This is a genomic window from Aquitalea sp. FJL05, assembly GCF_003852595.1.
Taxonomy (GTDB): domain Bacteria; phylum Pseudomonadota; class Gammaproteobacteria; order Burkholderiales; family Chromobacteriaceae; genus Aquitalea; species Aquitalea aquatilis.
On sequence record NZ_QAJS01000004.1, the window covers coordinates 76,829 to 121,270 of the forward strand.

At 60.5% G+C, this 44,442-nt stretch carries 39 protein-coding genes and 1 riboswitch; of the genes, 19 read left to right on the forward strand and 20 right to left on the reverse strand.

Annotation, left to right across the window (positions count from 1 at the left end; genetic code table 11):
• Window positions 1–107: 107 nt before the first annotated feature.
• Entirely contained in the window at window positions 108–734 is a 627-nt protein-coding gene (locus DBR44_RS03315) for a response regulator transcription factor (protein ID WP_124642046.1), read from the reverse strand.
• 194 nt (window positions 735–928) lie between these two features.
• Between DBR44_RS03315 and DBR44_RS03320 the strand changes: the two genes are divergently transcribed.
• A complete protein-coding gene (locus DBR44_RS03320; protein ID WP_124642048.1) occupies window positions 929–2,155 on the forward strand; it encodes an EAL domain-containing protein in 1,227 nt (408 codons plus the stop codon).
• A 20-nt stretch (window positions 2,156–2,175) separates the two neighbouring features.
• Here DBR44_RS03320 and DBR44_RS03325 read toward each other — a convergent pair whose 3' ends face one another.
• Entirely contained in the window at window positions 2,176–2,898 is a 723-nt protein-coding gene (locus DBR44_RS03325; RefSeq protein ID WP_124642051.1) for an SDR family oxidoreductase, read from the reverse strand.
• A gap of 109 nt (window positions 2,899–3,007) precedes the next feature.
• On the opposite strand from DBR44_RS03325, the gene DBR44_RS03330 reads away from it, so the two are divergent.
• The 4 genes from DBR44_RS03330 to DBR44_RS03345 all read left to right on the forward strand — a co-directional run bounded on the left by DBR44_RS03330 (window position 3,008) and on the right by DBR44_RS03345 (window position 9,081).
• Window positions 3,008–3,859: a LysR family transcriptional regulator gene (locus tag DBR44_RS03330; RefSeq protein ID WP_124642053.1), complete on the forward strand. Its 852-nt coding sequence runs from the start codon at window positions 3,008–3,010 to the stop codon at window positions 3,857–3,859.
• Between the two features lie 157 nt (window positions 3,860–4,016).
• Window positions 4,017–5,249, forward strand: a complete 1,233-nt coding sequence (locus DBR44_RS03335; RefSeq protein WP_124642055.1) for an MFS transporter — start codon at window positions 4,017–4,019, stop codon at window positions 5,247–5,249.
• Between the two features lie 353 nt (window positions 5,250–5,602).
• Window positions 5,603–7,456 carry a DUF1302 domain-containing protein gene (locus DBR44_RS03340; RefSeq protein WP_370449620.1) on the forward strand — a complete coding sequence of 618 codons (1,854 nt, stop codon included), beginning with the start codon at window positions 5,603–5,605 and terminating at the stop codon, window positions 7,454–7,456.
• 122 nt (window positions 7,457–7,578) lie between these two features.
• Window positions 7,579–9,081, forward strand: coding sequence for a tetratricopeptide repeat protein (locus DBR44_RS03345; RefSeq protein WP_124642060.1), 1,503 nt, complete (start codon window positions 7,579–7,581; stop codon window positions 9,079–9,081).
• Here DBR44_RS03345 and DBR44_RS03350 read toward each other — a convergent pair.
• Both DBR44_RS03350 and DBR44_RS03355 read right to left on the reverse strand, forming a co-directional pair.
• Window positions 9,055–9,396 (reverse strand): FKBP-type peptidyl-prolyl cis-trans isomerase, encoded by a 342-nt coding sequence (locus DBR44_RS03350; RefSeq protein WP_124642062.1) that lies wholly within the window; start codon window positions 9,394–9,396, stop codon window positions 9,055–9,057. The genes DBR44_RS03345 and DBR44_RS03350 overlap by 27 nt on opposite strands.
• A gap of 247 nt (window positions 9,397–9,643) precedes the next feature.
• On the reverse strand, window positions 9,644–10,870 hold the full coding sequence (locus tag DBR44_RS03355; protein WP_124642064.1) for a sensor domain-containing diguanylate cyclase: 1,227 nt from the start codon (window positions 10,868–10,870) through the stop codon (window positions 9,644–9,646).
• Between the two features lie 423 nt (window positions 10,871–11,293).
• On the opposite strand from DBR44_RS03355, the gene DBR44_RS03360 reads away from it, so the two are divergent.
• Complete coding sequence (locus DBR44_RS03360; RefSeq protein WP_158613548.1) at window positions 11,294–12,205, forward strand: DNA-3-methyladenine glycosylase; 912 nt, start codon at window positions 11,294–11,296, stop codon at window positions 12,203–12,205.
• A complete protein-coding gene (locus tag DBR44_RS20010; RefSeq protein WP_124642068.1) occupies window positions 12,202–12,915 on the forward strand; it encodes a methylated-DNA--[protein]-cysteine S-methyltransferase in 714 nt (237 codons plus the stop codon). Before DBR44_RS03360 ends, DBR44_RS20010 begins: the two co-directional genes overlap by 4 nt.
• 10 nt (window positions 12,916–12,925) lie before the next feature.
• Here the strand turns inward: DBR44_RS20010 and DBR44_RS03370 are convergent, their stop codons facing one another.
• Window positions 12,926–13,897 (reverse strand): succinylglutamate desuccinylase/aspartoacylase family protein, encoded by a 972-nt coding sequence (locus DBR44_RS03370; RefSeq protein WP_124642070.1) that lies wholly within the window; start codon window positions 13,895–13,897, stop codon window positions 12,926–12,928.
• A gap of 68 nt (window positions 13,898–13,965) precedes the next feature.
• Window positions 13,966–15,414: a cardiolipin synthase gene (cls, locus tag DBR44_RS03375; protein WP_199730960.1), complete on the reverse strand. Its 1,449-nt coding sequence runs from the start codon at window positions 15,412–15,414 to the stop codon at window positions 13,966–13,968.
• Between the two features lie 114 nt (window positions 15,415–15,528).
• Here cls and DBR44_RS03380 point away from each other — a divergent pair, with 114 nt between their 5' ends.
• Together DBR44_RS03380 and DBR44_RS03385 are read left to right on the forward strand one after the other, a co-directional pair.
• Window positions 15,529–16,437: an ion channel gene (locus DBR44_RS03380; RefSeq protein ID WP_124642072.1), complete on the forward strand. Its 909-nt coding sequence runs from the start codon at window positions 15,529–15,531 to the stop codon at window positions 16,435–16,437.
• A gap of 126 nt (window positions 16,438–16,563) precedes the next feature.
• Complete coding sequence (locus DBR44_RS03385) at window positions 16,564–17,487, forward strand: DUF808 domain-containing protein (RefSeq protein WP_124642074.1); 924 nt, start codon at window positions 16,564–16,566, stop codon at window positions 17,485–17,487.
• Window positions 17,488–17,490: 3 nt separating this feature from the next.
• On the opposite strand, the gene DBR44_RS03390 is transcribed toward DBR44_RS03385, so the two are convergent.
• Window positions 17,491–17,964, reverse strand: a complete 474-nt coding sequence (locus DBR44_RS03390) for an Lrp/AsnC family transcriptional regulator (RefSeq protein WP_124642076.1) — start codon at window positions 17,962–17,964, stop codon at window positions 17,491–17,493.
• 138 nt (window positions 17,965–18,102) lie between these two features.
• On the opposite strand from DBR44_RS03390, the gene phhA reads away from it, so the two are divergent.
• Entirely contained in the window at window positions 18,103–18,996 is an 894-nt protein-coding gene (phhA, locus tag DBR44_RS03395) for a phenylalanine 4-monooxygenase (RefSeq protein WP_124642078.1), read from the forward strand.
• Between the two features lie 119 nt (window positions 18,997–19,115).
• On the opposite strand, the gene DBR44_RS03400 is transcribed toward phhA, so the two are convergent.
• The 6 genes from DBR44_RS03400 to DBR44_RS03425 all read right to left on the reverse strand — a co-directional run bounded on the left by DBR44_RS03400 (window position 19,116) and on the right by DBR44_RS03425 (window position 28,127).
• Window positions 19,116–21,017, reverse strand: a complete 1,902-nt coding sequence (locus tag DBR44_RS03400) for a diguanylate cyclase (protein WP_158613549.1) — start codon at window positions 21,015–21,017, stop codon at window positions 19,116–19,118.
• Window positions 21,010–22,095 (reverse strand): HD domain-containing phosphohydrolase, encoded by a 1,086-nt coding sequence (locus DBR44_RS03405; RefSeq protein ID WP_124642082.1) that lies wholly within the window; start codon window positions 22,093–22,095, stop codon window positions 21,010–21,012. Before DBR44_RS03405 ends, DBR44_RS03400 begins: the two co-directional genes overlap by 8 nt.
• A 3-nt stretch (window positions 22,096–22,098) precedes the next feature.
• A complete protein-coding gene (locus tag DBR44_RS03410) occupies window positions 22,099–24,876 on the reverse strand; it encodes a PAS domain-containing hybrid sensor histidine kinase/response regulator (RefSeq protein ID WP_124642084.1) in 2,778 nt (925 codons plus the stop codon).
• A 98-nt stretch (window positions 24,877–24,974) separates the two neighbouring features.
• Window positions 24,975–25,346, reverse strand: coding sequence for a response regulator (locus DBR44_RS03415; RefSeq protein WP_124642086.1), 372 nt, complete (start codon window positions 25,344–25,346; stop codon window positions 24,975–24,977).
• A complete protein-coding gene (locus tag DBR44_RS03420; protein WP_124642088.1) occupies window positions 25,343–27,031 on the reverse strand; it encodes an ATP-binding protein in 1,689 nt (562 codons plus the stop codon). Before DBR44_RS03420 ends, DBR44_RS03415 begins: the two co-directional genes overlap by 4 nt.
• A 274-nt stretch (window positions 27,032–27,305) precedes the next feature.
• The gene (locus tag DBR44_RS03425) at window positions 27,306–28,127 is read right to left on the reverse strand and encodes a hypothetical protein (protein WP_124642090.1); all 822 of its coding nucleotides are present in this window, start codon (window positions 28,125–28,127) and stop codon (window positions 27,306–27,308) included.
• 1,206 nt (window positions 28,128–29,333) lie between these two features.
• Between DBR44_RS03425 and DBR44_RS03430 the strand changes: the two genes are divergently transcribed.
• The 3 genes from DBR44_RS03430 (at window position 29,334) to DBR44_RS03440 (ending at window position 30,927) form a co-directional block, all read left to right on the forward strand.
• Complete coding sequence (locus DBR44_RS03430; protein ID WP_124642093.1) at window positions 29,334–29,750, forward strand: hypothetical protein; 417 nt, start codon at window positions 29,334–29,336, stop codon at window positions 29,748–29,750.
• A 305-nt stretch (window positions 29,751–30,055) separates the two neighbouring features.
• Complete coding sequence (locus tag DBR44_RS03435) at window positions 30,056–30,373, forward strand: hypothetical protein (RefSeq protein ID WP_124642095.1); 318 nt, start codon at window positions 30,056–30,058, stop codon at window positions 30,371–30,373.
• Between the two features lie 278 nt (window positions 30,374–30,651).
• The gene (locus DBR44_RS03440) at window positions 30,652–30,927 is read left to right on the forward strand and encodes a hypothetical protein (protein WP_124642097.1); all 276 of its coding nucleotides are present in this window, start codon (window positions 30,652–30,654) and stop codon (window positions 30,925–30,927) included.
• Between the two features lie 62 nt (window positions 30,928–30,989).
• Here DBR44_RS03440 and DBR44_RS03445 read toward each other — a convergent pair whose 3' ends face one another.
• From DBR44_RS03445 to DBR44_RS03460, 4 genes are all read right to left on the reverse strand, one after another.
• Window positions 30,990–31,226: a hypothetical protein gene (locus DBR44_RS03445; protein WP_124642099.1), complete on the reverse strand. Its 237-nt coding sequence runs from the start codon at window positions 31,224–31,226 to the stop codon at window positions 30,990–30,992.
• 470 nt (window positions 31,227–31,696) lie between these two features.
• The gene (locus DBR44_RS03450; RefSeq protein WP_124642101.1) at window positions 31,697–32,884 is read right to left on the reverse strand and encodes a DUF1501 domain-containing protein; all 1,188 of its coding nucleotides are present in this window, start codon (window positions 32,882–32,884) and stop codon (window positions 31,697–31,699) included.
• Between the two features lie 22 nt (window positions 32,885–32,906).
• Window positions 32,907–34,415, reverse strand: coding sequence for a DUF1800 family protein (locus DBR44_RS03455; protein WP_233578340.1), 1,509 nt, complete (start codon window positions 34,413–34,415; stop codon window positions 32,907–32,909).
• A gap of 49 nt (window positions 34,416–34,464) precedes the next feature.
• A complete protein-coding gene (locus tag DBR44_RS03460) occupies window positions 34,465–34,800 on the reverse strand; it encodes a hypothetical protein (protein WP_124642103.1) in 336 nt (111 codons plus the stop codon).
• A 181-nt stretch (window positions 34,801–34,981) separates the two neighbouring features.
• Window positions 34,982–35,073: riboswitch (TPP riboswitch) on the forward strand.
• 56 nt (window positions 35,074–35,129) lie between these two features.
• On the opposite strand from DBR44_RS03460, the gene DBR44_RS03465 reads away from it, so the two are divergent.
• Genes DBR44_RS03465 through DBR44_RS03480 form a run of 4 tightly spaced genes read left to right on the forward strand, consistent with a single transcriptional unit; the run spans window position 35,130 to window position 39,213 of the window.
• Complete coding sequence (locus DBR44_RS03465; protein WP_124642105.1) at window positions 35,130–36,143, forward strand: thiamine ABC transporter substrate binding subunit; 1,014 nt, start codon at window positions 35,130–35,132, stop codon at window positions 36,141–36,143.
• Complete coding sequence (locus DBR44_RS03470; RefSeq protein ID WP_124642107.1) at window positions 36,143–36,715, forward strand: GNAT family N-acetyltransferase; 573 nt, start codon at window positions 36,143–36,145, stop codon at window positions 36,713–36,715. Before DBR44_RS03465 ends, DBR44_RS03470 begins: the two co-directional genes overlap by 1 nt.
• A complete protein-coding gene (locus DBR44_RS03475) occupies window positions 36,708–38,255 on the forward strand; it encodes an iron ABC transporter permease (protein ID WP_124642109.1) in 1,548 nt (515 codons plus the stop codon). The genes DBR44_RS03470 and DBR44_RS03475 overlap by 8 nt, the downstream gene beginning before the upstream one ends.
• A gap of 1 nt (window position 38,256) precedes the next feature.
• On the forward strand, window positions 38,257–39,213 hold the full coding sequence (locus DBR44_RS03480; protein WP_124642111.1) for an ABC transporter ATP-binding protein: 957 nt from the start codon (window positions 38,257–38,259) through the stop codon (window positions 39,211–39,213).
• Window positions 39,214–39,328: 115 nt separating this feature from the next.
• On the opposite strand, the gene DBR44_RS03485 is transcribed toward DBR44_RS03480, so the two are convergent.
• The 3 genes from DBR44_RS03485 to DBR44_RS03495 form a co-directional block, all read right to left on the reverse strand.
• Window positions 39,329–39,808: a YbaK/EbsC family protein gene (locus DBR44_RS03485; protein WP_124642113.1), complete on the reverse strand. Its 480-nt coding sequence runs from the start codon at window positions 39,806–39,808 to the stop codon at window positions 39,329–39,331.
• Window positions 39,809–39,898: 90 nt separating this feature from the next.
• Entirely contained in the window at window positions 39,899–41,023 is a 1,125-nt protein-coding gene (locus DBR44_RS03490) for a methyl-accepting chemotaxis protein (RefSeq protein WP_124642115.1), read from the reverse strand.
• Window positions 41,024–41,269: 246 nt separating this feature from the next.
• Window positions 41,270–41,758 (reverse strand): Lrp/AsnC ligand binding domain-containing protein, encoded by a 489-nt coding sequence (locus DBR44_RS03495; protein WP_059284521.1) that lies wholly within the window; start codon window positions 41,756–41,758, stop codon window positions 41,270–41,272.
• 136 nt (window positions 41,759–41,894) lie between these two features.
• On the opposite strand from DBR44_RS03495, the gene DBR44_RS03500 reads away from it, so the two are divergent.
• Window positions 41,895–43,205, forward strand: coding sequence for a D-amino acid dehydrogenase (locus DBR44_RS03500; protein ID WP_158613550.1), 1,311 nt, complete (start codon window positions 41,895–41,897; stop codon window positions 43,203–43,205).
• Between the two features lie 4 nt (window positions 43,206–43,209).
• Window positions 43,210–44,277: an alanine racemase gene (gene alr, locus DBR44_RS03505; RefSeq protein ID WP_124642117.1), complete on the forward strand. Its 1,068-nt coding sequence runs from the start codon at window positions 43,210–43,212 to the stop codon at window positions 44,275–44,277.
• Window positions 44,278–44,442: the final 165 nt, after the last annotated feature.

Genomic DNA, 44,442 nt, shown 5'->3' on the forward strand with positions numbered 1-44,442 from the left:
GATCGGCGTTTTGCTTGGTACCGACTTGGTGACGATGGCACTCATGTCATCAGGCGGCTTGCCCGTGTGTGGGATGCCAATCAACAGGAAGGCGGCAAGCTGCGTACTCAGACCAGCTTGTTGGTGCGGGCAAAGTCGGTCAGGTCCACCACATTGGAAATGCCCAGCTTTTCGAAGATATTCACCTTGTAGGTGCTGACTGTCTTGTTGCTGATGAACAGCCGGTCGGCGATATCCTTGTTGGACAGGCCCTGTGCCAGATGCTGCAGCACAGCCAGCTCGCGGTCCGACAGCTTGTCGATACGGCTGTCCAGCAGGCTCTCGCCATTGAGCTTGGCTCCGGACACCACATCACGCGGGAAAAAGCTGTAGCCGGCCATGATGGCGTCCGAGGCCGACAGGATGGCATTCAGGTCCTTGCTCTTGCTGACAAAACCATCCGCCCCGGCCTGCATCGAACGCGAGGCGTAGACCATCTCGTCCTGTGCTGACAAAACCAGCAGCTTGATGGCCGGATGCTGGCCCTTGATACGCTTGATCAGTTCCAGACCGCTAATGCGCGGAATATTGAGGTCGATGATGATGAGATCGGCCTTGTGTTCCCTGACCAGTTCGATGACAGACTGGCCATTATCGGTTTCCCCGATGATTGAATACCGCCCCGACTTCTCCAGCACCGAACGCACGGCCAGGCAAATGGCCGGATGATCATCAACAATGATGACGCTTTTCATGATTAGTCTCCAGAATGTATCAATTGAAGTAATATTTTTCTAGCATTCGACTGATGGAGAGTAATTATTTTTTCTTAAAAAAGTCATAAGAAAAATCTAGTATTCAATCAGAAATTTCCCATCAGCAATCAGTATGTTGATAAGGATAATGTAACAATTATAAAAACCCAAGTATTGCGTTTCAGGTGATTTGAATGTCCAGCCAGTCCTCCGGAAATACATCCTTTCCGCTAAAGATATTGATTGTAGAAGATCATGCTATTCAGCGCATGGTATTGCGCCAGTTGCTGCATGAGTTGGGAGCACTTTTGGTTGATGAGGCCGAAGATGGTTATCAGGCTTTGTCATGCTTGGAGTCGAATACTTATGATTTGGTAATTTGTGATCTGGATATGCCAAATCTCGATGGTATTCAATTAATGCGGCATTTATGTAATTTGGATAAATTGCCGCAGCTGATTTTCTGCAGCGTGCAGGCTGCAGATATTCTGCAAAGCGTGCAGCGTGTTGGTGGCTACCATGAGTTACCCGTACTGGGCTGCCTGGAAAAGCCGCTGTCGCGCGCCGTGCTGTCGCCTCTGTTGCTACGCGTATTGCAGTCCAGGACTGCTGACGCAGGTAGCGCTGCCAGGAGTTACCATTTTTCCCGCAACGAGCTGCAACACGGGCTGCGCGCCGGGCAGATCCAGCCGTGGTATCAGCCCAAGGTCGACCCGCAAACCTCGCGCGTGGTTTCGGTTGAGGCACTGGCGCGCTGGCAGCATCCCGATCTGGGCCTGCTCGGTCCGGCCCTGTTCCTGCCGCGTATTGATGAAACCGGCCTGAGCGAACAGCTGCTTTGTAGCATGCTGGAACATGCGGTGCGTGATTGTCGTCATTGGGATGTGCAGTTTCCAGAGTTGAAACTGGGGGTGGCCGTCAATATCAATATGCGTGAATTCGATCAGCCCGGCATGCCTGACAAATTGAAAGAGATAATGCAGGGCAGTCATTTGCCACCATCGCGCATTACGATTGAATTAACAGAAACCCAGCCACTGGATAATTTGAGTTACTCGCTGGAAAATGCCATTCGGCTGCGGGTGATGGGTTTTAATCTGGCACTGGATGATTTTGGTGCGGGTTATTCGGGCTTTCACCATTTGCGGGAAATCCCGGCTAATTCCGTCAAGATCGACCGCACGCTGGTACATCATGCGGCGGGCGATCCGACTGCGGAAAAGCTGCTTGGCTTTGCCGTGCGCATGTTGCAAAGCCAGAATGTGGCGGTGGTGGTGGAGGGCGTGAGCCGGCAGCAGGATTTTGATCTGGTCAAACAGCTGCGTGTCGACCTGGTACAGGGTTTCCTGCTGGCCGAACCCATGCCGTCGGCCAGCCTGGCGCAGTTCATTGATAGCCGGCATGGCATGCTGCTGGTTTAGCACCGTGCTGACCCGTCTGCTCAGGCTTGTTGACCGGTAGCGGCCAGTACGATTTCCCGAATCGCCACTCTTTGTGGCTGCTGATAGGCAAAGCGGATGGTTTCCGCCACATCCTCGGCGGCCAGCACTCCGCCCATTTCCTGCTTCCACTGTTGATAGTCCTGCTTGATGGCCTCATCGCTGGTGTGGCTGAGCAACTCGGTTTCCACCGCGCCAGGGGCAATGGTGATGACGCGCACATTGTGACCGGCCACTTCTTCGCGCAGATTCTCTGAAATGGCATGTACGGCAAACTTGCTGCCGCAGTAGGCCACATGACCGGGAAAGGTCTTGCGTCCGGCAATCGAGCTGACATTGATGATGGTGCCGTGACGGCGTGCCACCATGCCTTGCAGTACGGCATGGATGCCATTGAGCAAGCCCTTGACGTTGACTTCCAGCATGCGCTCCCACTCGGCCGGGTCCTGTTGCGTCATCTTGCCCAGCAGCATCACGCCGGCATTGTTGATGATGGCATCGGCCGGGCCGAATTGCTGTTCGGCCTCGGCCACGGCTTGCAGGACCGCGGCGCGGTCGGTGATGTCAATGGCGCGGCACAGGGTGTGCGGCAATTGCAGTGCTTGCAGCCAGTCCAGCCGGCGTGCCAGCAAGAGCAGCGGATGGCCGTGGCTGGACAGCAGGCGGGCGGTGGCGGCACCAATGCCGGAGCTGGCGCCGCTGATGATGATGAGAGGAGGGCGCATGGTTCGTCCTTGTATAGATAATTTGCATGGATAAAAGCTGGATACAGTGTAAAAATTAATCCAATAGCTGAAAAATGATTAATTTCTCTGGTTGGTATCGGTTTTATCTATGGATATACGGCAACTGAAGGCATTTATCGCGGTATTTGAGGAGCGCAGCATCACGGCGGCGGCGCAGCGGCTGTGCATTACCCAGCCCACCTTGTCGGTGACCATCCGTCAACTGGAAGAGGACCTGGCGACCACCTTGTTCGAGCGGCTGGCGCGTGGGGTGGCGGTGACCGAGGATGCCCGGCTGTTTTATCCGCAGGCCCGGCAACTGGTGGATCAGGCCGATGGTCTGCTGCGGCTGTTTCGCCAGCGCCATCATTGCCAGCCGCTGCAGCTGGGCATCGAGGCTGATCTGGGTGCCGTGCAGGTGGCTACGCTGCTGAGCGCGGCACGGGCGGCTATTCCCGGACTATTGCTCAGCGTGGTGGATGGCTGTGCCGGCGATGCCAGGCTGGCGGCGGAAGAATTGCGTTGCGAGGATGAGCTGTTCCTGCCGCTGTGGGAGGAGACATTCGTGCTGGCCTTGCCGCAGCTGCATCCGCTGGCGCAGCGCAGCGAACTGGCCATGGCAGACCTGCACCAGCAGGACTGGATCACCTGTCCGCAGCATGCCTCGCATCAGCGCCTGCTGGCCATGCATGGCGAGGGAGCGGCCGGGCTGATGCTGGCGGCACATGCTGGCTCACTACAGCTGGCGTTGCGCATGGTGGAGGCCGGCTACGGTGTGGCGCTATTGCCGCCCTCCTTGCTGGAAAGCAGTAGCCGCGTCGTGGGGCGGCCGCTGAGCGGCCCTGGGCTCACCCGCCGCCTGGGCCTGTGCTATGCGGCACAAGCGCTGGAAAAGCCGGCGCTGCGGGCTTTGCATGATTATTTGCAGGCTGGCAGGCAGACCGAGGCCGAGTCCGTGTGAAGACTGACTGGCGGGAGGGGTGGTAGGTCTGCAGCAGAAATATTATTGACAAGGTCAACTTTATTTTGCATATTTATTGATATTGTCAATTAATTAAATCGTGGCGACCGTGCTGCGGGATAAGCCACTACATTGCCCACTACAAGGAAAACCATGAATGGCCGATTTAAGCCCTGCCCGTGAACGTGGCCTGCTCTATCTGCTGGCACTGACCCAGTTCACCATCATCATGGATTTCATGGTGATGATGCCGCTGGGGCCGCAGATCATGCAGGCTTTTGCCATCAGCCCGGCGGCCTTTGCCACGGCCGTATCGGCTTATTCCTGGTGTTCCGGCCTGTCCGGCCTGTTTGCCGCCACCTATATCGACCGCTTCGACCGCCGTCGCCTGCTGCTGGTGATTTACGGCCTGTTTGCCTTGTCAAACCTGGTCTGTGCCACCGCCGGCAACTTCCACATGCTGCTGCTGGCCCGCGCGTTTGCCGGCCTGAGCGGCGGCGTGCTGGCCTCCATCATCATGACCATTGTCAGCGACATCATTCCGGTGACGCGCCGGGGCGCAGCTACCGGGGTGATCATGACGGCGTTCTCGCTGGCCGCCATCGCCGGCGTACCGGCCGGCATCGTGCTGGGGGCGCACCTGGGCTGGTCGTCGCCCTTCTACCTGCTGGTGGTGCTGTCCTTGCTGATCTGGCTGGCGGCGGCCTGGCTGGTGCCTTCGCTCAGGCTGCATCTGCAAGTGGCTCCGCCGCCCTTGCGTCAGGTGCTGCCGGAACTGTGGCGCTTGCTGACTGATGCACGCCATGTGCGGGCTTTCGGCCTGACCTTCATCATGATGGTGTCGCACATGATGGTGATTCCGTTTATTTCGCCGGTACTGGTGGCCAATCACGGTATCGCACCGCAGCAGATTGCCTGGATTTACATGGCCGGTGGCGCGGCCACCTTCTTTACCTCGCGGCGCATTGGCCGGCTGGCCGACCGCTATGGCAAGCACCAGCTGTTCCGCATCATGGCCTTGTTTTCCATGCTGCCCATCCTGTTTGTCACCCATCTGCCGACGATTCCCTTCCTGGCCATCGTGGCGTTTTTTCCTGTGTTCATGGTGGCGCTGTCCGGCCGCATGATTCCCCTGCAAGCGCTGCTGACCACAGTGCCGGAACCGCAGCGGCGCGGCGCCTTTCTCAGTGTCAACAGCGCCATCCAGTCACTGGGCAATGGCTGTGGCGCCTGGCTGGGCGGCTTGCTGCTCAGTGCTGGCAGCGGTGGGCAGATCATCGGCTACGGCAGCAATGGCTGGTACGCGGTGCTGCTGGTGGGCGTGGCTCTGTGGTGGGTGGGACGGGTGCATGCTTTGCCGGCGCTGCGCACACCGGTGGCGGCTTCCTGAGGTCTGGTCCTGCCGAGGCCGTGCTTGTAGTCAATGTTTAATAGGGATGTGCTGGTTGTGAGTTTGCATGAACAGCTAGAATGCCGGCTGCGTTTGGTCAGTATTGCCGTGATGCTACGCTCGGGGGAGCTGGCGTCAGCTTAGAACCTGTTCACGATCTGTGATACTTGGGTGATCCTGCGTTGAAAAGTCGTTCAAAATGCTCATGGACTCCCTGTCCATTCCACTTTTTCACGCCCTTTCGCCTTGGCTGACCCTTCGTTCACTAGATCGTGAACACGTTCTTAAGGGTGGCAATGACCGATGTCGTCGAAAACAGCTTACAAGCACAAGTCATGCAAAAAAACAAAGAAATGGCTGCCCGGGCAAACCGGCAAGCCTGGTGGCGGGGGTGTAGCACAATCGGTTTGCTGGGCTTGGGGCTGGCATGTTGTGCCATGCCGCTGCTGGCTGCCGAAATCAGCAATGGTCTGGGCACGGTCAAGCCGGTGCTGGGGCCGGGCATGCAGCTGGAGCTGGATGCCGCCACACTGGATCTGCGTGGCTGGCTGGGTGCCGGTACGGTGTTGCGGGCGGCTAATCCCGACCCGCAGCTGACTGGTGGCACCAATATGAAAAACCTGAATGACGGAGATCTGAATTACCGTAGCGGCGATGCGGTGTCCACTGCGCTGGAGGCTTATCTGCAGGCGGATCTGCAGTATCGCGGCCTGGGCCTGCGGCTGGCCGGCAAGGGCTGGTATGACTACACCCTGTCACGGCAAGGGGTGGCGCATGGCAATGTGCCCAATCATTATCAGGCCGGCGCACCGCTGAGCGACGAGGGCTTTGTCGCGCTGGGGCGCTTTGGCAATGTGGTGCTGGATGATGCCTATCTGTACGGCACGACCCGCCTGGCTGGCCGGCCGCTGTTGCTGCGCGCAGGGCGTCAGACCATTCCCTGGGGCAGCCCCACCGTCGGCGGTGTGCTGTCGCAGGTCAGCGCCACTGACTATGCGGCGCTCAGCCGCGCCAGTTCGGTGTCAGCCGAAGCCGGCATTCCGGATTGGGCGCTGTATGGCAAGCTGGACCTGAACGAGCGGCTCAGCCTGGACGGTTTTTACCAGTTTGCCTTTGCGCCCAATGTGTATCCGGGTTGCGGCACCTTTTACTCTACCGGCGATTATGTGCAGCCCGGTTGCAATGCGCTGACGCTGAACGGTAGCTTGTTGTCGGCCCTTTACCATCGCAACATCAGCACCACCGATGCGCAGTCGCTGGGTAATGCGCTGGATTCGGTCAGCCGCGCGGCCGACCGGCTGCCTGCCGGCGGGCAGTACGGCTTGGGCATGCATTACCTGCTGGACGGCGTGGGCCTGTTCGGTTTTTACGCTGCCAATATCGACAGCAAGGTGGGCTATACCGGGGTGCAGCATAATAGCGCCGGCGTGCTCACGCCTCTGCTCGCCAATACCGGCCAGGCCCAGCCTGGCGGGCTGAGCAGCCAGTACTACCGCAGTTTTCCGGCAGATCTGCACCTGTTTGCCGTCAATTTCAAGACCGGGCAGGCTGCACGCGGGGCGGTGTATGCCGAGCTGGCCTACATCCCGGATCAGCCGCTGGCCTGGAACGGTGCCGACTTTCTCAATGGCCTGCTGCTGGGGCGCGGACCGCTGGCGCGGCTGGTCCAGCTGCCGGCAGGGACCTCGGCAGATGGCTATGATCGCTTCCGCGTGATGAATCTCAGCCTGGGCGCCAGCAAAGTGCTGGGCCAGGTATGGGGCGGGGCGGCCAAGCTGTCGGCCGAGTTGGGGTCGAAATATGTGATTGCTCTGCCGGACCCCTCGGTGATGCGTTATGGTCGCGGTGGCTGGGGCATGGCACCCAGTCAGAACAATCCGGGCTGCACCAGTGATGCAGCCAGCTGCCGAGTGGATGGTTTTGTCACCAGCCACGCCTGGGGCGTACGCGCCCGGCTGGAAAGCCGCTATACCGGGCTTTGGCCTGAGCTCAGCCTCACCCCGGCGCTGACCCTGGGGCAGGATGTGCGTGGTTATTCCTATGACGGCCTGTATTCGCAGGGCCGCTTCAGCGCCATGCTGGGCCTCAGCCTGGAAATGCGCCGCCGCTACCAGCTGGATATCAATTACCTGAAAACCGGTGGTGGCGATTACAACCTGCTGCGCGACCGCAGCCTGTTTTCACTGAGCCTGGGCATGCGGCTTTAGCCAATGTGGCCGCCAGCCAGCGGCGATTTGCCGGGTGCGGGTGGCCTCGTTACACTTGCAGGCTGCCCGGCAGGCAGGATGCGCCGCTTGCTGGCACCGTTTTCCATTTCGATTGCCGCCCTATGAATGAACAACTTGCGCTCAACAAGATCAACCAGGCCATGCAGCACCTGCAGCAAGGCAAGCCGTCCGTAGCCAGAGACGGGTTGCTGCGGGTGTTGAAAGCCTACCCGGACAGCCCGGAAGTCAACTTCCTGCTGGGGTTGGCGCTGGTGCGGCTGAGTCAGGGCAAGGCTGCGCTGGCGCACTTCAACCGCGCAATTGCCCTGCAACCTGATCTGGCCGAGGCTTATGTCAATCGCGGCATCCTGCTGAAAAACCAGCAGCAGTTGCCGCAGGCCTTGCGCGATTTCGACCGCGCCATCGCCCTGCGTCCTGGCATGGCCGAAGCCTACAGCAACCGTGGCAATGTGCAGGTGCTGCTCGACCAGCGCGCAGCGGCACATGAGGATTTTGTCACCGCCTTGCGTCTTGATCCGCACAATAGCGACGCCATGGTGAATCTGGCGGCGCTGCTGGCGGAAAACGGCGAGCATGTGGCGGCACAGGCATGGCTGGACAAGGTCCTCGCGCGCTTTCCTGACGATGTGCTGGCCCGCTACGACTTGTCCTGGTTGCTGTTACTGCAGGGCGACTATGCCACAGGCTGGCAGTACTACGAGGCGCGCAAGCTGGACCCACCGCTGTGTCAGCGCTCTGGCCTGCAGCGCTTTACTCAGCCGGAATGGCAGGGCGAGTCGCTGGAGGGCAAAACCCTGCTGCTCCACCAGGAGCAGGGCTTGGGCGATACCATCCAGATGTTGCGCTATCTGCCTTTGTTGCAGCAGCGCGGTGCTCGGCTGATCATGCTGCTCAATCCACCGTTGCAGGAGCTGGCCGCTCAGGTGGTGAGTGGAGTGCAAGTGTTTACCCGGCGCGAACAGCTGCCGGCTTTTGATCTGCACTGCCCGATGATGTCCTTGCCCTTGCGCTTTGCCACCACGCTGGACACGATCCCGGCAGCCACCGCTTATCTGACGGTGACGGCTGAGCAGCAGCAAGTCTGGGCAGAGCGGCTGGGTGTGCGCCCGCGCCCGCGTATCGGGCTGGTGTGGTCAGGACTGGCACAGCATCTGAATGACCGGCAGCGCAGCCTGAAACTGGCGCAACTGGATCGCCTGCTGCAGCTGGATGCCGAGTTTCATTCGCTGCAGCGCGAGTATCGCGAAGATCCGGCCCAGGTGCGTGCTGCCGGCATCGTCGACCATGCGGCAACGCTGAATACCTTGCAGGACACGGCAGGACTGATCATGCAGATGGATCTGGTGATCAGTGTGGATACCTCGGTGGCTCATCTGGCAGGTGCACTGGGCAAGGCCTGCTGGGTATTGCTGCCGTTCAATCCGGATTTCCGCTGGGGCCTGGGCCGCAGTGACAGCCCGTGGTATGCCAGCATGCAGCTGTTCCGCCAATCGGCAGCACGCGACTGGCAGCCGCTACTGGACGAGGTGGCCAGGCAAGCTGCCCGGCAGCTGGCCGTGGCCGATGGCGGTGTGGACTCAGTCGTCGCGGGTCAGCACTTCTAGCACTTCGATTTCAAACAGCAGATTGGAGTGGGGCGGGATGCGCGCACCGATCTGCCTGTCGCCATAGGCCAGTGCCGCCGGCACCCACAGCCGGCGTTTGCCGCCCACGCGCATGCCCATCAGTCCGATATCCCAGCCCTTGATGACGCGGCCGGTGCCGATCACGCACTGGAAAGGGCGGCCCTTGTCGTGCGACGAGTCAAACTGGCTGCCATCTTCCAGCCAGCCGGTATAGTGGGTGGTGATCAGCGCGCCGCGCACCACGGCCTTGCCCTCGCCCAATTGCAGGTCTTCAATTTTCAGTTGTTGATCCATCGTCATCTTCGCTACGCAGGTCGAAAAAACAGCCGCTGCTGCGGCCATCGCTGGCGCATTCTAGCCTGAGTCGGCTGGTGCTCCCAGCCGCAGCGCAGGCGGCGTGTCCATTAGCGGGTGCTGCGTAGCGTGGTTGGCGGCAGCGGCAGCGCTTCATCTGCATCAAGCAGGCCTGGGCTGTCCACCGCTCTTTGTCGCTTCGCCCGAGGCGGTGGACCCGGCGGGGCGAGCAGGCTGGCTGGGCGGCTCAGGCCGCGATGACACAGTTGCGGCCCAATGTCTTGGCCTGGTACAGCGCATGGTCGACACGCATGATCAGGCTTTCCAGGCTCTCTTCGTCCAGATGTTGCGTGACACCCATGCTGATGGTGATGGCCGGCAGATGTGTCTTCTGGCTGCTGGCCACGGTTTCGCGCAGGCATTCGGCCAGGTGCAGCGCATTGTGCTGACTGGTTTGCGGCAGCAGGATGATGAATTCCTCGCCGCCCCAGCGGCATACACTGTCGACTGCGCGCACCCGTGATTGCAAGCTATGGGCCAGCCACACCAGCACCTCGTCGCCGGTGAAGTGGCCAAACTGATCGTTGATGCGCTTGAAATGGTCGGCATCCAGCAGGATCAGGCTGAAGCCGTTGCCAAAGCGCTGCTTTTCCAGAATGGCGCGTTCCAGCTGTTGCAACAGGTAACGGCGGTTCCACAATCCGGTGAGCGGGTCGCGCAGCGCCGCCTGTTCCAGCTCGGCCTTCAGCCTTTGCTGCTCGGTGATGTCGTGTATCACGCACAACATCAGCCGCTTGCCATGCACCTCCACTGGGCCGGCATAGGTCTGTACATCGCGCAGGCTGCCATCTGCCAGCCGGTGCACAAAGCTCAAGGGCTTGTGGCCGCCCGGCAGCAAGGATATCTGCTGCATCACCGGCAGGATGGCACGGCCCTGGGCGTTGATTTCCCAGGTGTGCTTGGCGGCGAATTCAGCGCGGGAATAGCCATAAAAGCGCATCGCGGCTTCATTCACATTGACGATGCGACCTTCATCATCCGGGTCGATCAACAGCATGGGCGCGCTATTGGTCTGCATCAGCATGCGGTGAAAGCCGTCTTCCGCTAGCGCGTCGGTGGTGGCGCTTGCTTGGGGGGCCGGCAGGGTATGGGAGGGTGGGCTGGCTTCGATCAGGATGGCGTCGGCTTGTCCGGCCATTTCCAGCCAGCGCAGGTGGCAGCAGAGTGGCTGTTGCTGGCCTTGCTGCTGTATGGTCCAGATTTCCACCACCTGCTCGCGGGCCAGAATGGCCGGCGTGTAGTCGGCCAGTGCCGGGTGTACGCAGGCGGACAAGCTGCCGTGGCGCATGTCGTCAATACTCAGGCCCGCGTCCAGCGCTATCGCCGCCGGATTGGCGTGCAGTACTTCCTCGGTCGACGGGCGAATAATCCATACCGGCGTCTTGAGCATGTCAAGCAATACAAATGGGTTCATGGCAGCAAGCTGTGCTAAAGGCCGGGTAGTCAGTATATGTTTGACATACTAGATGGCCTTTGTTGCCACTTCAACATTGGCTCTGTTATCGGGCGCCCTATTGGCATGGCTGGCGCGGTGCTTGACGACCATGGCTGCGTCAACGCCACCGCCGTCATCGCGGATAGCTGTAGAGCAATGTGCATTCGCGTGAATGTGTTGCCGGCAAGGGTCGCAGAGCGGCCGCCGCACTGGGCATGGTGATTGGCAAGCGCGATTGCTGCGTGCCATGCCGTGTTTGATGGCGCTTGTCTTGCGCATCATCGGGCTGCCGGGGAACTGCCGATTGGACGAATTGCAGCGCAATCCGCAGGATGTGGTCTGGCGGCTTCTGCGCGATAATGCAGGGCTGACGGTCATTCTGGCCGCATGGCCGGAGACTTTATGCAACAGGTGGTGGCGCAGCATGGTTTTACCTTACCCTTGCCGGCGGATTATCACGCTGCCACGGTGCTGGCCTATCACGGCCGCGATCCGGCTGGGCCGGCCGAGTGCTGGCAGGGAAATTATCTGCAAAAAGGCTTGTTGCTGCACGGTGCGCCGCTCTTGCTGCAGCTGGAGTTTGATACCGGCTGTGTGCATGTCGTGTTCAGCGGCTCGGCGCTGCTGGACTGGCCGCTTGTACTGAATGAGGCAGAGCCCGTGGTGCGCCGCATGCTGGGGCTGGATGGCCAGCGCGAACGCTGGCAAGCACTGGCAGACAGTCAGCCTGCGGTGGCGCGGCTGCTGGGTGGCCGGCCTGCTTTGTGGCTGCCGCTGACCGCCGAGCCCTTCGAAGCCTTGTGCTGGGCTATCATCGGCCAGCAAATCAATCTTTCCTTTGCTACGGCACTGCGGCGCAGCCTGATTCAGCTGGCCGGCCTGCCGATTGCCGGCAGCACGCTGCTGGCTCATCCCGGCCCGGCCGAGGTGGCGGCCCTGCAACCGGAGCAGCTCACCGGCCAGCGCTTTTCCCGCTCCAAGGCCGCTTATCTGCTGGGTGCGGCGCGTGCCGTGCTGGATGGCAGCCTGCCTCTGACGGCACTAGCCGGGCAGAGTGCAAGCGAGGCCGAACGCCAGTTGCTGGCGCTGCATGGGGTGGGGCCGTGGACGGCGCGTTATGTCATGCTGCGCGGGCTGGGTTTTGCCGATTGCGCCCCCATCGGTGACAGCGGCCTGGCCACGGCGCTGCAACGTTTTCATGCCCTGCCACAGCGGCCGGATGCCCGCCAGACCGAACAGCTGATGCAGGCATTCGCCCCTTGTCGCAGCCTGGCCACCCTGCATTTGTGGGCCAGCCTTACGGAGAACACATGAAATATTCCGCTCCCGATCTGTTTAGCGCGCCTGCGCCGGAGAGTGTGGCCCAGGCCACCGACTCGGCCGCCCGCCATATCTCCCCCGTTGCACCGCTGTTTGCCCAGGGTGGCTTGTGGAGTGACACGCCGCCTGCGGCCCTGCCACCGGCCGCCGCTGATGCCGCCGCAGCCGTGTTGCAGGCGCCGCTGCATGCGGCCTGCCATGGCGTGGTGGCCACCCGTTTTGGCCCAGCCATGGTGTGGCTGGATTTACAGGGCCGGCTATTGCGGCTGGATTTTCATCTGGAACAGGAGTTGCAGCGGGCGCAGCTATCGGGCAGCCGGCGCGATGATGCCGCCGTGGCCGAAGTGGCACGCCAGCTGCACGAGTACGAGCGGGGTGAGCGGCGCAGTTTTGATGTGCCGCTGGCGGCTCGCGGTACGGCTTTTCAGCAGCAAGTATGGGCGGCCTTGTGCTGCATTCCCTATGGCGAAACCATGAGCTATGGCGAACTGGCGCTGGCACTGGGCAAGCCCGGTGCCGCCCGTGCCGTGGGGCGGGCCAATGCCACCAACCCGATTGCGCTGATCGTGCCCTGCCACCGCGTGCTGGGTGCTGATGGCAGCCTCACCGGTTATGCCGGCGGTTTGCCGCTCAAGTCGGCGCTGCTGCGCTTTGAACAGGAAAACACCGTGCCGGGGCTGTTTGGCGCGGCCGGCCGGCTTTGAGTCGCGGGTACTATCCCAGCCGCTGGCTGGGCCGTGCCAGATAAAACCACTCCTGCCCGGTCTGCGCGGCAGGATTGGGAAACACGATGCAGCCATCGTCCAGCGCCAGTACCGGGCTGCCATCATGCCGCCGGCCGATCAGCTCGCCCTTGCCTACCGGGTCGAAGCTGGCAAAGGCACGGCTGAAGCAGTCGTCGTCGTGCAGCTTGTCCACCACCTCGTACAGACTCAGCGTTTCGATAGCGGCCTGCGCTGCCGGCGCGGGGCCTGCCACCATGCCCAAATGGGCCAGCGTGTTGCGAATGGCCTGATAGGCCACAGCGGGAGCTGCCGGGTCCTGATGCTGGCCGCACTCCAGTGTCAGCGCCCAGCCGCCGTTGGCACGCATGAACTCGGTCGTGCCCATGCCGTAGCGGGCATCGGTATTCAGCTGTAGCTGGCGGTTTTCACTGTGGCCAAACTGCGCCAGCCGCCGTTGCACTCCCAGTGCATAGGTCGACAGCCAGCCATCCACCAGTCGGCCCACGCCCAGCCGTGCGGCCAGGGCTTCTTCCTGCGCGGCGTGGGCAAAGGCTTCCAGGCTGTTCTGGTTGTCGCGCGGGCCGATAAAGACAAAGGCTTGGCCGGGCGACTGGAAGGAGTGCAGATCCAGCAGCACCTCATGGCTGGCCAGCAGCGGGCACAGCCAGTTGGCAACGTGGTCTTCAAAATCCTGCGGTGCGACCACCGGGGCCAGATTGCGGTTCAGGTTGCGGTCGGCCCCGCGCTGTCCCCGCTGGTAAGCAAGCGTGTTGACCACCGGTACCAGCGTCAGGCTGCCGCGTTGCAATAGCAGCTGTCCCTGTTCCAGCTCAGCCTGGATGCGCCGGATGCCGGCACTGCCGCAGGTCTCATTGCCATGCACCGCACCCAGCACAATCAGTCTGGGGCCGGTGTCCGGCGCAGTGTAGTGGATGGAGTGAAAGTGCAGCGGCTGGCTCATGATGGTTTCCGGCAATCGTGGTGATGGTGACCTATTCTGCACGGCTGGGCAGGGTGTGTCGCCATGCCTTACAGCAATGGCCCCAGCATGGCCACCGTGTTGTTCCACAGCCGCCGCCACAGCGGCCAGGCGGCCACCTCGGCCGGGCTGATCAGGCTGCAGTGCGCCAGATAAGCCTGCTGGCGCTCGCGTAAGCTGGCCGTCAGCTCGCGGCTGTGGCACAGCAGATTGTTTTCGTAATTCAGCTCGAAGCTGCGGCGGTCCAGATTGGCCGAACCGATCAGGCAGATGTCCTCGTCCACCGTCATCAGCTTGCTGTGCAGCAGGCCACCGTGAAATTCGGCAATCACCACGCCGGCATCCAGCAGCTCGGCGTAATAGCTGCGGCTGGCGGCACTCACTACCAGCGAGTCATTGCGTGCCGGCAGCAGCAGGGTGGTGGCCACCCCGCGCTGGGCGGCGGCGCACAGCGCGCTTTGCAGGGCTTCGTTGGGGACATAGTAGGGCGTGGTGATGGTGAGCTGGCGGCGTGCGCTGTACATCAGCGCCACAAACAGTTCCGGCATGGCCGAGTGACGGGCGGTGGGGCCGGTGCCGATGGCCTGGGCCAGTAGCGGCGGCCCGTCCGTTGTCAGCGGTGGCGGTGGTGCGGCGGCCAGCAAGGGGCCGAGGTCTTCCTGACAGGCCAGCATCCAGTCGGTGGCAAACAGCCGCTGGTTCTGCTGCACCACCGGCCCGTCAATGCGGATGACGGCATCCACCCACGGGGCAAAGCGCGGCTTGATGCGGAATTCCGGGTCGGCACAGTTCTGGCTGCCACAGTAGCCGGTGAAGTGGTCGATGACCACGATCTTGCGGTGATCGCGCAGATCAATCCGGCCGCTGAACGGCCGCAGCAGTGGATTTCCCACTGGCAGGGCGATAGCCAGATGCACGCCGGCGGCTTGCATCTGCTGCCAGAGCGGCGAGTGCAGCAGATCGCGCGAGCCGACATCATCCGCCATCGCGCGACAGTGCACGCCACGGGCAGCAGCGCGCATCAGCGCCTGCGCGATCTTGCTGCCGTTGTGGTCGGGCAGCCAGATGTAAAACAGCAGATGCACATGCGAGCGGGCGGCATCGATGTCCGCCACCATGCTGTCGATGACCGCATTGGAATCAGCCAGCAGCTGTGCCCGGTTGCCGCTGCAGGGCGCGAAGCCGCTGATGGACTGCCCCACATGAAACAGCTGGGCCTGATCTGCCGGCAGGGACTGCACGGGCCATGTCTGCTCCAGCGCCGGCAATGGCGGCAGCTGTTGCTGGATGCGCGCCAGCCGGGCCATGCGGCGGCGGCCGATGCTGACTTCGCCTAGCAGCACATAGGCGGTGATGCCGACAAAGGGCAGGGTAGCGACGACTACCGTCCAGGCGATGCGGGCGGCCGGGTCGCGGTAGGGGCGCAGCAGCACGCGCACGATCAGCAGCAATTGCAGGCTGATGTGTAGCAGCAGGATCAGGGCAGAAGTGGCGCTCATGGCTGGCATCATGCCAGAGCGGTGGTGGCTGCGTCCAAATGCGGCGGCTGGCCGTGCATTGACGCTGGCTGGCGGGCTGCACACAATGGCCGTAACCGGGAAAGAGGCAGACAGATGAAACAGCAGCGCGGCAGGGTAAGGCAGGTGGAAGTGGGCGGGCGCATCATTCATGTGCACCGATTGCCGCTGCGGCTGGCGCACGATATCTATCACGTGAGCATGACCATGAGCTGGCCGCAATTCTACGTGTGCATTGCCGCCTTGTTCTTTGTGCTGAACCTGCTGTTTGCCGGCCTGTACCAGCTGGAGGCCGGCAGTATTGCCAACCAGTTTCCGCAGGATTTTCGCGGCGCGTTTTTCTTTAGCGTGGAAACACTGGCCACGGTGGGTTATGGCGACATGCACCCGCAGACGGTATACGCCCATGCGGTTAGCATGCTGGAAATCTTCATCGGCATGATGAGCCTGGCGCTGGTGACCGGGGTGACCTTTGCCCGCTTTTCCTTGCCGCGCTCGCGCATCGTGTTTTCCCACCATCCGGTGATCCGCCCCATGGATGGCCAGCAGGTGCTGATGCTAAGGGCGGCCAATGCGCGGCAGAACGTGATTGTCGATGCCCAGGCCCAGTTGCACCTGTTGCTGAATACGGTCAGCAGCGAGGGTACCCGCCTGCGCCGACTGCACGACCTGACTCTGCAGCGCCAGCATCATCCCATGTTCGTGCTGAGCTGGACGCTGATGCATGTGATCGACGCGCACAGCCCGCTGTTTGGCCGCAGTGCGGAGGAGCTGGCGCAGCTGCAGGCCGGGTTTATCCTGTCCATCAGCGGCAGTGATGAAATCACCCGTCAGCCCATGGCATCACGGCATATCTTCCAGCATGAGGACATCCGCTGGAACTACCAGTACCGGGACTTGCTGTATACCGATGAGCATGGCGAAGACCATGTCGATTTCGGCCTGCTGCACGATATCTCCCCCATGCCGGACAGCGTGCAGGCGGGTGAGCAAGCCAGCGGCTGAGCCACTGCCACCTCCATCCGCTACAATGACCCGGCCTGTCGCTCAGGACCAGCCGGCCTCGATGTCGGCTGCCAATAACAGTGGCGGCCCACCGGGCCAGCTGCATCAGGATGTGAAGGAAAAATCATGGCGGGAGCCAGCCTGTTAACTTTGCTTGACGATATTGCCACCGTGCTGGATGACGTGGCGGCCATGACCAAGGTGGCCGCGCGCAAGACTGCCGGTGTGCTGGGGGATGACCTGGCGCTGAATGCGCAGCAGGTGTCCGGGGTACGTGCCGAGCGGGAGTTGCCGGTGGTGTGGGCGGTGGTCAAGGGGTCCTTGTGCAACAAGGCCATTCTGGTGCCGCTGGCCCTGGCGCTCAGTGCCTTTGCCCCTTGGGCGGTGATGCCGCTATTGATGCTGGGGGGCCTTTACCTCTGCCTGGAGGGGATGGAAAAGCTGGCCCATCCCTTGCTGCATGACAAGGCAGACGATGTGGCACACGAGGCCGAGCTGGAAGCCATGCTGGCCGACCCGGCCATCGACCCGCTGCGGGTCGAGGCGGACAAGGTGAAGGGAGCGATCCGCACCGACTTCGTATTGTCTGCCGAAATCATCGCCATCACGCTGGGAACGGTCGCCGCTGCCAGCCTGACTTCGCAACTGGTGGTGCTGGTCGGCGTGGCGCTGATCATGACCGTTGGGGTGTATGGCTTTGTCGGCCTGCTGGTAAAGCTGGACGATATCGGCCTTTACCTGCTGCGTCTGGGTGGGCCGCTGCGCAGCATGCTGGGGCGCGGCCTGATTCGCGGCATGCCGTGGTTGATGAAGGCGCTGGCCATCGTCGGAACCGTGGCCATGTTCATGGTGGGCGGCGGCATCATCAGCCACGGCTGGCCGGCGCTGCACCATGGCATCGAAGCGCTGGTGCACCCGCTGTCGCATCTGCCGGTGTTAGGCGCGCTGGCCCGCTTGCTGTTGCCGGCCTTGCTGGATGTGCTGGTGGGCATGGTGGCAGGCACCCTGGCGCTGGGTCTGCTACTGGGCTGGCAGCGTGTGCGCCGTTGAGATTCAGCTGCGTGCGTGCTGTAGCGGCAGTTTGCTACTGTGTTTTATCGCATCCAGAATGATGGTGGATTTCACGCTGCGCACCAGTGACAGCTGCATCAGCCGGTTCATCACGAAGCGGGACAGCGAGGGCAGGTCTTCCACCACGATGCGCAGCAGATAATCGGCCTCGCCGGCGGTGGCGTAGCATTCCAGCACTTCCGGCAGCGCATCGATGGCCTGGGCGAATTCGCGCAGCGAACTTTCGCTGTGGCGCTCCAGGCTGACGTGGGCGAAGGCCATCACCGACAGGCCGATTTTTTCCGGCAGGATGCTCACCTGATACCCCTGCACCACGCCGTGTTCTTCCATGCGCTGGATGCGACGTCCTATCTGCGAGGCAGACAGGGCAATCTGCTGCGCCAGCTTCTGGTGGGTGCTGCGGGCATCCTGCTGCAAGGCCTGCAAAATCTGCCAGTCAAAGCGATCCAGTTCCATCGGTGCAGATTCTCCGCGTAAATTTGCTGTTTGATGCGGCAAGTATGCAAATTTTTTGCTGACAAGGCAAAACTTGCGGACCCGCCGCACGCTGTCGCCTCTACACTGAAAGCATCCCCACCCGCCGGATTTGCCGCCATGAACGACCGCAGCGATTTTGTCGTCCCCGATATCACCACCCGTAAAAACCAGGGACTGCGCCACGATCCTGTCGACTACACCCTGCCGCAGCCGCTGGAGCGCTATAGCGCCGAAGACCACGCCACCTGGGCCACGCTGTATCGCCGCCAGTGCGCCATGTTGCCGGGCCGCGCCTGTGACGAGTTCATGCAGGGCCTGCAACAGCTGGAGGTGGATGCCGACCGGGTGCCGGACTTTGCCCGGCTGAATGAAAAGCTGCTGGCAGCCACTGGCTGGCGCATGGTGGCGGTGCCGGGCCTGATTCCGGATGACGTGTTTTTCGAGCATCTGGCCAATCGCCGCTTTCCGGTGACCTGGTGGCTGCGCGAGCCGCATCAGCTGGATTACCTGCAAGAGCCGGATGTGTTTCATGACCTGTTCGGCCATGTGCCGCTGTTGATCAATCCGGTGTTTGCCGACTACCTGCAGGCTTATGGCCAGGGCGGGATGAAGGCGAAGAACCTGGGTTTTCTGCCGGTGCTGGCGCGCTTGTACTGGTACACGGTGGAGTTTGGCCTGATCAACACACCGCAAGGCATGCGTATTTACGGTGCCGGCATCCTGTCCAGCAAATCGGAATCGCTGTACTGCCTGGACAGTGCCAGCCCCAACCGTATCGGTTTCGATTTGCAGCGGCTGATGCGCACGCGCTATCGCATCGACACCTTCCAGAAAAGCTACTTTGTCATCGACAGCTTCCAGCAGCTGTTTGAGGCCACCGCCGTCGATTTCACGCCGATCTACCAAGCCCTGCAGGCCTTGCCCACGCTGGGTGCGGGCGATGTGGATGCGGCCGACAAGGTGTTTCACATTGGCAATCAAGAAGGCTGGGCGGATACCGACGATCTCTGATCATTCTCTGGATGGTGAACACGTGCTGAGCGCCACGCTTGGCATGGCTCAGCACAAGGCCGGCCCCCAGGGGTGCCGGCCTTGTGCGTTTGGCGGCTCCAGCTAGCCGATGCGGCGGCTCAGAGTGCGGCTTCCACCCGGTTGCGTCCGGTGCGCTTGGCCTGGTACAGCGCCTGATCCGCCGCCTTGATCAAGGCCTCGACATTGGCCTGGGCCGGCTTTTTCTCCGCCACGCCGATGCTGACCGTCAGGCACAGCGCCAGCCCAGAAGCCACCATGCTGCGGTTGGCCAGGGTGGAGCGGATGCGTTCGGCCACCTGGATGGCGGTGGACAGCCGGGTATCCGGCAGGATGATGAGAAATTCCTCGCCGCCAAAGCGGCAGATGATGTCGGAGCGGCGGCAGAACAGCCGCAGGATGCCGGCAAATTCCTGCAGGATGATGTCGCCCACATCGTGGCCGTGGTCGTCATTCACCACCTTGAAGTGGTCGATATCCAGCATCAGTGCTGACAGAGGCTGCTGGCTGAGCCGGGCTTCGTCCCAGATCTGCGGCAGATAGCGCATGGCATAGCGGCGGTTGTACAGGCCGGTCAGGCCGTCGGTCTGGGCGGCTTCCTGTGCCAGCTGGTTGTCGATGGACAGCTCTTCCAGGTGGCGGCGCAGCAGCTCCTGTTCCTGGCGCAGGCTGCGCTGTTCCTGGATGATGCGCTGGCCGGCCTTCAGCCGCGCCTGCAGGATGCGTGGCGGAATCGGCTTGCTGATGAAGTCGTCGGCACCGCTGCTGAACACCTCGGCCAGATTGTCTTCATCGTCCAGAATGGTCAGCACGATGATGTAGAGCTGACGGCCTTCCGGAATGGCGCGCAGGCGGCGGATCAGCTGCAGGCCGTCCAGGCCGGGCATGGCCAGGTCGGTAATCACCAGCTGTGGGCGCTTGTCAAGCACGATGTCGTAGGCTTCCTGGCCATCGGCGGCCACTTCGACCTTATGCCCCAGTATCTGCAGCAGGCGTTGCAGCATCATGCGCTGGCTGGGCTCGTCTTCCACCACCAGAATATGCAGCGCTTCCTGCTCTTCCTCGGCTTCCGGCAGGCGCGGCACCATGCTGTTGCGGCGTTCCAGCAGGGCAAAGGATTCGACTTCCGGTGTGGTAATGGCCAGTTGGGCATTCCATTCGCGCCATTCGCGCACCACCTCGTCGCACAGGCGCGGGAAATGACTCGGGTCGATTTCCATCTTGGCTGCCTGCTTCTTAACCGTTTCATAGGCATGCAGGCGGGCTTCGCCATCCAGAAAACACAGATCGGCCACTTGCGCCGCCAGGCGCAGGCACAGTGCCAGCCGTGCGGCGCGCGAGCCGTCGCTGGCACTGGCGGCATCAGCTTCTTCGTGCAGGGTGACGGCATCGCAGAACATCTTGGGCAGGCCCCAGTCGCGCAGCAGCGCGCTGGCGATGTCCAGGTGGTGATAGCCGAACTGATCAGCCTCCAGCCGCGCCAGTACCGGGGCATAGGGGCCGCCGTGGCTGGCGATCAGCTCGCCGTAGGACTCCGGGTGCAGGGTGGCCATGGCCAGCTGGCCGATGGAGGACAGCATGCCGATGGTAAACAGCTCGCCGGGTGGCGCCAGCCGCTGCGGGCTGCCCAGCAATTGCATGGCCGTACCGCAGGCCAGGGCACGTGACCAGTAGTGGTCGTAGTCGAATTGCCGGCACTGGCCACGGCGATGCTCGGCCACCAGGGCAAAGGTGAGGGCCACCTGGTGTACCGCGTTCAGGCCGATGGCCATCAGCACGTCGGGGGTGAGTGCCACAGCAGGCCGGCTGCGCAAGAAGGCGGCGGAATTGGCCACCTTGAGCAGGCGGCCTATCATCACCGGGTCGGTATTCAGGACGGCGATCAGTTCCGGCAGCGGCACATTATTGTGCTCGCTCAGTTGCATGACCTTGAGCACACTGCCCTTGGGCGAGGGCAGGTTGCCGCTGATCTTGAGTTCATTGAAGGTTGCGGTTTCAAGCATGGCCAGCTCCCCGGCTGTCGGCCGGTAGCGAGGGTGGATCCTGCTCATCCGCATAGCGTTGGCGAATGGTCATGACTTCGGGCCAGAGGGCGAACAGGGCATCGACACAGTCCGGGTCGAAATGTGCTCCCTTCTGGGCTTCCAGATGCTGCCTTGCCCGCTCCAGCGGCCAGGCTTGTTTGTAGGGGCGGGCCGAGGTGAGGGCATCGAATACATCGGCGACGGCGACAATGCGGCCCCACAGCGGGATATCCTGGCCGGAGAGGCCGTGCGGGTAGCCGCTGCCATCGAATTTTTCATGATGGCTGAGCGCCACCACGGCGGCGCATTGCAATAGCGGCGATACCGAGTCGGCAAGGATTTCATGCCCGAACAGCGGGTGCTGGCGCATGATGGCCATTTCTTCCTCGCTCAGCTTGCCGGGCTTGAGCAGGATGGCATCAGGAATGCCCACCTTGCCGATATCATGCATGGGCGCGGCTTCCTGCAGCATTTCCTGCTCTTGCAGCGGCAGTCCCAGCTGGCGGGCGATCAGCCGGGTATAGGCCGACATGCGCAGCAGGTGGGCACCGGTTTCCTGGTCGCGGTATTCAGCCGCCCGCGACAGGCGCAGGATGGCTTCCTTTTCACGGGCGCGGATTTCCGCCGTGGCCTGCTTGACCTCTTCCAGCAGCCAGGCCGCGCGGTTGGCCAGTTTCTGGGTACTCTTGCGCAGTGCCAGCAGGTTGCTCACCCGCACCGTCAGTTCCACCTTGTCCACCGGCTTGGTCAGGAAGTCGCGCGCACCCTGCTGCAATGCCAGATGGCGCACATCGCGCTCGGTATCGGCGGTGACCATCACCACCGGCACATCCTGGCGCTGCGGCAGGGCAAAGAAACGGCGCATGAATTCCAGGCCATCCATCTCCGGCATCATGTAATCCAGCAGGATAAGATCGGGCTCGTGCTGCCGACACCATTGCAGCGCCTGCAGCGGATCGGCGAAGGTGTCTACCGTGACGCCGTCCAGCTTCTGCAGGATATGGCGCAGCAGCAGCAGGTTGGTGTCGTTGTCGTCCACCACGATGACGTGCGACATGGCTCAGTCCTTTCCGTAAGCGGCGATGAAGACGAGCAGGGCCTGCATTTCGCTTTCAATCTGCGCGGCAATGCTGCGGATGCTGTCCTGCTTGTTGTCTGCCGCCGCCGCGTGCAGTTGGCCGGCGAGGGCTGCGAGGGCATCGGCACCGACATTGGCGGCACTGCCTTTTAGCTCGTGCGCCAGCTGTTTCAGCCCCAGGCCGCCGCTGTGGATGTCCAGCCGCAGTCGTTCGCGCCAGCGCAGCAGCGAATCGCGGAAGATGTCCAGCATTTCGCCAATACTGGCCGGGTCGTCGCCAAGGAATTCGGTCAGGCGCTGCACGGTGAAGCTGCCCGGCGCGCTGTTATCGCGGCTGGCCGGTGCGGCATGGCTGCTGGTAGCCATCTGCTGGGGCAGCCATTGCAACAGCAGTGCCTTGAGCCGTGCAAATTCGATGGGCTTGGCCAGGTAGTCGTCCATGCCGGCTTCCAGGCAGATGGCGCGGTCGCCCTCCATGGCATTGGCGGTCATGGCGATGATGGGCAGGTGTCCACCTTGTGCGGCTTCGCTTTCCTGGCGGCGTATGGCCTGGGTGGCCTGGTAGCCATCCATTTCCGGCATCTGGCAGTCCATCAGGATGGCGTCGTACTGTTGTTGGGCGATGGCTTGCAATACTTCGCCGCCGTGGCTGACCACGTCCACCCGGTAGCCCAGCTTGTGCAGCATGCTGGCGGCCACGCGCTGGTTGACCGCATTGTCCTCGGCCAGCAGCAGGCGGTAGTGCTGCACCGGGCGCAGGCTGACCGGCACCACGGCGGCTTCCGGGGTATGCAGGCGTATGCTGCCTGGCGTCCATTGCACGGCCAGTGCGTCCAGCAGCGCCGACTGTTTCATCGGTTTGTGCAATACCGCAATGCCCTGCTGGGCGAGGCTGGCCTTGCGCGTGCCATCTGGTTCGTTCAGACAGACCACCATGGGAATGCCTTCCAGGCTCAGGGTCTGGATGGCTTGCTCCAGCGTGGCATCCGGTAGCGGCTCCACCAGCAGCAGTACATCGGGCTTGTTACCGCTGGCATCCAGCTGGCGCAGGGTTTCCAGCATGCTGGCCAGGCCTGCGGCGCGCTGGTGGGGCAGGGCCCAGCTGTCCAGGTAATGGCTCCATAGCTGCTGGTTGTTGTCGCTGTCGCCCGCCACCAACACCAGGTGCTGGCTTGGCGTGGCCGTTGCATGCAGGCAGCTGTCGCTGCCGGTGGCTTGCAGCGGGATGCTGACCCAGAATTCCGAGCCGACATCCGGCGTGCTATCCAGCCCCACGCTGCCGCCCATGGCTTCGGCCAGCCGTTTGCAGATGGCCAGCCCCAGGCCGGTGCCGCCATATTTGCGCGTGGTGGAGCTGTCTGCCTGGGAGAAGGGCTGGAACAGCCGGCTCTTGGCCTGCTCGGTCAGGCCGATACCGGTGTCCTTGACGCACAGGCGCAACTGGATGCCCTGTTGCTGGGGCTGTTCCAGCGTGGCGGAAACCAGCACCATGCCCTGTTCGGTGAACTTGATGGCATTAGACAGCAGGTTCAGCAGGATCTGCCGCAGGCGGGTCGGGTCGCCTTGCAGGCTGTCCGGTACTTCGGCCGTGGCAAAGCTGGCCAGGGTCAGGCCCTTGCCATGCGCCTTGTTGGCGACGATGTCGACCGTGCCTTCCAGCAGCTGACGCAGCGAAAAGTCGATCTGTTCGATTTCCAGCCCGTCGGCTTCGATTTTGGAAAAATCCAGAATGTCGTTGATGATGGACAGCAGGGTGTCGGCCGACATCTTGATGGTGCGGGCGAAGTCGGATTGCTCGGCGTCCAGCGGGGTGTCCATCAGCAGATCGATCATGCCGATGACGCCGTTGAGCGGCGTGCGGATTTCATGGCTCATGGTGGCCAGGAACTCGCTCTTGGCGCGTGCCGCCGCTTCGGCCGCACGGGTGGCCTGCAGCATCTGCTGTTCGCGCAGCCGGCTGGCGCTGATGTCGGCAAAGGTGGTGACGCTGCCGGCCAGTTGCTGCCTGAGCAGCAGCGGGGTGTTGCTGACCCGTACTTCCAGTGGCTGGCCGTCCTTGCGGAAAAATACTTCGTCGCTGGAGCGGTAGCTGGCCTTCTGCTGTACCGATTGATAGATGGGGCAGTCTTCCAGCGACAGTTCGCTGCCGTCCGCGCGGTGGTGATGGATGTGCTGGTGCACATTCAGGCCATGCAGCTCGGCGAAACTCCAGCCCAGCAGGCGTTCGGCCTCCTGGTTCATATAGGTGAGCCGGCCCTGCATGTCCATGGCGATGATGCCGTCGTCCATATTGTCCAGCAGGGTGGTCAGCCATTGTTCCTGCTTTTTCTGCTGGGTGATGTCGCGCAGCAGCAGACGCAGTGCGTCATCCCCGTCTTGGTCCCCGTTTTCCCTGGGCAGCGGACTGAAACTGGCCAGTACCGACAGGGCCTGGCCGCTGCGATCGCGCATGAGCAGCTCGATGGCCGGGGGGCGCTGGCCGCGGGCGATCAGCGCCGCCTGCTCACGGAAGGCGGCATGACTGTCTTCCGCCAGCAGCTGGAATACATTCAGCGTTGACAGCTCGCCGGCGGTGTAGCCCAGCGTGTGCAGCCACGTCGGATTGGCATACAGCAGTTGTCCCTTGCTGTCGCAGTCTTGAACCAGGTCACCCAGTTGTTCCAGTTGCTGCAGCAGCGCGCCATCAATGTGGTGGCTGGTGTTGCTGTCGCCGGCAGTGGCGGCGACATGGTTGCCTGTTGGCTTGTCTTGCTGTCGCACCGTTAACTGTGCTCCGCGAGGGATGTCGTGTGGCTTAGGGCATGCATGGTGCGTGTGCTCCGCATTTTTGTTCGGGTCAACAACAGCTGGCTGGCGGCTCAGTCTGTCGGGGCAGCCAGTGCGGCGATCAGGCTGTCGCGGGTCAGCGGTTTGGTGACGATGGCGTCAAAGCCGGCCTGCAGCATGACTTCCTGCTCGTCGCTCATGGCGTGGGCGGTGTAGGCGATCAGTCGCAAGTCGTGCCAGCGCGGGTTGCCACGCAGGTGGCGACACAGTTCGATGCCGCTCATGCCCGGCATGCTGATGTCCAGCAGGACACAGTAGTATTCATGTTGCTGCAGCTGTTCCAGGGCTTCGAAAGCACTGACTGCCTGGTCGGTTTTCCAGCCCATGCGTTGCAGGAACAGGCCAGCCACCTTGCGGTTGATCTCGTCGTCGTCCACGACAAGAATGGTGTCCAGCACGCTCATTCTTGTTTTCCTTCCAGGGGAATGCTGACGTGGAATACGGTGCCCACGCCGACTTGTGATTCAAAGCCTACCTTGCCGGACATCAGCCGGACCAGTTCCTTCACCAGGGCCAGCCCCAGCCCGGAGCCACTCTGGGCGCGGGTCAGGAAGGCATCGGCCTGGCGGAAGCGTTCGAAGACCAGTTGTTGTTGCTCAAGCGGAATACCGCAGCCGCTGTCGCGGATATCCAGCTGTAATTCATGTGCGCTGACGCGGGCATCGATCTGGATGCTGCCGTGCTCGGTAAACTTCACCGCATTGTCCAGCAGATTGTTCAGTACCTGGGTCAGCTTGGTGCGGTCGAGCCGGAAGCGGTCCGGGCAGCCCTCGGCCTGACGGTAGTCAAGCATCAGCTGCAAGCCCTTGCCCTCGGCCTGTGGTCGGTACAGTTCGACGGTGTCGCGCAGCATCGCCGCCAATTGTACCTCGACAATTTCCATTGGCATGCGGCCGGCTTCGATACGTGCCATGTCGAGAATGGAAGTGACCAGCTTCAGCAAATGCTGGCCGCTCTTGTGGATCATGCCGGCGGTTTCCAGATCCGCCGGATCACTCAGGGTGGTTTGCAGGAATTCCGAGCAACCCAGAATGCCGTTCAGCGGCGTGCGCAACTCGTGCGACATGTGGGCGAGGAATTCCGACTTCATGCGGTTGGCAGACTCGGCCTGTGCCTTGCTGTTTTTCAGGTTGGCCGCCATGTGGTACATCACATAGCCGGCCAGGCATACCAGCAGCGACATGATGGCGGCGACGGTGAAGTAGGCATTGCGGTGCTCGTAATAGTCCGCCATGGCTTCCTGTTCGCCCACGCCCATCAGCACCGCCAGCGGGTAGCCTTCCACCGCGCGGAAGCTGACCGTACGTTGTATCTGATCGATGCTGCTCAGTTGCTGGTAGGCACCGTGGTCATGCCCGGGCCATTGCTTGAACAGCCCGCTGCTGTGAATATCCATGCCGATGCCGGTAGTCTTGGCACTGGTGCGGGCGCGCACGATGCCATCCTGGCCCACCAGCGTGACCACACCGGCTTTGCCCAGATCGAGGTCTTTGTAGAAGCTGGTAAAGTAAAACGGGTCGACCGACACCACCACCACGCCGCCAAAGCTGCCATCCGGCTTGTTGATGCGGCGGGTAAACTGCAGCGACCATTTCTTCGAGGCGCGGCCCTGTACCGGCTTGCTGATGAACAGCTGGCCGCTGTCCTTGGCAATATGCACCTTGAAATGTTCGCGGTCGCTCAGATCAACCCGCTTGAAGTTGGGCACGCTGGACATTTCCAGCATGCCATCCGGCCCGATGACGGCAATCTGCACAAACAACTGGCTCTGGATGATGCCCTGCTTCAGATAGTGCGGCAGGTCCATCTTGTTGCCTTCGGACTCGTACTCGTATTTCAGGAAGAGCACCGACTGGTCGACGGCGCGGATGGTGCGCGAGATGTGTTCTTCAAACACCCGCACCATGTTTTCGCTTTGCCGCTGCATTTCCAGCCGGCTGCGGGCATGGTCGGTATTGACCTGCCATAGCACCGCACTCCAGATCATGGCGATCAGGAACAGGCTGAATAGTGGAATCACCCATTCCAGGCTCAATCTGCCCAGGCTGTGCTGGAACAGCCCGGCCATGCCGTGTTTCTCTTGTTTCATCTTTGCCCCGCTTGCTGCTTCTGCCCGAAGAAACAGCCATGTCTTTATTTTTTGATTATTGGCCGCGAAGCTGGCCGCTGGCAGAGGAGTGCCTGTTGTCGTAGCTGGTTCCCGCGCTCAACACCCCTGTGCCCTTGGCTGCGGCTTTATCGGCCATCCCGCCATGCCAGAATGGTAGTGGCTGCCGCTAAATCGAAGTTTGATTTAAGGCATGCCCATGTCTTTTTATAGAGTTTAACTTTAAAAACCGGTAGGGATTAAACCGGCTAGCAGCTTAAATCAAGGCCCATAAAGCCAGCATCACCCCAAGAATCAGTACCCCCATCAGGATTTGCGAGGTATTGCGCTCTCTTTGCAGGGCCGACTTGATGCTGCTATAGGACGACTCCAGCCGGTTGACCTTCTCTTCCAGCGCGGCACGGGTTTCATCCTGCAACGCCAGCGATTGCAGCATGGCTTCGCCGCCCACTTCCTGAATGTGCTCCTTGTCCCACACGCCCAGCAGGCGGCTGACCTTGTCCTTGAAATACAGGCCGGTGCGCTGTGCGGCATCCTGCCAGTCAAACTGGAAGCCCTGGCTGGCATAGAAGGCATTGCGGCGCAGCTTTTCTTCTTCGCTGGCATTGCCGGTGATGCCAATCAGGCCCGGGCTGATGGCGTATTCAGGGTAGGCACCCTTGACCCAGCTGATGGTCTGGGCAAACAGAAAGGTATCCAGCCCGAGCCCGGTAAAGGCTTCCGTACAGTTGACGCCGTTTTTGGGGCCGAAGGTGACCGAGCGGCTAGGGTGGTCCACCCGCACCCAGGCGCAGTTGTAGCTGGTGTGAAAGCGGGCGTCGTCATTGGCGTAATGTAGCCACTGGTTGCCTTCGGTACGGGCAAAGCCACGGAATTGCAGGCGGAAGAAATCTGATTGACCTGTCATGGCGCGGCTGCGGTGCAGAATGCCGTATATGGGTAGCCCGCTGGCGGTCAGCGTCAATACCGTTTCGCCCAGCGGCATGGCCAGGGTGGCGAGGGTGCTCTCGTTTTCCGGCGCGCGCAGTTCGACTTCGGGCTGCGGCACTGGTTTGCTGGTGTTGGCAGGCGTATTCATGCGCTAATCATAGCGTAATCATGCTACAGCGTTGTGCAGGAAATCCTGAATTCGGTGCGCTTACGGCTAGATTTTGGTGCGATGCAGCAAGAAATGGCCGGCCACACAGTTGAAATACTCTGAAAATCACGGGGAAAAAGCTGGCACGGTGTTTGCATATAGCACAGTGCATCCCCGGTGGCGCCGGGTTTGCGAGTGAGTCTGTCCCGTTGCAATCTGCGGCTTTAATCGTGCATCAAGCCAGGCCTGGGTAATATTGCCCAGGCCCTTTTTTTATCCACGCCGTGGTGGAGCAGGGGGTAGGTCCTGGTCCGAGCCGATTCCCTGTCTGGCCAATTCCTGTCATCTGCGCAATCTGCGCGACTTGGCGCATGGCGAGCTTAAAGCAAACATAGGTTCTGTATCCGCTGACGCGGATGATGATTTTCCTGCCGCGTCCGCACGGCGGCGGAGAAGGAGCCTTTGTTTGGCCAAAGGCCCCTTCCAACCCCAAATGCCACCCCACAAGCATGGCCTGCGGCTGCCCGACAGGTCCCGACCGCCGCGAGGCGCGCCTGAACTCGCGATTTGCTAGCGTCAAATCGCTTAAACAGGGCAGGTGCTTACTTAGTTCGCACCAGTCACCCGTCGGCATGCTTGACGGGGCCCGTGGCGTATTGATGCGCTGCTTGCGATAGCGAATAACTGCGTAGATGGGGTACTGATACAGGTCAGGATTTTTCCATGTCAATGCGCTAGCATGACTGGTATCGGCCAAGAGCAGTCACCCACCACCACTGACTAAACTCAAACGAAATTACTCTTTCATTAAATCCAGAAATCCAGCGAGGGTAGGTATGTATTGTGGAAGCACCATTTTGGGTTGGTCTGATTTGATTTTTGGTGTGTTCGGCATTGTGGATGATAGCGATATTTTGATTCGTGGTGCAATTCATGCATAAGGAAGCAGTTGCAAATTTATAAGTGGCCTCTCGCTTCTGTTTTTGCGATTTTTTAGCCCAGCAGTTGGGTTGGTCGCAGCAGGAATTATCTATTTTTCACTAGGTGTGCGTGCAGTTTTTATTGATTGCTTAATGCTGATGGATAAATAAAAGTTTCCGCTGTATTGTCCATCTGAACACAAAAATTCTTATTTTTCATTCTTGTTAACTGCTAATTTATTTTCGGCAATATCAATGAAGTTTGAATTTCATTTTGGTTGGGAAGATGATGAAAGAGCTATGTTTTGTTTTTTTACTATTTTTTGGCTATGCTTTTCTTGTCAATAAAAGCATTACCCTTGCAAGCAATAATTTCACAAATAGGGCGCTGCAATTTATTGCAGTTGTGATTGCATTGGTGATTGCATTAACTGCGATCCTTATGCTTGGCTATGCATTTTTCTGGGTAAAAACTCCACCTGTCAGACCTAAGTCTGTGCTAATTATTTTTGCAGAAAATGTGCAACTACCGATTTTTTTATTTTTCCCGACTTCACTAGCATTCATCACTGCATTTGTTCTTAGAAAAAAAGAAAAATACACTCGTCAATACTGGGTGCAGGTCATTACCATCTTTGCAGCTATTTTCTCACCTATTGGCCTGGTTGTTTCTGGTAGTGCTTTGGCTGGTACTTGGTTTTGATTATGCAATCGACATATTTAGACTGTTGTGCTCTGGTAGACTGCAGTTGGCCGGAAAGGAAGTTCAGATTATCTGTTCGGAAAAATAAATGCTTGTAAGGCTTGAGCTGATTTTTTTGTGGTTGGAGTCAATTTTTTGCAATTGGCAACACCTAAGATAATTAAGTTGTTGATTCTAGGTATTACACTTAGATATTAAGTTCTCAATTGGCACGGTTCAATATAGGCCAGGTAAGTGCACGGGAGGGAATTCTAGAATTTTATTGATTGATAATAATTTTTATGATTACAAGGACGCTGTGGCTTGTGGCTACTCCGACTGTAGCTTGCGTTTTTTCAAAGAACACCGCGATTAGTCTGTGGAAAAATTTTTCAGACAAAATTGGTTCCAAAGTAAAATTGGGCTGGGTTCGTATGAGGGGTGTCAATGGTAGAGTGGTATTTTCCATTGAGGCTGACGGTGTTGCTGTAGAGTCTTATGATAGTACGATTTTAAAGTATGAAGTGCGGCGTCAGAAAGCTCGTGACTCAACGGCCAATTATGCTATTTTTATTATTTTTGCAATTGTTATTGGTTTAATATTGTTATATTTGTCTGGGGTGGACGATAATATTAATAAGTAAGTTTCATGTGCGTGATCGATAGTCAGTCACTTTGGGTCGTTTCCGGTCACTTCCAAGGCGCTGCATGTGCAGCAGCCTTTGCACATCCATAGCTTTCGCGTTGCCCCTTTCTACAGGGCAATGTCCGTCTACGGCCGGATGTACACAGTTATGAAAGACTCACAAGGGAAAGCTGCGAGCCGTTCTGGTGTCAGTGTTCAAACACCTAGCCGCCTTGAAGGAAAATCAATATGATTACTCGTAATTGACATATCAAAAAACCAACCACGGATTCAGTTATGTTGCAACTACTTTTTGGGTTTCTGTCTTTCGCTTACTTGATGTTATTGGGCGAGCGACTTATTCCTGGGCTTTATAATATCGACTGGAAATACGATAGGTCACGCTGGCGATTCAGCCGAATGCTTGAATTTCTACCCGCTAACAAAATTGTGAGAATAGTCTCACTGCCAGTTATCGGGTTTATCACGCTTCTCACGCTGCCATTATTTCTTGATTTCCCCTATGCTTTCATTGTGACCATAGGCATGCTGGTGCTGTTTTTTGTCACATGAAGCCATTTCAACATTAGGAAAAACTGCGTGTGCTAATGCTCCGTGTTCAAGCAGCCAGTCCCTTATCTCATCTTTGTCAAAAAAATCAAGACGACACTAATCGTAACGTATGCCACCACCAGCCTCTGAAGCAGGGTAATCAGTTTGGCGAGCTGATTCCCTGCTTTGGCTTGCTGGCGAATGTCTTTTTCCAAACTGTAGCCAGGGCGTACGACTTTGCACTTTTTGGTATCGGGCAAATAGAGCAGTATGAGTAGTGCGTACACCACGATGAATAATGCCATCAAAATCTTGCCCATGCTGGAATCTGCCTAACATCAAGTCGAAAGCAGAAATCCCATTTTCAGTAATTCGACTTTGGCACACGAAGTCACCCACATCTCCCGACTTTTCCCACTTCACCTACGCCACCCTTGGGCCCCGTCAAGCATGCCGACGGGTGGCCGGGGCGAGGTGTTAAGCGCCTGCCCTGTTTGAGCGATTTGACGTTAGCAAATCGCGAGTTCAGGCGCGCCTCGCACCGGGCGGGACCTGTCGGGCAGCCGCAGGCCATGCTTGTGGGGTGGCCTGGGAGGTGAAGGAGGGCTTGGCCAGGCAAGCCCTCTTTCCCGTCCGCCGCGCGGAAGCGGCACTCAAATCATTATCCGCGTGAGCGGATGCAAACTCTGGTGATTTCCACCGCGTATACCGATACATCCTGGCATCCCCCTGCCTGGCGGCGGGTGCTGTCCGCCTTGGCAGGCTTGATTGGTGTCCGGGGCGAGCTGGCTCAGGCCCGCAACAGCGGTAGTCGCTCGAAATGGCCGCCGAATAGCTGGCGGGCGTCCTTGCCCCACCAGTCTTGCACCACGGTGCTGTACAGCTGGCGAAAGTCGATGGCATAGGGCAGGTTGCCATCCGTCACGCCCGCCAGTAGCGGTGTCTGGCCGTACAGGCCGCCCTTGACCCGGCCGCCCAGCATGAAATGACTGTTGGCGGTGCCATGATCGGTGCCGCGATTGCCGTTTTCGCGTGGCCGGCGGCCAAACTCGGCATAGCTCAGCACCAGGGTATCGTCCCAGCGGCCCTGTGCCTGCAAACGGTGTTGCAGCAAGGCCAGGCCGTCGGCCAGTTCGCCCAGCAAGCGGGCCTGGGTGGGCTGCTGGTTGCCGTGGGTGTCAAAGCCGGTGAGGGTGATGCGTGCCACCGCGATGCGGGTGCCGTTTTGCAGGATGTCAGCGAGAGTGTTGATGGCCTGGGCAAAGCCGCCTGCTGCCTTGGGCGGCGCGGTGGGGGCATCGGCCGGATTGGCCGCTGGTTTCATTGCGGGTTGTTGCAGGGCATTGGCTGCGGTACGGATATCGCCCTCCACCTTGAGAATGTGCGACAGCGCGCCGCTGTGTGCGCCGGCCTGCTGGTCTGCTGCCAGCTTGGCCTGACGGGCGAAGTCCTGCGGGTTACTCAGCACCACGGCGCGCGCTCCGCCATCCAGCGGCCCCAGGTTCTGGCTGGACAGCACGACGCCGTCGGCAGCAAAGCCGGCCGGTACCGGCTGGCTGCGAAACAGCCGGGTCAGCCAGCCTTCGCCCAGATACTGGTTGCTGGCCGAGGCCGTTTCCCAGATTTCGATGGAACGAAAGTGCGACAGATTGGGCTCGGGATAGCCTACGCCTTGCAGCACCGCCAGCTGGTGGTTTTGCCACAAGGGCAGCAGGCTGCTCATGGCCGGGTGCAGGCCGATCTGTTCATTTAGTTGCAGTACTTGCGGCCGGGGAATACCGATGGCGGGGCGCAGGCGATAGTAGTCATCGCTGGCGTAGGGGATGACCGTATTGAGCCCGTCATTGCCACCTTTTAGCTCGATCAGCACCAGCAGGCGCTGGTAAGCGGCCGGTGCCAGTGCATAGCTGAGATTCGGCAGTACTGAAACCAGCAGGCCGGCCCCCATGGCCTTGAGAAATTCGCGGCGTTGAAACATGGCAGAGTCCCTGGTAGTGGTTTCAATGAACCTGGTAAGCCGGGTCCAGCAGCAAGGGCGCAATGGCTTGTGCGCCGCTCATGCCTTCCGGCAGCGGCTGGGCCGGTGGCACGGCCAGTAGCAGGCGGGCGCTATCGGCTGCAGTACGGATATGGTAGATGGCGGTCCACTCGTCTGGTTGCAGCTTGATCGGGCGCAAGCCGGCCTGGATCATCCGCTGGATACGTGCCTCGCGCCCGCGGGCTTCGTCCATCTGGCTATCGGCTTTGACGAAGTTGTTGCGAATGGGCGCGGCATCATGACTGAGGCGGTCCAGAAACTGCTTGCGCGTCAGCAGGGTGGCGCTGTTGATCCATACTTCGCCACCGGGCCAGCCTTTGACATTGGGCGGGTTGAACACGTCCTGGCCCAACTGGCGGTTGAGCCCGGCCAGCGCACGCCAGTCCGGCGGGGTCAGGTCGAAGGTCACCAGCGTGCCCACGGTCAGTTCCAGCGGGGACTTGATCAACTGGCCCTGGCTTTGCCAGAAGGCCGGTGTCAGCAGCATGGCGCGCAGCAGCGGACGGATTTCGTAATTGTCGCGGTAGAACAGCGCGGACAGGCGCTGGATGTCGGCCTCGTTCGGGGTGGGCGACACCAGGGTTTTCCACAGCTTGATGGTGACAAAGCGCGCGGTCTGCGGTTTGCGCAGCAGCATGTCCAGCACGTCGTCGCCATCGAAATTGCCTTGCTGGCCGAAGATGGTTTTGTCGCCGTTGTCATGCTGATTGGGGCGGTAGACAAACTGGAAGTCCTTGTCCAGCGACCAGCCGGTAAAGGCACGCGCGGCTTCGCGGATGTCCTGCTCGCTGTAATGGCCTTCGCCCAGGGTGAACAGCTCCATCACTTCGCGGGCAAAATTCTCGTTTGGCTGGCCCTTGCGGTTATTCACCGTGTCCAGATAGCGCATCATCGCCGGATCGCGGGCGATGGCGTGCAGCAGCTGGCCGAAGTTGCCCAGTGCCTGATGGCGCAGCAATACATTCTGCTGATACATCAGTTGCGGCACGCCCACCTTGTCCAGCCCGGAAACAAAATGGTTATGCCAGAACAGGGTCATCTTTTCCGTCAGCGGGCTGGGCGTGCTGCGCATTTCTTCCAGCCACCAGCCACGCAACTCTTGCGCATGTTCGTTGCGCTCTTTTTGCAGGGCTTTCTTTTCGTCTTCGGTCAGATTGGGTTTGCCGGGGTGGTCGAATGGTTCATTGACCCAGGCGGGCGGCGCGCTGAGGGCGCTGTACACGGCATGATCCAGCAGCCGGTCCACTGCCTGTTGGCGGCCCAGTGGGGCATACAGGGCGATTTGTGCCGGATTGGCACCAAAGCCGGTGCGCGACAGCAAGTGACGTGCCCCTTCTTCGCCAATGCCGGCCCAGGCGGTGAGCGGCAGCAGGCAGAGCAGGATCAGGCGGATGGCTGTTTGCGCATGCGATTTCATGGAAAAGGCTCGCTCTTCGGTATAAGGCAGGCCGGCCAGAGCGTGCTCGGCCACCGTGGCCGGCTAGCTTCTGGCCGGTAATTGCTTGGAATATGGCTGAAGTTTACTTGCCGATTTCCTTGCTGACCTTGTTTTCTTGCTGATTCAGGTTTCTTTGTTCCTGCTTGCTGATGTGGCCATGATTTTTACGGGCATCGGCACGTTCCTGCTGGCGGATGGCGTGGTCCTGTTGGTGCAGTTCGCGGGCTTGTTGTTTGCTGATTTCACCTTCCTTGCGTTCCTGGTGGATGCGCTTGTCCTGATTGGCCAGACGGTGGTTCACTTCAGCGCGGCGCGGGTGCTGCTTTTGCCATTCGGTTGCGGCCGAGGCAGTGCTCGACAGGGTGGCGAAGGTGAGAGCGGACAGGCTGATCAGCATGATGTGAGCGGACAGTTTCATGATTTTGTTCCTTGGGTTATCGGCGAGTGCTGCGGTTTGAACAAGCGTGCTGTTGTTGTGAATTCATCATGGGGGGAAAGTGTGTACAATTCGTTTTCTGTTTGCTGCGGGCTGTTAATTTTCGTGAATAAACGGTAACGCCTTGTAAGCAAGCATGTCGGCAGGTATCTGTAAGGATGCCGCCAATCACCAGGGGTGCCCCTAGCGGGCTGAGAAACACCCTAGAACCTGAACTGGATAATGCCAGCGGAGGGAGCGTGATGCAGAAGGCCCCACCATCTGTTGTTCCGCTTGCTCCGGCGATTGCGCCTTGTCGCACGGAGAATGTCATGCAGTTGTTCAAAACCACTAGTCTCATCAGCGCGCTGCTGCTGGCCGGCCTGAGCCATGCCGCCGAACTGCGCGTGCTTACCCATAGCTCGTTTGCCGTGTCCAAGCCCTTGCTGGCGGAGTTCGAGCAGCAGAATGGCGTCAAACTCAGCATCATCAAGGCCGGCGATGCCGGCGAGATGGTCAACAAGCTGATCCTGACCCGCGCCAATCCCATTGCCGACGTGGTGTACGGCATCGACAACACCATGATGGGCAAGGCCGCTGCTGCTGGTGTGTTGTTGCCGGAAGCTGCAGAGCGCAAGTCCGGCCAGCCGCTGCTGCCGGGTGCCACCAGCATCGACTATGGCTATGTCACGCTGAACTACGACAAGGCCTGGTTTGCCAAGAAGCAGCTGCCGCTGCCCAAGACCCTGGACGACCTGACCCGTCCGGCCTACAAGGACCTGCTGGTGGTGGAAAATCCGGCAACTTCCAGCCCCGGTCTGGCTTTCCTGCTGTCGACCATCTCCGCCATGGGTGAGACCAAGGCCATGGCTTTCTGGGCCAAATTGCGCGACAACGGCGTCAAGGTGAGCAAGGGCTGGACCGAGGCCTATTACACCGACTTCTCGCGCAACGGCGGCGCGCGTCCCATCGTGGTGAGCTATGCCACCAGCCCGGCGGCAGAAGTGTTCTATAGCAAGGAAAAACTCAGCACCTCGCCCACCGCCAACCTGCTGCTGCCTGGCGCGGTATTCCAGCAAGTGGAAGGCGCTGTGCTGGTGAAGGGCGGCCAGCAAGCCGCGCTGGCGCGCAAATTTGTTGCCTTCCTGCGCTCGGACGCCGTGCAGAAGGATATCCCCACCACGATGTGGATGTATCCGGTGCAGCCTGGCATCGCGCTGGATCCGGTATTCCAGCATGCCGAAAAGCCGGCAACCCACACTACGCCTGACCAGCAACAGATTGCGGCCAAGAGCGCCGGCTGGGTCGGCAAGTGGACACGCATCGTGCTGAAGTCCGGCCAGTAATGCCCACCGCGAGCACGGTTCCTGACATCCTCAGCCCGCGGCTGATCCTGCGTCACCTGACGCCTGCCATGCTGCAGGCCAGCATGGAAGCGCGGCTGGCCGAGGCGGCGCGCTGGCTGGGTGCCCCCTTGCCCATCAGCTGGCTGGAAGAAGCGGCGGTGATGTCGCTGCGGCTGGAACAAATGGAAAACGAGCCGGAGTATGCGCCGTGGTCGATGCGCGCCATGCTGCGGCGGGAGGATGGCCAACTAGTGGGCCATATCAATTTCCATACCTGTCCCGGTCATGCCTATCTGCGGGGGCGTGGTGATGTCGAGCTGGGCTATACCGTGCTGCCGGCTTTCCGGCGCCAGGGTTATGCCACCGAGGCGCTGCTGGCCTGCGCCGGCTGGGCGGTGGAAACCGCCGGGGTGAAGCGCTTTGTGCTGTCCATCAGCCCGGATAATCTGCCCTCGCAGGCGCTGGCCGCCAGCCTGGGTTTCCAATGGCTGGAACGGGTGGACGACCCGGAAGACGGTCCGGAAGACGTGCTGGTTGCCGACTGGCCTTTTACCCGGCAGCGCCATGTCTGAGCGCGGCCGTCGTGCAGGGCTGGCGTTATTGCCGCTGGCCTTTTTGCTGCTGATGTCCATCCTGCCCTTGCTGCGTTTGTTGCAGGAAGGGCAGGGCGCGGTGTCCGCCGACCTGTTTGCCGACCGCTATCTGCAATGGCGCGTGCTGTGGTCCTTGCTGCAGGCCGCTGCCAGCTGTGTGGCCGCCTTACTGATCGGCCTGCCGATTGCCTGGTGTCTGGCGCGCTATCGTTTTCCTGGCCGCAGCCTCAGCCTGCGCCTGCTGATGCTGCCCTTTGTCATGCCCACCCTGGTGGCGGCCATGGGCGTGCTGGCGCTGTTCGGGCCGCAGGGCTTGCTGGGGGTGAATCTGCAGGACACGCCCTGGCTATTGCTGTATGGCAATCTGTTTTTCAATCTGCCGTTGGTGATCCGCGCCGCCTGCGAAGGGCTGGCGCAGATACCGGCCAGCCGGCTGGCTGCCGCCCGCACGCTGGGTGCCACGCCATGGCGGGTGTTCTGGCGGGTGGAATGGCCGGCGGTGCGGCCCTGGTTGTTGTCCGCCTTGTGCCTGGTATTCCTGTATTGCTTCTCTGGCTTCGGATTGGCGCTGCTGCTGGGTGGGCAGCGCTATGCCACGGTGGAGGTAGAGATCTATCAGCTGGTGTCCTACGAACTGAACCTGGCCGATGCCGGCGCACTGGCGCTGTTGATGCTGCTGGTGACCGGGGCGGTGGCCATGCTGTATGCCTGGCTGGAGCGCCGTCTGGCTGCGCCGCTAAAGGTGGACCCGGTGCTGCCGCGCCGTCCGCAGGGTCTGGAGTGGCTGCAACTGGCGGCGGCGCTGGCCTTGTTGCTGCTGTTTGCCGGCCTGCCTCTGCTGGCGGTGCTGTGGCGCGCCATGCAGGCGCTGGCTGCTTCCGGTTTCAGCCTGCTGCACGACGAGGAAGTGCTGCTGGCACTGGGCAACTCGGCCCGTTTCAGTGCCATGGCCGTGCTGCTGGCTGCGGTGCTGGGCTGGCTGCATGCCCTGGCGGCGCGCGGTAGCTTGTGCTTGCGGGCACTGGCCTTTCTTCCTTTCGTGGTGTCGCCAGTGTGCGTGGCGTTTGGCCTGTTGCTGCTCTACCCGCAGTGGAGCGCCAGTCTGCCCCTGCTGCTGGCCAGCTATGCCTTGCTGGCCTATCCCTTTGTGGCGCGCAGCCTGGCTGGTGCGCTGGACAGCCTGCCACGTCACTGGCCGCAGGCCGCACGCAGTCTGGGGGCCAGCCCCTTGCGGGTGTTTGCCCGTATCGAATGGCCTTTGCTGCGGCCGGCCTTCCGCCGTGGCTTGGCCTTTGCTGCGGCTACCGCATTGGGTGAATTTGCCGTGACGCTGTTTTTGTCGCGGCCGGAATGGCTGACCCTGACCACGCTGATCTACCAGCGGCTGGGCCGGCCAGGGGCCGACAATGCCGCCAGCGCCATGCTGCTGGCCTGTCTGTTGATGTTGCTGGCGCTGCTGGCTTTTCTGATGATCGAATGGCCGTCTGCCGCCGAACGGCAGTTGCGCAAGGAGTCCTGACATGTTGCAACTGGATGGCGTATGCAAGCGTTTTGGCCACAAGCTGGTGGCCGACCAGCTCAGCCTGACCCTGGAGGCCGGCGAAGTGCTGGCCTTGCTGGGGCCATCGGGCTGCGGCAAAAGCAGTTTGCTGAAAATGATTGCCGGGCTGGAGCAGCCTGATGGCGGCCGCCTGTCGTTTGCTGGTGAAGACCTGGCCGGCGTGGCGGCCGAGGCAAGGCGTTTTGCGCTGATGTTTCAGGACTTTGCCCTGTTTCCGCATCTGGATGTGCTGGGCAATGTCTGCTTCGGCCTGATCGAGCATGGGGTAGCGCGAGCGGTGGCCCGGCAGCAGGCGCTGGCCTGCCTGCAGCAACTGGGGCTGGCCGGCATGGAGGCGCGCAAGGTGTGGACGCTCTCCGGCGGCGAACAGCAGCGGGTGGCGCTGGCGCGGGCCTTGGTCACCCGGCCACGGCTGTTGCTGCTGGATGAGCCGTTTTCCAGTCTGGATGCGGATTTACGCCGGCAGTTGCAGCAGGAATTCCGCCAGCAGTTACAGCAGGCGGCCATTCCGGCGCTGTTGGTCACCCACGATAGGGAAGAAGCATTCGCCCTGGCCGACCGGGTAGCGGTGCTGCGGGAGGGGCGCATTGTCCAGTGCGCCACCCCGGCTCAACTGCTGGCGGCACCGGCCACGCCCTGGCTGGCGCGCTTTATCGGTTACGAAAACGTGCTGGCGGAGGGCGTGGTGCCAGAGCAGGCCTTGCGGCTGGGGCCGGAGCAGCCGGCGACGGCGGTGCGGCGCATCATCCAGCTGGCGGACGGCGTGCGGGTGACGGTGGCCAGTGCGGATGGCGAGCTGACGCTGACCCTGTCTGCGCGCGAAGTGCAGCAGTATGCGGCCGGGCTGAATATCGGCAGCCTGTTGCATGTCGGTATCGACCGTGCCGCCATGCTGCCTTATTCCGCAGCCTGCTGATTAAGAGCGGCGAACAAAATAGCGTAGCGTCCCTGGGGCAAGGCGCGCCGACGCAGACAGTACAAAGAGTACGGCAAGGAGGCGCAACGCAGCAGCAGGGTTTTTGTTAGCGGCTCTAACTGGCCAGCTCGGCGACCGGCTGGCATACATCTACCCAGCTGCCAGCGGTGATGTCGGCCATCAGTGCCGGGCTGATGCGCACCGCGCTGTGAATGGCACCGGCGGCGGGAAGTACTTCGTCGAAATCCTGCAAAGAACGATCCAGATATACCGGCAGCGGCTGCGCCAAACCAAAGGGGCAGACCCCGCCCACCGGGTGGCCGGTCAGCGCGACGACCTCTTCCAGTGCCAGCATCTTGCCCTTGCCAAAGGCTTCCTTGAATTTGCGGTTGTCGATGCGGGCATCGCCACGGGTGACCAGAATGATGACCTCGCCGCTGTTCAGGCGGAAGGACAGGGTCTTGGCGATGCGCCCCGGCTCCACGCCGTGGGCTTCGGCGGCCAGCGCCACGGTGGCGGTGCTGACTTCCAGTTCGATGATGAGGATATCCAGATTGCGGGCGGCGAAGAAATCGCGAACGGATTGCAGGCTCATGATCAAAGGCTAAATAGCATGGTATTGACGGCACTCCACACTAAACGCTGACCGGCAGGCTGGCAAGACGCGCAGCCAGCCGGACGGGCTTCAGTGCCTGGCGACTTCACTCAGCTTGTCGCTGATGTCCTGCGCGGTGGCAGCCTGCTCTTCTGCTGCATTGGCGATTTCGACCACGAAATTCCTCATCTGGTGGATCTCATCGACAATGGCCACGATGGCGTTTTCGGCATTGCTGAAGTCCTGTTCGGTGGATTTTACCTGCAGGCGGCCGCTGTCCATCGAGTGGATGCTGGTGTTGACCTCCTGCTGGATGTCGCGAATCATGCTGCCGATTTCCTGGGTGGCCTTGGTAGTGCGCTCGGCCAGTTTGCGTACTTCATCGGCCACCACGGCAAAGCCACGGCCCATTTCGCCGGCGCGTGCCGCTTCGATGGCGGCGTTTAGCGCCAGCAGATTGGTCTGATCGGCAATATCCTTGATCACGCTGACAATCTGGCCAATGGTTTCCGATTGTTTGCCCAGCGATGTCAGATTGTCAGCGGTGTGGCTTACCAGTTCGCTCACCGATTTCATGGCGGTAGCGTTGTTCTGGATCATGCTCTTGCCATCCTGCGATCTTCTCAGCATTTCTTCCGATGAGTCTGAGGCCGAGGCCGTGCGCACGGCCACCATTTCAATGGTGGCACTCATGGCCTGCATATTGCCTGATAGTTCTCCTACACGTTCTTCCAGAAAAGTGCGCCGCTGGTCATTGGCATCACGCAAGTTCTGGGCTTCTATCTCGGATGAAATGTCCTGAAAACTGGCCATGAAACAGAGCAGCTTGCTGCTGTCCTGATCATCCCAGATGGGAAAGACCTTGGTCTTGAAGGTGACGCTGCCTACCGGAATCAGTGCTTCATGGTGAGTAATACGACGTGCGGCAATGTCTTGCAGGATTTGGCGGATGCGGTCGGGGTCGCGATGAAACTGGTGGATGCTGTGCTTGAAGGCATTGTTGACATCCACGCCAGCGCGGAATTTCTTGTTCATCATGCTGCGGTGACTGGCCAGCACATCGCGCGCGGTGCGGTTCATGTAGAAGATAGTGTTATCCGGCGTGGTGTCTGCCAGCATGATCAGATTGTCGACATAGTCCAGCATTGCCGTGAACTGGTGTAGCTGTTGCTTGCTCTCCTGCTGGTCCTGCTTGGTGGTGCCAAATCCGAACATGATGCACTCCTGTCAGTGACTTGCCGCTGAGCGATCATGCCTGCCACACAGTGCTGGCCATGGGCAGCTCAAGCAGCTGGCTGATTTAGATGTAAACAGCTTTAATTAAAGTGCTGCGATAAAAGCGTACTAAATTAATCAGGTATAAGGCACTGCTTAATTGAAAATCAAGGTTGAATCGTTGTGGCCTCTCTGCCGGTACAGGTTGACAGCGCCGCCTTGCCGCTTGGCAAGATGGGGAGGGCGTCATTCCGGCAGCGCCAGCATATGGGTTTCCTTCACTTCTTCCATCACCACATAGCTGCGCGATTCATTGGCATTGGGCAGTTGCAGCAGGATTTCCCCCAGCAGCTTGCGGTACATCGACATGTCGGGGATGCGTGCCTTGATCAGGTAGTCGTATTCGCCGGATACCAGGTGGCATTCGAGGATTTCCGGGATGTTCTGGATTTCGCGGCGGAAGGCGTCGAAGATATTGCCAGACTTGGCCGACAGCTTGATCTCCACGAATACCAGCAGCGATGCGCCCATGGCATGGGGATTGAGGCGGGCGTAATAGCCCTCGATCACCCCGTCGCGTTCCAGCCGGCGCACTCTTTCCGTACAGGGCGTGGTGGACAGGCCCACCTTTTCCGCCAGCTCGGTCATGGCAATGCGGCCGTTTTTTTGCAGCCATTTCAATATCTTAAGATCGATCTTGTCCAGCTCGCGCTCGTGGGTGTGTTTTACTTTCATTATTTCACTGCCAATCTTTAATTTGAAAGAGTTATTAATTAGCAAATTGTTTTATTTTGGTGAAAAAAACTGCATTGAAATAAATATACTACACAAAATCACTAAGCACATGATGCGTAGCACGGAGAAAGAGGAAATGAAGGTAATCGTACTGGGTGGCGGCGTAGTAGGTGTGTCTACTGCATGGTATCTGGCCAAGGCCGGCGTTGAAGTCACGGTGCTGGAGCGCCAGGAAGGTGTTGCGCTGGAAACCAGCTTTGGCAATGCCGGCCAGATTTCCCCTGGCTATTCCGCCCCCTGGGCTGCGCCTGGCATCCCGGCCAAGGCGGTCAAGTGGATGTTCCAGCGTCACGCCCCTCTTGCCATCCAGCCGGATGGCAGCGTTTACCAGTTGCAGTGGATTGCCAAGATGCTGGCCAACTGCAACGAACAATCCTATGCCCTCAACAAAAGCCGCATGATGCGCCTGGCTGAATACAGCCGCGACATGATCAAGGAGCTGCGTGCCGAAACCGGCCTGGATTACGAAGGTCGCCAAGGCGGTACCCTGCAGCTGTTCCGTTCGCAAGCCCAGGTGGAAGGCATGGCCAAGGACATCGCCGTGCTAAAAGAGTGCGGTGTGGACTTCAATGTGCTGGACCCGGACGGCTGTGCCCGTGTCGAGCCGGCGCTGGCCAAGGTCAAGCACAAGCTGACCGGCGGCCTGCAACTGCCGAACGACGAAACCGGCGATTGCAATCTGTTTACCAGCCGTCTGGCGGATCTTGCTGCGGCCAAGGGCGTGAAATTCCGCTTTGGCGTGAATATTTCCGCTATCGAAACCCATAACGGCCGCATTAGCGGTGTGCGCATCGGCGACGAAATGCTGACTGCCGACCACTACGTGGTGGCGCTGGGCAGCTACTCGCGCGATCTGCTGCAAAACCTGGGCATCGACATTCCGGTGTACCCGGTCAAGGGCTATTCGCTGACCGTGCCGATCACCAATGCCGCCATGGCACCGGTATCCACCATTCTGGACGAGACCTACAAGGTGGCCATTACCCGCTTCAACGACCGCATCCGCGTGGGCGGCATGGCCGAGCTGGCTGGCTACAATCTGGACCTCAATCCACGCCGTCGCGAAACCCTGGAAATGGTGGTGGGCGACCTCTACCCGGATGGTGGCGATATTCCCGCAGCCACCTTCTGGACCGGCCTACGCCCGATGACCCCGGATGGCACGCCCATCATCGGCGGCACCCGCTTTGCCAACCTGTCGCTCAATACCGGTCACGGTACGCTGGGCTGGACGATGAGTGCAGGCTCCGGCAAGGTGCTGGCCGACCAGATCGTCGGCGTACAGCCGGACATCAGCGTGGATGGCCTGTCCATCCAACGTTATGCCAAACGCGGCGAAAAGCTGGTGGTACCAATGCACAGCAGCACCGCCGTAGCCGGAGCCTGAGCGCATGCGCCCGCTGATTGCCAGCATCCGTCTGGAAAACCTGCGTCATAACTATCTGCTGGCCAGGCAACTGGCCGGTGGTCCGACCCTGGCCGTGATCAAGGCCAATGCCTATGGCCACGGTGCGCTGCGCTGTGCCCAGGCACTGGCCGATGTGGCCGACGGTTTTGCCGTGGCCTGTCTGGAAGAAGCCATCCAGCTGCGCGAAGGTGGAGTGACCCTGCCCATCGTGCTGCTGGAGGGTGTGTTCGAAGCGGCCGAGCTGGCTGATGTCGAAGCGCATGACCTGTGGTGCGTGGTGCAAAGCCCGCAGCAGCTGGACGTGGTGCTGCAGGCCAATCCGGCCAAGCCTTACACCGTGTGGCTGAAGATGGATTCCGGCATGCATCGCGCCGGATTCTTCCCGCAGGATTACGCCGCCGCGCACTGCAAGCTGATGGCCAGCGGCAAGGTGGGCAAAATCGTCAAGATGAGCCACTTCGCCCGTGCCGACGAGCCGCAGCTGTCTGCCACCCAGGCCCAGCTGGAAGCCTTTGATAGTGTTTGCCGCTATCTGCCGGGTGAGGAAAGCATTGCCAACTCCGCCGGCATCCTCTGCCATGAGCGCGCCCATCGCCAATGGAATCGCGCCGGCATCATGCTGTATGGCGCTTCGCCGCTGCCTGCCGGTTTCGAGCAGGGCGCAGCGCTGAAGCCGGTGATGCGGCTTACCTCACAGGTATTTGGTGTGCGTGAGCTGGCGGCTGGCGAGCCGGTAGGCTACGGTGCCAGTTTTGTGGCCGAGCGTCCTACCCGTGTGGGGCTGATCGCCTGCGGTTATGCCGATGGCTACCCGCGCCTGGCGTCTACCGGCAGCCCGGTGGCCATCGATGGCCTGCGTTCGCGCGTGATTGGCCGGGTGTCGATGGACATGATGACGGTGGACCTGACCGACCTGCCGCAAGCCGGCATCGGCAGCGAAGTCGAGCTATGGGGCGACACCGTACATATCAACGAAGTGGCGGCCCAGGCCGGCACCATCTCCTATGAAGTGCTGTGCAATGTGAAGCGTGCCCATTTCCAGTACTGCTGAATTTCCTCGTGCTTTGTGTAGTGCTTTGTCTCTCGCCCGGTGATGCCGGGCATTTTTTTGTCTGCTGCTGTGGTGTACCGCGTAGCGCTGCTGATGTGAGCAGGTGATGGCTCATGCTTTTTCTGGCGGGGCAGGCCAGGCAAAAGCTCAGTAGAACTACGCATT

What these genes read in the sequence shown, in the direction of transcription:
- DBR44_RS03415 (WP_124642086.1), bottom strand. Translation starts at nt 25,346, where the DNA reads ATGAGCGTGCTGGACACCATTCTTGTCGTGGACGACGACGAGATCAAC.
- DBR44_RS03385 (WP_124642074.1), top strand. Translation starts at nt 16,564, where the DNA reads ATGGCGGGAGCCAGCCTGTTAACTTTGCTTGACGATATTGCCACCGTG.
- DBR44_RS03345 (WP_124642060.1), top strand. Translation starts at nt 7,579, where the DNA reads ATGAATGAACAACTTGCGCTCAACAAGATCAACCAGGCCATGCAGCAC.
- DBR44_RS03485 (WP_124642113.1), bottom strand. Translation starts at nt 39,808, where the DNA reads ATGAGCCTGCAATCCGTTCGCGATTTCTTCGCCGCCCGCAATCTGGAT.
- DBR44_RS03470 (WP_124642107.1), top strand. Translation starts at nt 36,143, where the DNA reads ATGCCCACCGCGAGCACGGTTCCTGACATCCTCAGCCCGCGGCTGATC.
- DBR44_RS03460 (WP_124642103.1), bottom strand. Translation starts at nt 34,800, where the DNA reads ATGAAACTGTCCGCTCACATCATGCTGATCAGCCTGTCCGCTCTCACC.
- DBR44_RS03335 (WP_124642055.1), top strand. Translation starts at nt 4,017, where the DNA reads ATGGCCGATTTAAGCCCTGCCCGTGAACGTGGCCTGCTCTATCTGCTG.
- DBR44_RS03390 (WP_124642076.1), bottom strand. Translation starts at nt 17,964, where the DNA reads ATGGAACTGGATCGCTTTGACTGGCAGATTTTGCAGGCCTTGCAGCAG.
- DBR44_RS03500 (WP_158613550.1), top strand. Translation starts at nt 41,895, where the DNA reads ATGAAGGTAATCGTACTGGGTGGCGGCGTAGTAGGTGTGTCTACTGCA.
- DBR44_RS03430 (WP_124642093.1), top strand. Translation starts at nt 29,334, where the DNA reads ATGATGAAAGAGCTATGTTTTGTTTTTTTACTATTTTTTGGCTATGCT.
- DBR44_RS03380 (WP_124642072.1), top strand. Translation starts at nt 15,529, where the DNA reads ATGAAACAGCAGCGCGGCAGGGTAAGGCAGGTGGAAGTGGGCGGGCGC.
- DBR44_RS03425 (WP_124642090.1), bottom strand. Translation starts at nt 28,127, where the DNA reads ATGAATACGCCTGCCAACACCAGCAAACCAGTGCCGCAGCCCGAAGTC.
- DBR44_RS03450 (WP_124642101.1), bottom strand. Translation starts at nt 32,884, where the DNA reads ATGTTTCAACGCCGCGAATTTCTCAAGGCCATGGGGGCCGGCCTGCTG.
- DBR44_RS03495 (WP_059284521.1), bottom strand. Translation starts at nt 41,758, where the DNA reads ATGAAAGTAAAACACACCCACGAGCGCGAGCTGGACAAGATCGATCTT.
- DBR44_RS03405 (WP_124642082.1), bottom strand. Translation starts at nt 22,095, where the DNA reads ATGTCGCACGTCATCGTGGTGGACGACAACGACACCAACCTGCTGCTG.
- DBR44_RS03315 (WP_124642046.1), bottom strand. Translation starts at nt 734, where the DNA reads ATGAAAAGCGTCATCATTGTTGATGATCATCCGGCCATTTGCCTGGCC.
- DBR44_RS03480 (WP_124642111.1), top strand. Translation starts at nt 38,257, where the DNA reads ATGTTGCAACTGGATGGCGTATGCAAGCGTTTTGGCCACAAGCTGGTG.
- DBR44_RS03320 (WP_124642048.1), top strand. Translation starts at nt 929, where the DNA reads ATGTCCAGCCAGTCCTCCGGAAATACATCCTTTCCGCTAAAGATATTG.
- DBR44_RS03325 (WP_124642051.1), bottom strand. Translation starts at nt 2,898, where the DNA reads ATGCGCCCTCCTCTCATCATCATCAGCGGCGCCAGCTCCGGCATTGGT.
- DBR44_RS03445 (WP_124642099.1), bottom strand. Translation starts at nt 31,226, where the DNA reads ATGGGCAAGATTTTGATGGCATTATTCATCGTGGTGTACGCACTACTC.
- cls (WP_199730960.1), bottom strand. Translation starts at nt 15,414, where the DNA reads ATGAGCGCCACTTCTGCCCTGATCCTGCTGCTACACATCAGCCTGCAA.
- DBR44_RS20010 (WP_124642068.1), top strand. Translation starts at nt 12,202, where the DNA reads ATGAAATATTCCGCTCCCGATCTGTTTAGCGCGCCTGCGCCGGAGAGT.
- DBR44_RS03440 (WP_124642097.1), top strand. Translation starts at nt 30,652, where the DNA reads ATGTTGCAACTACTTTTTGGGTTTCTGTCTTTCGCTTACTTGATGTTA.
- DBR44_RS03370 (WP_124642070.1), bottom strand. Translation starts at nt 13,897, where the DNA reads ATGAGCCAGCCGCTGCACTTTCACTCCATCCACTACACTGCGCCGGAC.
- alr (WP_124642117.1), top strand. Translation starts at nt 43,210, where the DNA reads ATGCGCCCGCTGATTGCCAGCATCCGTCTGGAAAACCTGCGTCATAAC.
- phhA (WP_124642078.1), top strand. Translation starts at nt 18,103, where the DNA reads ATGAACGACCGCAGCGATTTTGTCGTCCCCGATATCACCACCCGTAAA.
- DBR44_RS03355 (WP_124642064.1), bottom strand. Translation starts at nt 10,870, where the DNA reads ATGAACCCATTTGTATTGCTTGACATGCTCAAGACGCCGGTATGGATT.
- DBR44_RS03350 (WP_124642062.1), bottom strand. Translation starts at nt 9,396, where the DNA reads ATGGATCAACAACTGAAAATTGAAGACCTGCAATTGGGCGAGGGCAAG.
- DBR44_RS03465 (WP_124642105.1), top strand. Translation starts at nt 35,130, where the DNA reads ATGCAGTTGTTCAAAACCACTAGTCTCATCAGCGCGCTGCTGCTGGCC.
- DBR44_RS03340 (WP_370449620.1), top strand. Translation starts at nt 5,603, where the DNA reads ATGGCTGCCCGGGCAAACCGGCAAGCCTGGTGGCGGGGGTGTAGCACA.
- DBR44_RS03490 (WP_124642115.1), bottom strand. Translation starts at nt 41,023, where the DNA reads ATGTTCGGATTTGGCACCACCAAGCAGGACCAGCAGGAGAGCAAGCAA.
- DBR44_RS03400 (WP_158613549.1), bottom strand. Translation starts at nt 21,017, where the DNA reads ATGCTTGAAACCGCAACCTTCAATGAACTCAAGATCAGCGGCAACCTG.
- DBR44_RS03475 (WP_124642109.1), top strand. Translation starts at nt 36,708, where the DNA reads ATGTCTGAGCGCGGCCGTCGTGCAGGGCTGGCGTTATTGCCGCTGGCC.
- DBR44_RS03330 (WP_124642053.1), top strand. Translation starts at nt 3,008, where the DNA reads ATGGATATACGGCAACTGAAGGCATTTATCGCGGTATTTGAGGAGCGC.
- DBR44_RS03360 (WP_158613548.1), top strand. Translation starts at nt 11,294, where the DNA reads ATGCAACAGGTGGTGGCGCAGCATGGTTTTACCTTACCCTTGCCGGCG.
- DBR44_RS03420 (WP_124642088.1), bottom strand. Translation starts at nt 27,031, where the DNA reads ATGAAACAAGAGAAACACGGCATGGCCGGGCTGTTCCAGCACAGCCTG.